This window comes from Stenotrophomonas sp. 22LJNL06-5-1 (assembly GCF_056861455.1).
This window is the reverse complement of sequence record NZ_JBSPUE010000006.1, coordinates 1-54522: the sequence shown is the minus strand read 5'-3', so window position 1 is coordinate 54522 and position 54522 is coordinate 1. Positions and strand designations below refer to the sequence as shown.

Genomic DNA, 54522 nt, shown 5'->3' with positions numbered 1-54522 from the left:
CCGCCTTCGAAATTGTGCTTGAGCACGAGGCCGGCGGCCTCGAACTGGGTCAGCACCCGGTAGACCGTCGCCAGGCCGATCTCGTCGCCATGCTCGAGCAGCTGGCGGTAGATGTCTTCGGCGGTCATGTGGTGCTGGGCATTGCGCTGTTCAAGCAGCGCCAGGATCCGCATCCGTGGATGGGTCACCTTCAGGCCGACTTTTCGCAGGTCGTGGGTTTCCATAGGTCTCCGTTCATTGGCGATTTAGCGCCAGCTGCCTCGGATTGGGTCGCGGTGGCACGCCGGGAGTGTATCATCGGTTTGATTTCCCCAACCGCCAGTCCCGATGCGCAATCTCCTGTTGGTCGCCGCCGTCGCCCTGTCCACCACCGGGTGCGGCATCATCTACAAGCAACCCATCTATCAGGGCAACCTGATCCGGGAAGATGCCGTGGCCAAGCTGCAGGTCGGGCAGAGCAAGCAGCAGGTCACTGCGCTGCTGGGCACCCCGTCCATTCCGGACCCGTTCCACGCCCAACGCTGGGACTACACCTCCAGCCAGCGCGTGAACCGCCTGGGCCGGACCGAGGTGAAGAACTTCACCGTGTTCTTCGACAATGACAACGTGACCCGCTGGGAAGGCGATTACTTCCCGGGTAACGACAAGGCCCTGGCCCAGCAGACCGTGCGCCAGTTCGGCCGCAATCTGCCGAAGGACAAGAAGAAGAAGGGTCGCTGACGCCCCCTGCCCGTCCTCGCGGACGGGCGGCAGGAATCAACCGCCGAGCGCGCGACGCCGGCGGTTGTCCTTGGGGTCGGCCTGCAACGGGCGTAGCAGCTCGATGCGGTCGCCATCCAGCAGTACCTGCTGTGGGCGCGCCAGTACCCCATGCACGGCCGCCGCCGGGCAGTCGGCACTGCCTTCCAGTGCAGCAGCGGCAATGGCCTCGGCCACGGTCGCGCCCTCGTCCAGCTGCAACCGGCGCGAGAGCACCTGCTGCGGCCAGGCCAGCACCACCTCGACCTCGATCATTGCTCAGGCCTCGTCGGCAACGCGGATGAAGTCGTTGACCATGCGGTCGGCCAGGCTCTGGAAGCCCAACGCCAGCGCCGGACCGAGCAGGCGCGAACTGGGTTCGAAGTCCAGGGTCAGGGTGACCTTGCAGGCATCTTCGGCCAGCGCATGGAACTCCCAGCGGCCGTGCAGCTGCTTGAACGGGCCATCGCGCAGCTGCATATCGATGCTGTGCGGGCGCTGCAGGGTGTTTTCAGTCTGGAACCAGGTGCTGAACGAGCCCAGGCCCAGGTCCAGGCGCGCCACCAGGCGGTCCTCGCCCTGCTCCAGGATCTGGGCAGCCGAACACCAGCGGAAACGGCGCGGATAGGCCTGGACATCATTGACCAGGTCGAACATGCGCGCGGCCGAATGTTCGACCAGGGCGCTGCGGCGGATAGTAGGCATGAATACAGGACGTTTCGGCAATCGACCGGGCGGGCCCGAATCGGAGACAATACGGAAATGAGCAAGAACAGCGGCAAGGATAAAGCAAAGAGCGCGACGGCCAACAAAACCATCGCGTTGAACAAGCGTGCCCGCCACGAGTACCACATCGAAGACCGCTTCGAAGCCGGCCTGGCCCTGCAGGGCTGGGAGGTGAAGTCGATCCGTGCTGGCCGCGGCAACATCGTCGACGCCTACGCCTACGTGAAGGATGGTGAGATCTTCCTGATCGGCGCGCAGATCACCCCGTTGATCCAGGCCTCGACCCATGTCGTGGCCAACGACCGGCGCGATCGCAAGCTGCTGCTGCACCGGAGCGAAATCGACAAGCTGGTGGGCAAGGTCGAGCGCGATGGCTACACGATCGTGCCCACCGCGATGTACTGGAGCAAGAACAAGATCAAGCTCGAAGTCGCGCTGGCCAAGGGCAAGCAGACCCACGACAAGCGCGATGCCGCCAAGGACCGCGACTGGGCGATCGAGAAGCAGCGCGTGATGCGTCGTGGTAACCGCGACGCATGATCACTCCCATCGGCGCCATGGTGACTGCCAGCGCCGATGAAACGCGCACGTTGTGCGCGCGCCTGCTGGCCTTCAACCAGGCCCACGGCGGCGATTCATTCGATGAGACTCCAGTCCGCCTGGCCTGGCATGACGAGCACGGCGCGCTGCGCGGCGGTGTGCTGGCCGACGTCTGTGCCGGCTGGCTGCAGGTGCATGTGCTGTGGGTAGACCCGGAACTGCGCGGGCAAGGCATCGGCCAGCGGCTGCTGGCGGAAGCAGAAGCCGTTGCGCACCGCCATGGCGCCCGCAGCGTGATGCTGGATACCTTCGACTGGCAGGCCGAAGCCTTTTACCTGCGGCAGGGCTACACCGTATATGGGCGACTGCCCGACTGCCCACCCGGTCATGAGCGGATCTACCTGCGCAAACCATTGCCTGGTTCCTGGCCGCAGCGGCTGTAGAAGCCGGCGGTCGGTCACCCCGCCAGCATGCCCTGCCTGCGCATCCGCGGCGCCAGCGCCGCGTGCATCACCGCCAGGTGCATCACCACCGCCAGCTCCGGCGCGTAACGGTCATCGCCCGAGCGCCACTGTTGGGCCAGGTTCGCGGCATCAGCCGGCAGCAACGCCAGCAGCTGGGCGTCGTCCAGTGCATCGGCCGCGCCCTGCAGCTGGCGCGCCATCTGTCGCGACTGCCACACGTGCACGCCAATACTGAGACTGGCCAGCGACATCAGCACCACGGCCAGCCCGTGCTCGAACCACTGCGACAGTACTTCTGGCCCCCACAGCAGGGCCGCCAGCACTGCCAGGCCCGGAAGGCGCCAACCCAGCCAATGGATGCGACCGCGCTGCGACCAGTGCACCACCACCGCACTGGCGACCAGTGCCGCCGCGGCCGTGGCCGGCAACTCAGTCACCCAGGTCGCTGCGAGCAGCACCGCCAGCACCGCCCAGACCCAGCCCGGCGGCAACGCGCGCCGCTGGTAATCGGCACCGACCGGCCCGATCAGCTGTCGCAGGCTGCGTTGTTGGCTTGCATCGGTCACCCACAGTCTCCGTGTCTGTCCTGGCCCGGATGGTCGTCGCCAGTGTGTCGCAAATTCGTGCCCACGAAGTTAGCAATCCGCTATGACAGGCGCTCTACAACAAGTTGCGGATTGACAAGACGCGTGGGCGGCGACTGCGCTCACCCCGCTGACAGATCCTTGCTGAGGAACACCCTGCAGGTACCGGTCGGGTCGCAAGGCACCCGACCGAATTCGGTCCATCCGTGCTTCACATAGAAGTCCGGTGCCTGGAAGCTGAGGGTGTACAGCACGCCGGAACGGCAACCGCGCCGGCGCGCTTCATCCTCTGCGGCCTTCAGCACTCGCGACCCCAGCCCGTTGCCGCGGTAGGCCGCTGGCAGATGGAACAGATCCACGAACCACAGGCCCAGCGAAGTCCGCCCGGTAAGGCCTCCCACCACCCTGCCACTGGCTGGATCGGTGACCAGTACCGCCAGCGTGCGCCGATCGGCGTAACCGGCAGCGTCAAGATTGAACTGATCCAAGCCAGCTCCAATCACCTCCAGCGCTTCGTCGCTGGGTGCATCCGTTACTGCAACGTCAAGCGTCATGGCGTCCTTCCACTGGTTCCACTTCAGGAATCTGGATGCTATCAAGCCTGCCCGCCCCTACGCCGGCCCGCTCCAACCTTCGGCGCTATTGCGGCCTGACTTGAGCACAGACCGATGCCGCTGCCTTCAACAACGGATCGGCCTACAGCCCTGGTGCAGGACCTGTTGCCGGGAACGCTGCCGCGAGGGCCTTCGCCGCACGGTCTGCATGTGGCTGGATGTACCAGGACGATTCAGCCGACAGCATGCCACCGCGCACCTCATGCTCGAACCGATACTGTCCCCAGTAGATCGCCAGGGGCTCTTCAAGGGCGTTCAACGGGTTGCGTAGCGTCAACGCGGCTGGACAGAGCGCGGCAAAGGCTTCGGCCAATACCTGGCGCTGCGCCGGCGGCTGCCAGGCAGAAAGAAAGTGGCTGTACTCGTGCATCACGATCGGCGCCCAGTCTTCTCCGGCATCGAACGTCGAGAACAGAAAGATGTATCCGCCCCGCAGCTTTGCCTGGGTCTGCGCCGCCTCCGGCCACCACAGGAAGCGCACCTGGAACGTGGGTGCAGCATCGACATTGAAAAAGGCCCTCATCTGGCCCGCGAGCTCTCCGACCCGCCAAGACCCCAGTTGCCGGACAAGCTCGTTCTGCTGCGCACTGAAAGGCATCTGCCCAGCCAACAGCTGCCGCGCACGCGGGACGAAGCGTGCGTAGTACTGCCGCAACAGCACTTGATCTCCCCGGCTCTGGTCAGCAATCGCTGCCTCCGCGGCGATATCGAATGAGCCTGCGACCAGGAAATGGCCGGCATAAGGATCCCCGTCACGGGTATCCGCGCCAGCGAACAGCCGGTCGGCAAGCGCGGCCGTCGCCTCATGGTCCTGTGCCAAGGCAGAAGTGCGCCGGCGGAAGGCCGCGTAGGCGGCGAGCAGCGCGCGGTCCCGCCCGTCCAGACCAAAGCGCTGCTGCCAGGCCTTCTGGTAGAGCGACGAGGTGTATCCCGGCAACCAATCCGGCAGGTTGTCGAGCAGATTGAACAGGTCCAGCGAAGGGCTGTAGCCCACCTCCACCGTCGGGCGCGGAGATTCAGTCGCTGCGATGGGCCACGCCTGCATCGCCAGAACGGCTGCGGCAAGCGCACCTGCCCATCCCAGCCGCATCTTGCCGGGGCTGACGGAAACGGCCATGAGACCCCCGTGGAGTAGCGTCCGGAAATTCGAGCACGGCTTCCCGAGGGATGGCAACGTGCCAAACAGCAGGGGGCCAGACGGTCACCCGCGTGACTGTTCAGGAAGATTGCCGTAACATCCGTGTCGTTGGGCAGGGTCAGTGTCAGCTTTTTTGCCGGCATTGGCCCCAAAGCCTTGCAATGCTTGAAGAAACCGGGGGTGCATTGTCCCCGTGGCGCCATCGGCGCCGGTTTCTAAGATGCAGAAATAATGAAGCCCATCAATGCCTTAGCTTGATGGGCTTTTTCGTTCATAGCTGCCACATGGGCAGAAATGGGCATGCGTTGGCAGCAACTTGCCAGCTTTCTTGCCAGCTTTTGAAGCTGGCAACCCGCACCACTCACTGCGCGGGCGGCGCACCGAGCTGCTGGTTCTCGTCCTCGAGCTGCTTGATGGTCTCTCCCATCAACCGTTGGAGATTGCCGTGAAGCCGCTCAGCTTCGCGCCAAAGATCCCATGCTTCGGTAGCCGAATCTGCACGCAGCGCCTCCCAAAAAGCACCCATAAACATGTTGAGTTGGCCCGCAACATCTGCAGTATGAAGTCGCACCGATAGAGGCGATAGTTCAGCCGCCAAGCGGTTTAACTCAACATCCAAATATGAATCAACAGTCGCCCGATACCAGCCCTCTCCTTCCGGTCGAGCATGGGTTTTCGCAACTCGCATGTTTCTGCCCGCTTGCAGCAGATTGACTACGATCTTCTGTAATGCGATCAGATTCGCCCGCTCTGCATCTACTCGCCGTGACCGGAGTTCATCCCAGCGAAGCTCCCTGCGGAGAGCAGCTTCTGCCTTGCGCCGGCTCTTCTCGGTGACGTAATCCTGGAACCACTTCAACACGAAGCCTAGGATCAGCGTGATCACGGGCACCAGCCACTTCCAATCGAAGGCGCCACCTGCGGCTGCAGTAGTCGCCGGCGTAGCATTCGCGGCCGCCACGAAAAGAGCTTCCAGCATATTCAGATCCCCTGTGTCCTCAGGCTATCTTGCCTGAACGATTTGCTGAATTGATCAAATCGCCGATTTGAGCAAACCGGCGCTGCAGCGCCCATGCAGACTACTCGCCTTCCATTCGAGGAAATGGCGGCTTCAAGGCGTCCCTGGCCAGACGATTGCCCCGGATCGCATTTCGCCACTCCACGATCTTTGCCACGTCGTCCCGCAGCCTCGCCTCGTGCCTCGTCACCCAGAGCTCGGCGCCGGCGCGGCCCTGCTCGTAGCTGGTGCATTTCCGACATGGTCCGCTACCAGGACCATGCCGATGTCGATCAAGGTGCGCGACCCAGATGCCATCATCGACACGCTCGGTCATGGACAAGACCCAGACGCCCTGGCAGGCAATCACAGTCAGGGGATCGTCCGGCCTGCTGGCAGAGCGTGTGGTCCAGTAGAAGGAGTCGGCAAGCGGCATGGGCGGCAGGATACGAATGGCGGTCGCAGCGGCTGCGATTGTGAGCAATCTAGTGCTCTATCGCTCGCGGGAGGCGTCTATGCCGTTTCTGCGAATGGCTCCGCCACCGCGACCAGCATCTCCATCGCGGTTGCCGGTGGTACCTGGTCTTGGCCTCGCTGCAGAAACCCCGTCCAGTCTGCACCTACCAACTGCACGAGCTCCGGCGGGGACACGGGGATGCAACGCATCGGCCAGTACGGCAACCTGCGCTGACCCACACGACCGCGGGCGATCTCGATCAGGTTGCAGTGGCTCGTCGCGCCGGCCGCCCTGGAGAATGCAACATCCAGCCCGTCCGACGGACCCTCCATATAGCTCAGGAACCTGCGCCCGTCGAAGAGAGTCACCCCGGTGACGCCGGCCTGACGGTTGAATTCAGACGCATTCCCCATGATTTCAGACAGGCGACGGCCGCCAACCCCATCGCACGCTTCACTCACCAAGACCACGGCCCGATTTGGCACGGCACGCACTCCTGAACATGGACCCAGAATGCAAGCCGTGGAAGTGTTGAAGATGCGTCTAGATCGCGGGCATCCGGTGACAGCTTCCTGAACTGCTCAGGCTGCCAGCCGGTGCTCGTAGAAGGGGTGCCGCTTGTCGTCGAAAATCCGGTAAAACGCGTCCAGGTCTGCCGGATCCGGATTGAGCCAAGCGTCGACATGCTCGGGCTTGATGTTGATGATCGTCCGATCGTGACCTGCCGCGGCGACCTCGGGCTCGGGATCGTCTGTGATCGCGGCGAAGGACAACAGGTCCGGCTCTTTCCCTGCGGGGTGGGTCCAATGCGACCACAGGCAGGCCACCAGCATCGGTTCGCCGGTTCGCCGGTGCGCGGGGTGAACTGCACCACCTGGTTATTGCCGTCCGGACCTTCCACGTTCTCGTAGAACGTCTCCACCACCATCAGCCCGTGGGTGTGGCCGAATGCCGGCACCCAGAATTTCTCCAGGCTATCCCGGCGCGCGTTGTAGGTGCCCGGGAAGCGCTGGTCATAGTTCGCAGGCTTCCCGGCCAGGCGGCACTGATAACGCATGGGTTTGATGACCAGCTTGCCGCCCTCGGAAATGATCACCGGGGCGTAGACCCCAGGGAAGATCCGGCTGTCGCGGTCCTTTGGTTCGGACCGCTTGAGGTCGGCCAGCTTGGCCAGGGCACGTTCGATCTTGTTGCCGGCGATCCGAACGTCCTCCCGGGCCTTCTTGGTCTCCTTCACCTGCAGCGCGCGCTCCGCGTCCACCAGGCGTTTCCGGTTGGCGAACAGCTCCTGTTCCAGGATGGCAGCCTCGGCCTGGTTCCACCGCTCCACCTCAGCCCATACCGCCAGCTCGGCCGGGCTCGCTCCGGCGCGGAACGCGTCATCCATCGCCTTCGGCGTCTTCGGCCGCTTCTTCCCCGGGTCGTGAGCGTACAGCGTTGCGAACTCCTGCAGGGACAGCGTGGCGCCGGTCATGCGGACCAGCTTCTGGTAGGCAGCGGTGATCTGGGCGGAATAGCACATGGCCGAATTTCAGCACACTGCCTCCAAGGCGCGGTGAGGACATTCTCACGACAGAGCCATCCAGAAATCATAGCGGCTCATGCCCTCTCTCAAAGCTGCTGACGCCAGACTTCGCATTCACCGCATTCATTCACGACAACTTGCCGCCACCAACGATTAGCGCCTCTGCCAATGCAGCCGCCTTCTCCTTCCTTTTACCGAAGGACGCGTCGAGTACGTATTCAAAAATCTCAAAGCAATCTAACAGCGCGTTGCGCTCAACGTCGCCACCATGAGATCCCAAATTTCCAACCACCCGCAACGCATTGAAGATTGTCTTATGGACAGCATCACCCTCTTCAAACAACCTAATCCTGGAGTTCAAATCAAGGTATCTTTTAGAATTATTCCGCTTCCGCGGAACTTGGAAATGATCCAGAAGACATTCCAATGCCGCTCGAAGGTGATTTGCTGAGGATCGGCGATCTGCCCAATAATTCCAGCTGGCTTGCCGGAGGCTCTTAACCACAGACTCTGGAACGCCGTCGGGCACTCTCACAATAGACAGCGGCGGATTGAAACACTTTGGATCCAGAAACCATTCCCATTCAGAAGGACCAATAGGCGTTCCGTCGTCTTCAATATCGCCCGGGTTATTCGACCAAGAAACATCTCCCAACACAGCCACAACTTCACCACAAGCCTGACGATCACAGATCAACATCACGTTGAACTTTGAAACTTCATGATCAGGATCCCACCAATCCTCACCAGCCTGCAGTTTCGAGTATTCGGCCTCAAACTTCTGGAGCGTCTCCCGCCTCGCCATGAGAACTCCGGCCCCACATGTCGGGCACGGAAAAGCTGGAAAATTTCCTTCGAAATATGATCCCCACAAGATACTACGATAAGCGTCCATACCCTACATATTCCCATTACTCTTCGATCAATAGATTCTGATGAAAGAATGAAAAATATTCAATCAGCGTTTGCTTGAAGTAGATCCCCCATCAGTCTAAGGGCAAGCCTCTCGCGATCTGGGTCACGCTGATCAAAGGGACCGCCGAAGCGGCCCTTCTAGATCATAGATCCGCAAGTCCCAGCCTTCTCCGTAAAGCTGCGACGAGCACGATTGAGGTCCGCACCAATGCATGTTGGTCGCGGGTCAGCTGGTCATACATCTCCAGCAGCTCCGGGGGAATCTGCCCCACGCGGCCTGCCTTGAAGGCCTCCATCGACACCACCTGAGCCTTATGGCGCTCCCCTTTTGTGGTTGAGGCTGATCACGCGTCGGCAATCTCGCCCTGGAAGCTGAAGTTCTGAGAACAGGAACTGGATTTACTGCGGCCACTGGAGACGGTTGCGCCGTAGTTGACGGCGCTCATCGTGCTGGCAGCCAACTGGCTCGAGATCTGCGCCTTCGCGCGCTGGATCTCGCCCGACTGGGACAGCAAGCCGAGCATCTGCTGGATCCGCATCTGCGCGTGCTGCAGCTGGGCCTCGACCGATGCTCGCTCGCGCGCGAGGCCGAGCTCGAAACTGCGGTCGGCGGCCGCTGAAGCCACTTGCTCCACGCCTGCATCGGCGCTGTAAATACGAGCCTTCGCGTCGAAGGCTTGGCCCACGGCCGCCAGGCGAGCACGTTCACCGCTCAGGGTGGCGTCCCAGCGGGCGATGCCGGCGCGCCAGACGTCCAGGTTCACACCGTGCTGCGCCATGCGCAGGCGCTCCGCCTCGAACTGCATGTTGTTGCTCGCCGCCCAGGCATCCACGCGCTTGGCGTTGGCATCGACCAAACTGCGATACAGGTCCGCCCGCTTGCCCTCTCCCTCTACGCTTGCCGTGTAGCCCTGCCATTCGGCGACGTGGGCACGCCAGCGCGCCTCGTAGGCGTCGACCTGGGCGCGGTACTTGTCGATGCCGAACCGATTGATGTCGGCTTGGACCTTCACCGCCTCCACTCGGGTGCGGTAGAAGTCGGCCAGGGTAGTCACGCCACGAAGCTGGGACTCGTACAGGCGCACCCGCTGCTCGTTGATTTCACCCCGAGCGCGTTCGCCTTCGATCTGGGCGCGGAAGACCTCGACCTTGGCCAGCTCTGCCTGGATGCGATCCCGCAGGACCTGGGCATCAGTCTGGTAGGCCTGCAGGCGCGCGTTGAAGACCGAGATCCTGGCATTCAGCACTGCGATGACGGTCTCGCGCTGGAACGTCGCCGCCTGCAGCAGCACCTTCTGCTCTTCGGTGGCCATGACTACCGGCCGTTTGGTAGCGGGAGGTGGATTCGAACCACCGACCTCGTGGTTATGAGCCACGCGAGCTGCCGGACTGCTCTACCCCGCAAACAAGAAGGCCGCTGATCGACCAGTGGACTCCCACGTCCTGGTCAATCAACGGCCTTTGAACTGAGGCGCCCATAAGAACGCCCACTGTAGGAATTCAAACCTACTTTCGGTTCCCGAGGCAACTGCGGTTCCTCATGAGGAAGAAATCTTCCTCATGAGGAACAACTGAGGTCAGCTAGATTAACGTTGCGCCTTCATCATGGCGAAGTCCTTCAATGCGGCCTCCGCCCTTTCGACGGCAGACTTCAAGGCAGCTGCCGCTGGATCAGTGCCCTCCCCGCTTGCCTGAATCCAAGATTCGGATTCGCTCAACTTCTGGAAGGCATTGTCGTAAGCAGCCACGTTCTGGTCGGATGGAAATCTATCGAGCAAGGCTGCTTGGCGGATAACCCATGCTTGGCGCTGTGCTGCATTCGTTGCCTCATGACGAACGCGACGGAGTACGGCCAGGACATCTTCAACACCAGCTGCGGCCTCCTGCCCGAGCACGGCTCTCACACGGTAACGAATCGCTTCCAGCTGAGTAGCAGTCTCGGCGTGCATCTGGTACCGAACCTCAACGACACCGAAATGCTTCCTTCTCTCGAACGCTTCCTCGGACTCGTTCTCTCCGCGTTCGACCTTCCTCATTTCAGAGGTAAAAATCCAGGCCTGTCGCATGTGGTCGATCACGTCTCGTAACCGATAGACCAAGCTCAGTGCTTCCTCCGCAAGGACTTGGTGCCTGGTTGCCTGTAGCTGCCTCCGCCATGCATTGACCCCAATCAAGGCCGCGCCGGCCGCAGCGATTGCGGAGACGCCTTGGAACATTGAACCCACTGCGGCCCAGTCGACGTCGAGCGCCCAGCACCCCATGCTCTCCCCCTTGCGGCAGACGCCGCGCCTTCCATGAAGGCACGGTATGCGCCCCCCCCTAACAAACCTTAACAAATGTGATAATCCCGGCCAATACAGGGAGGATGTCGCAATGGTTGAGACCGTACTCGGGATGACGGATCTTCAGATCAAGCTGGTTACTGCCGCTGGCCAGCTCGCACTGGCGGGCATGGTCGCCTACGTCGCCTGGAAGCAATGGCGGACAGCACGCAACAAGCTGATTGCGGACTTGTTTGACCGCCGATACGAGCTCTACAGCCGCTTTCGCGAGCTCATTCAGACAGCAATAGTCGGTAGCCTTGAAGAGATGAATGACGCAATTATCGAGATCATCATGCTGAAGCATGAAATGCGTTGGGTCTTCGGAAATGAAGTCGTTCAAAAGCTTGATCAGCAAGTCATTTCGAAGCTTACGCCTATGGCTCTTGCCAGGGCCAACGCGAAATCATCAGAAGGCGAACTGTACCGACAGCACGTCGCTGACTACCGGGAAGCAAGAGATCGCGCGGACGCAAGCACACGATTCATCCCCGCGATCTTTGAAGACTCCTTGACCCTCCGTCACTAGCGCCACAACGCCTTACGGAAGCCGAGCCTGCCACCGTGAAGCGCTTCCTGCAGGACAGCGCTGGCGCACTTATGGGCCTTAATGTAGTTGCTCTTGCGCATCTTGGCTGACTTGGCCAAGCCGGCGAACGGCTGGCGCCGCTCAGGCCACACCAGTTCGTGGGCTGCGTCGTAGATAACCAGGCGCAGGCGCCAGCGATCGGCGGGCTTGCCGAGGTCCAACGGTCGCGGTCGCATTGCACGCACGTCCTTGGCCACCTGACGGTAGGCAGCCAGCGACAGCTTCGCGACCGCAGCGGGGCCCATCCTCGTCGCTACGGGAAGCGCGGTGTGCTTCTCCAATGGGTTGCGCATGTAGCCGACCGCGCCGGCGATGTCGCTGCTGCCCAGCGGCGGCAAGGTGCTGCGCCCCTCAACCGGAATGCGGTAGCTCCCGCCGACCAGCAGGCGCGACAACAGCTCCAGGACGTCGCCCTTGCCCTCGTCATCGAATCCATCCGGGGCTGCTCCCCGGCGCCGCAGGCCTGCGCTATCGTCCACCGCCGTAGGAAGAACCGGTGCACGGCGGCACCAGGCATCCAGCGCCGCATCCAGCGCGCCGGCGGGATCCGGACCAACGAACACGGCTGAGGATGCCCCGCAGCTGCAGCACTGGATCTGTGCGCCGCGTGGGAAAAGGCCAGCCGGGGAGGTGCCGCACTGGCCACACTGGAGAGGCGCGGTGCTGTCGAACACGGCGCTTCGCGGCCCGCAGCGCTGGCACTGGAACTGTACGGGCTGCGACTCGCGGCCAGGCCAGCACACCTTGGCCTTTCCGTTGCAGTTGGCGCAGGAGGGTATTTTCACCCCCTTGAGGAACACCATTTCCAGCTGGCGCGCGGCTTCGAGCGCATTGGTGCCGACCGCAGCTTCATTCATGACGTCTGTTCCTGGATCTTCTTTGCAGCAGCTGCAGACCGAGTCCGGCGTGCGTGAGGTGCAGCTGCTGCAGCCGGCGATCGATGCCCTGAAGGCCCAGCGTGCCCACACCGCAACCGTTGGCGAGTTCGTCTTCCACGATCCCAGGACCAATGCCCGGTGGGGCTCAGACCAAAGCATCCGCGCCGGCGAATGGCAGCGCGCGCTGCGGAAGGCCGGGGTCCGGTACCGGTATCCCTATCAGATGCGCCACACCTTCGCCTCCCAAGCGCTCAGCGCCGGCGAGAACGTCATGTGGGTGGCGCGGCAGATGGGGCACCGAGACTGGACGATCACCGCCAAGAAGTACGGCCGGTGGATCCCTTCGATGGTCCCCGATGCCGGCGCGAAGGCAACGGCCGCTTGGATCCCGTCATCTCTCGTCTAGCGGGCTATTCTTAGCAATCTGAATGACCGGAGCATTGGAATGGACGGCGACTCAATTGATCCAGGAAATGGTGCGGCCCCACAGAAGAACTCCCCCGATGACGAGGACATGCTCTTCATTCGCTCTCCAGAAGAGTTCACATCACTTCTATTGGCGGGCTGGATTGTCGACGCTCGCAGCGGCGGCTTGGTTCGTGGCCGCCTTCACGAGGAGGGACACATCCCTATGGTCCAGCACGTGGGGCCCTTGGGTACGTTCCAGTTCATGGGTCTCATGGAGGGAGGCGAGTACATCCTGAGTACGGACGCAACTGCTGCTCACCGTGATCGTTTGATCGAGATCAACAGCGACAAGGCCCCCTGCGACACCCCGTTGCCTGAGCCACCCCCAGGCCGGGTAATAGAAGCATCGGCAGAGCCCCACGACAGGTTCTTGCTGATCGAACATCAGTTCATCATCAACCGTGTCTCCACCCGACGACATCTGGCGGAGCTAGTCGCGCTCAACGCCCCACATCGGTACTACCGGGGTCAATATCTGAGCGACGAGGTGGTTCACTACCTGAACAGCCATCCTGAGCTCGGCGACGGGCCGCCGAGTAAGTGAGGCTTACGCGTGACTGTTCAGGAAGATTGCCGTACTATTCGGCTCGTTGGGCAGGGTCGGTGCCAGCTTTTTGCCAGCATTGCCCCCAAAAGCCTTGCAATACTTGAAGAAACCGGGGGTGCATTGGTTTCGACGGGGGTTGTGAAGTCGCCTGGCGCATGCCGAGGGGGTAGCTTTCCTCGTAAATCCAGCTGCAAAACTCTAGTTGCCAACGACGACAACTACGCTCCGGTCGCTCTCGCAGCCTAAAAACTGCGGTGCGTGACCTTCTGCCGACTTAGGCGGAGCCTCGAAACTGCTTGTGTCCATGCTCGCAGCGTAGAGTCATTATCATGGAATCGCGCTGGGCGGCTGCCTGTCAGTCCGGCACTAGAACACAACAGGCTGGTTCCCGGGTGCGCTTTGCACACCGTGCTGCTCGGGGATGAGATTCAACGGTGAGCTAAGCATGTAGTGCTGGGGATGGAGTGCCTTCGGACGGCGGTTCAATTCCGCCCACCTCCACCAACGAACGGTCCGTCAAGGACCGGAGAAGCCCGGAAATTCCACCAACGTGGGTTTCCGGGCTTTTTTATTGGCTGCTCTACGTCGCTACGAAGTTCGACGCCGCGGCGCAATCGCGGTCCGATGCCGTCAAGCAATGTCGGCACCGCGCATCTTCTCTCGCTTTCGACATCACTAAATCACTTCAGAATTTTCCCACCCTCTCCTTGGGGGGGATGTGTCCGCGAAGCCGTTCGTCCTTGGTCGCCATCAAGAGGAGACCACGGGACACCTGCACCCTTCACATCAAGCCGCGCCCGAGAGGCTCGGCCTGTTCGACATATCTTTCACAAAGGAACTGTATCCATGCGTACGTCGCTTCGGGTTTCCCTTGCCAGCGCCATCGCCCTGGTCCTGGCCAGCGCCCCCGCCTTCGCCCAACCCACCGAACGGGTATGGACGCGAGGCATGGCCAGCAACGAGCAGTACAGCAGTTTCATCGTCAAGTACCGGGACGGCAGCAGCAAGCGCGTCTCCGCCACCACCGCGCAGGATGCGCTGAAGAAGCGCCTCGGCGTCCAGCAGCGCAGCAAGCGTTCGATCGGCAGTGCACCGCCAGCGGCCGCGTCCGTGACCCATCAACGCCGCATGGGCGGCGGGGCCGACGTGGTCACCACGGACAAGCCACTGGACCTTCCGGAAGCGCAGATCCTGATGCAGCGCATCGCCGACGATCCGGACGTCGAGTATGTGCAGCCGAACTACATGATGAGCGCGTTCGCCACACCGAACGATCCGCGCTACGGCGAGCAGTGGCACTACAGCAATCCGACCAGTGGTGCGCGCCTGCCGGCTGCGTGGGACCGCTCCACCGGCCAGGGCGTGGTGGTGGCTGTGGTCGATTCGGGTTATCTCAACAACAACGACCTGCAGGCGAACCTGTTGCCGGGCTACGACATGATCTCGTCCACCCGCCCGTTCAGTGATTGGCAGTGCATCATCGGGGGGATGAATCCCGGCTGTGGTGGCTCCGACGATGGCGATGGACGCGACGCCGATGCCTTCGATGCTTCGGGCATTGCACACGGCACCCACGTCGCTGGAACGGTCGCTGCGGTCACCAACAACCAGATCGGCGTCGCCGGCGTGGCCTACAACGCGAAGGTCGTGCCGGTGCGCGTACTCGGCAACCAGGGCAATGGCGGTTCCGCCGACATCATCGACGGCATGCTCTGGAGTGCCGGCATCAACGTGCCCAACGTCGCGGCCAATGCCAACCCGGCAGAAGTCATCAATCTCAGTCTGGGCGGCCGCCGGGCCTGCTCGCCGGCCGAGCAGGATGCAATCGACGACATCACGGCGCAGGGTACGATCGTGGTGGTCGCCGCCGGCAACAGCAATCTGGATGTGTCCGAGTTTGCTCCGGCGAACTGCAAGGGCGTGATTGCGGTTGCCGCCAACGACCAGGGCGGTCGTCGTGCGTTCTACTCCAACTACGGCGCAGGCATCCACATCACCGCACCCGGTGGTGAAACCTGGTCCTGCCGCGCGTCCGTCGGCGAGTTCCTGCCGCTGGCCACGCCGCCGAACCAGACCAACTGCGCACCGACCCGCCAGCATCCGGCACAGGGCATCCTGTCCACGGTGGGCAACAACGCCTTCGACTTCATGTCAGGCACCTCGATGGCGGCGCCCCACGTCGCGGGCATCGTCGCGCTGATGCAGGCCGTGGCGCCGGTGCCCAAGACCACCGACCAGGTCAAGGAGATCCTGCGTCGAACCGCGCACCCAATCGCGGCAGCAAACTGCCCGGGGGGTTGCGGGCCAGGCATCGTGGACGCGGCGGAAGCCGTGAAGGCGGCCAGCAACTGATGGCATGGCGCAGCGGCCCGGCAAGGTCGCTGCGCCCTCCTCCGCTGCTCAGTTCACATCCACCTGCAGGCGGCACCGCTTCACCAGCAGCATCCCCAGCATCGGCGCCAGCGCGAATGTGGCAAACAGCCACCGGGCCGCATGGGCGGTTCCCTCGGCTCCACCCGGATCGATCAATCCCGCGGCATTGGCGACCATGCCGGCAAGCGCTGCCCCGGCCGCGGTGGCGAACAGCTGGATGGTGGTGATCGACGCACCGGCACGCTCCTGTTCCTCCGGCGGTGCAGAGGTCAGAACGCGTGTCAGCAGGTGCGGCCAGGCCAGGCCCACGCCGATCCCGATGACGGCCAGCGCCACGCAGATCGGCACCATCTGCAACCACGTACCGCTGCCCGCAGCCGGCACCCGCAGCGCCAGCCCGATCATGCCCACCCACCCCAGCGCCGGGCCGATCATCAACGCCCGGTCAACGCCACGTCCGCTGAAACCGGAGCCGACCAACGACCCGAGCGTCCAACCGGCCGCCATCAACGCCGCGAGGTAGCCCGCGGCAAGCGGTGATTGCTGATGCAGCACCTGCAGGAACAGTGGCACGAAGACCTCGCCGCTGGTGATCATCAACACCAGCAGCGACATCAACCCATACAGCGCGGCCAGCGGCGAGCGGAACCGCAGAGCGCCGGCGGGAAGCAGCGTCTGCTTCGCGCGGGACTCGATCCTCACCAGCACCACTGCGAGGAACACGGCCACCACGATGCCGATGAAGTTGTGGACTGCGCTCGAGGATGTACTGCCAAGGGAGACGCTGATGACGGCCAGGGTCAGCAGCAGGATCTGCAGCCACGGGACGGAAGACCTGGCGGTCGCTGAAGACGATGCCTCCCTCTGCGGAAGAACCTTCGACGCCAGCAGCGCGAACAACACGGCAACCGCGGTGACCGACCAGAACGCGGCCCGCCATACACCCCATTCGGCGAACACGCCGCCCACCGCGGGCCCGATCAACGTCGCCACGCCCCACATCCCCGAAACCAGGGCCATCGCGCGCGGCCAGAGCGGCTCTTCGAACGCGAGCCGGATCATGGCGTAGGCCAGCGCGAACAGGAAGCCGCCGCCGACACCCTGCACCAGCCGTCCCACCAGCATCATCGGCATCGAGGTCGCGAGCGCGCAGATCACCGCACCAGCTGCGAAGATGAGCGCCGCCAGTGCGTAGCTTCCCCGAGGCCCGGCACGCTCAAGCAGCTTGATCGACAGTGCCGACCCCAGGATGGACGCGACCACGAAGAGCGTGGTGTTCCATGCGTAGAGATCCAGGCCGCCGATGTCCTCCACCACGGTTGGCAACATGGTGGTGGCGATGTAGACGTTGACCGCATGCAGTGCGACACCTCCCGCCAGGGCAAGTGAGCGCACTGCATTGCGGCCGGACAGGAGATCGCCCCAGCGGGTGCCGGGAACGACGATGCCTTGCTGTTCCATTTTCGTTCAAACCTATGATTCATGACCTGCAGCCCAGGATTCACATGCAGGAAAAAGGGAACTGCCTTATAAAACCTCATGTAATGATGAGGTCAAGGAACCCGGCCATGAAGATCGATGTCAGCGTTCCGCTTTCCGTGGGCGAAGTCGCGCGTCGCAGCGGGGTCAGCATTGCCACCGTGCACTTCTACGAAGCCAAGGGACTGATCCATGGCTGGCGCAACAACGGCAACCAGCGCCGCTACCGCCGCGACGTGCTGCGACGTATTGCCGTGATCAAGGTCGCACAGCGGGCAGGCGTTCCTTTGGCCACGATCAAGGTCGCGCTGGATGAACTTCCGGCCGAACGGGCGCCCAGTTCGAAGGACTGGGCAAGGCTGTCCAGCAACTGGCGTGACATGCTGAACGAGCGCATCCGCAGCCTGGTCCAGCTGCGCGACCAGCTCGACGGCTGCATCGGCTGTGGTTGCCTGTCACTGAAGGACTGTCCATTGCGAAACCCTGGCGACCAGTTGTCACAACGCGGCGACGGTGCCGTATTGCTTGAATCGGACGACGGCAGCCGGGACGGGCCATGATCCATGGCTGCACGCGGCACTGACCGAAACATCGCACAATGAGGCGGCACCCTCCCGCATTGCTGCCCACTACCTACAGAAGGATCTGCGATGAGAACCGTGATCATAACCTCTGCCCTGCTCCTGGCTGCTTTCGCCGCGGCCCCGGCTGCGCACGCGGCTGCACCCGCCATCGCGCCGCCCGGCACCGCAACACTCGAAGCCCTGCTGGCCTGCAAGGCAGGTTCGAACTTCAGCGAGGCCGAGGCCATCGATGCCCTGCAGGCAGCCGGCCTGGCCAGGAAGCCTGGTGGCACGTTCGAGCCGGAAACCACGCCAGTCGCCCTGTTCGGCGGTACCGTCACCGATGCCGATGTGAATGTCGCCGAGGGCGAGAAAAGCATCTTCGTCTACTTGAACGGTGTCGACCCCAAGCGCCTGGCCAAGACCTGGTCGGTGACCGCGGTCAACGAATACGCCAACACCGAAGCACCGTCCTACGTGAAGCGCATCGACAAGCGCCACACCCTGCACGTCATCGCGGGTGACGACTATGAGGGCTATTCCGCTGCGGTGAAGTGCCAGATCACGCCGTAGTGGCCTGATCCGTGCTGGAGCCAGCGCCGTATTCGCTGGCCGAAGGCTGCGTACGCCTCGGGAAAGCGGGCCGACAGTGCCCGCTCTTCCGGCACGATCTGCCACAGGTTGATGTACAGCGCGAACAGCGGCGCAACCAGCAATGCGGCGAGGTTCTTCAGGTACAGCCCGTTGAAGTGATAAAGGCCTACGGCGATGGGCCCGGAATCCGTGACAGCCGCGACCGTTGCAACTACCAGGCAATACCCACAACGGTCCGGAACACGCAGGGGCAGCCACCTGACAGCCCTTCGCTCCGGGCCTGTTGTGGGTATGCCAGACGCTCAGCGCTTCGAGCTCACCCTCCAGAGTTCGTAAGGCCCTTCGGTCATGATGCATGTTGCCCGGCTGTCCGCAGCAAGAGTGTCAACCGCAGTGCGCAGAATCCGATCCCGCTCCTGGCCACCTGCCGAACCGGGTGAGCGGACGATGAGGTATTGAGCAGCAATGTCCTCCAGAAATTCCAGCGTGTGCTCCGGGGTATCAACCAGGCCGGGGCGTGTCAGCGCAATGATGTCGATGGGCTCGTACCGGACTGGCAACCAGAAGCCCTCCCCGCCCACATCCCCCACAGCACGCGTGCGCGGCGCCTCCAGGGAAAGCCGCTGGGCCATTCTTTCCAGGCCGATGTCGCGCCAGGCTGCCGCACGTCGCGCAGCCGTATCCAGCATGGGGCGATCAAGACGTGTATCGAAGGCCCGGGTGCCAGGCCCCCACGCGCCCGTCACAAGACACATCAACGCAGATGCCACCGCGATCGAGAAAATCAGGGCACGCACGACTTGGCTCACGCCGGAGCAGGACTGCCACTTCCACAGTGTTTGCTGGAGAAGGAAGCCAGCAAACATCAACAGGCCCAGCAAGGGAGTGATGAAGTAGTTTCCATCCGCACCCGATGCTTCGATATAGCGATTTCCCAGGAGCATCGGGAAGAACAGCAATCCAAGCAGAAGCACGGGAACAGCGCGCTGCCACGCGACTGGTCGCCGCCAACCCAGGATCACCGCCACCAATGGCAGGCCAAGCCATGCATTGCCCGTCCACAGGATCTGCAGCAGCGGATACTGCCGTGGATCGAACAGGTACGCCAACAGGGCTTTTCCTGGAGGCAGGTAGACAAGCAGATCACTGGTCGGCAGGCGACCTACGGGTGATTGCAGCGGCATGCCCCAGGCGGCAAAGAGATCAAGCGCGGCATTCGGCGCAACAATAGGCACCCCTGCCAACCACCATGTTCGCGCGGTGATCAGCCCCACCAGCACTATCACGCCAAGCAACACCCCTCCTGCAATTGCGGCAGCCGGCTGCCCCCGGTGAAACCGCTGGCGCCGCCACCGGACGAAGGCGGGAATCGCCAACAGGCCGATGGCCAGCGTGTAGGGAATATTGGACAGCCTTGCCTGACTCGCCAACAGGGACGCAGCCATCGCAATCCAGAGCCAACCGACACCGCCTCTGTTGCCGAGTCGAAGCACGGCCAACAGCGAGACAGCAAGCAGCAAGGCCGCCAAGGCGTCTCCCTTGGCCGTGATTGAAATGTTGGCGAACGCAGGTAGCGTTGCAAGCAGCGCGACAACGTGAGGTCGCAAGGCGCGGCCCACGCGCAGCTCACGCAGGACCTGTGACGCTACCCCAAGGGTGGCCAGCCAGCAGCCAATGCTCAAGCCGATGATGGCGGGAATGCTGCCGATGGCCGCCAAGGGGACCTGGAGCAGCTCAATCAGTTTCGGATAGTAGTGGACGGGCGCTACAAGACCTTCGCTACGGAATATGTTGCCACTTGCGATCAATGCGCGGTCTGCCGACAGGCCATACCAGTTGGAATCAAAATCCGAGGAAACAGACGCCTTCGCAAAAAGCACCAGCGTCAGAGTTGCGATCAAGGCCGTGACCGCCGGTGTACGCTCAGCGCCACGTCGAACGCCAGACAGCAGCATTCCTCCCAGCCACGGTCCACGCCGCAGGATCAACGCCCCGCCCAGTACCAGCGCGGTGAGCGCGGCGAGTGCCTGCATGGTCCCCACGCCAAGCAATGAAGCCATCCACAGCAGAAGCGAGCAGGCCACAAGGCCTGTCATGCCGACAATGACCTGTTGGGCCGGATCGCGTTGGCTAACACCCCCAGCCAGGGCAACAAGGCATCCGCCCAAGGCGAAGATGCCCTCCAGGTAGATGTAACTGGCCAGCATTGCCACATCCACACCATGGTGCCTGGCATACAGGGCCGACACAGCTGCGATACCTGCCCAGAGAGCGGGCCCCCGGATCAATTTCAGCGCCCCATACAAGGCGAAAAAGAGCGCTGATGCCTCCAGGGCACCCTGCCAGGCCGCTGGCTGCCTTACATGCCAGCCCCACACGCCGGGACCGACCAAGGACCAGATGGGAACCAGGATGAAAACCAGTACCAATGCGCTTGCAAGTACAAGCCTCCCGACGGGTGGTTTCACGCTTGCACTCGAAGGTTGGATGGGAGGGCGCAGATTACTGTCTGAAGCTGCGGGCGTCATCCACGGAACGCGAGGCCACCCGTGATACAGCCCAAGGAGTGCCAGATCACGCGGTGACGGCCTGACCCGCACTAGAGCCAGCGCGGTACTCGCTGGCGGAAGGCTGCGTATGCCTCGGGAAAGCGGGCCGACAGTGCCCGCTCTTCCGGCACGATCTGCCATCGGTTGATGTACAGCACGAACAGCGGCACGGCCAGCAGTGCGGCGAGGTTCTGCAGGTACAACATGGCACCTGCCAGGACAGTGGCCTGGCCCAGGTACATCGGGTTGCGCGTGTAGCAGTACACGCCGTGCGTGACCAGCACGCTCGACGCCGCCGGCCGCAGGGGGTTGACCGTGGTGCCCACGCGCCGGAAGACCAGCTTCGGCAGCAGGTTCAATACCACGCCAAAGGCCATCACCAGACCCGCAAGCAACTCCGGCATGGGTAGCTGCAATGCCCCGCCCGGCTGCCATCGGCTGCCCATACAGCCGATGGCGCCGCACAACAGCATCACAAGAGGCGGAGGAACACGGGTATCAAGCCATCCCATCGCAGCCCTGCATTCATCCTGTTCACCCCAGTGTCACACGGAAATGCCTGAATCGCCCGGTTGGCGGCACTTCCGCGCTCCAAACCGACCGCCCGGTATCTTCCGCTTTGACATGCCGACCGCTAGAGTGGCGCCACCGCGCAGGAGGATCGTATGGCAACCACGGGCTTGGGCTTCATCGGCCGCACGACCCTCATCATCACCGTGCTGCTCACCCTGGGCGGCTGCGCCACGTTGCGCCAGTTCGGGCCGTCGGTGCAGGTGGCCTCGGTCACGCCCGGCCAGTACATCGCCCTGAAACGCGGCGACATCCTGACCACCGGCAAGCTCAGTTCGGCCACCATGGAGACGCTGCGCGTGGCCGGCCTCGACGAAGGCGTCTGCGCCAAGCCCGGCCTGCCCTGCATCGAGGCCATGGAAGGCAGCATCGTAGTGCGCGAGGAGGACAAGCGCTCAAGCCTGGCCGAGCTGTGGCTGCAGTATGCGATGACCCTGCCCGCGCCCAAGCGCGAGTACTCCACGTCAGGCCGCGCCAAGAGCGCGATCACCGAACTGGATGCCGACTTCCAGCCGCGCCTGGACGCGTGGATGCAGGTCGCGCGGCAGGCCTACGCCTACCTGTTCTTCACCGAGCGCACGGCCAACCAGCGCGGTTTCGAAGACCGCCAGACCCAGGTGCGCGACTACTACAACCTGGCCGTGCAGGAAGCCTCGGTGCAGTTGTACAACGCCTTTGCCACCGGGCGCGTGCATGCTGAAGCCAGCCATTTCCAGCTGGGCCGCTGGACCTTCGTACTGGCGCCTTCAGGTGAGGCATCACCGCTGGATACGCGTACCCCCACCGAGCTGGTACCGGCGGCCTCGCTGTCGTTCACCGGCACGCTGCGCAGCGTGCATCGCCGCGATGGCTTCGGTGCCGAACTGGTGGCCGTGATGGAAGACCCGGCCGCCACCACGGCCGCCACGCCGCCGGCCACAACACCCACAACGCAGGCCACTACACCGGTCACGCAGAGCTGGAGCGAGATGCCGTCGCCATCGATGACGGTGCTGCTGCGCTTCTCCGGAAAGAACCTGTGGGAAGTACTGCACGACGACGAGCCGGAACTGGAGATCCACGATCCCTACCAGGTCACGGAAGTCACCCTGCATGGGCAGCAGGTGCCATTGGCCGCGAACTTCACCGCAGGCTACGCATTGTGGCTGGCGCGCTCCAATTTCAGCCACCAATCGCTGCGTTCGCTGTTTGGTGGCAAGGGCGGCATCGACACACCGCATCTGTACATGATGCAGCCCTACGACCCGAACCGCCGCGTGCTGCTGATGATCCACGGCCTGGCCAGCAGTCCGGAAGCCTGGGTCAACGTCGCCAACGAGCTGATGCGCGACGACGAGATCCGCCAGGACTTCCAGGTCTGGCAGTTCTACTACCCAACCAACATGCCCATCGCGATGAGCCACGATTCGATGCGCCACACGCTGGATGAGGTGTTCAAGCATTTCGACCCCAGCGGCAAGGCGCAGGCTTCGCATGACATGGTACTGGTCGGGCACAGCATGGGTGGCGTGATCGCGCGGCTGATGATCTCCTCTTCCGGCGATCATCTGGTCGACACCCTGCTGGAGACTGCGCAGATGACGCCGGCACAGCGTGAACTGCTGCGTACCAAGGGCGCACCGGTGCTGACCTTCCTGCCGGAGCCGGAAGTATCGCGCGTGGTATTCATCGCCACGCCACACCGCGGCACCGATGTGGCGGGCACCCGCCTGGGCCGCTGGATCGGTCGCCTGGTGCGGTTGCCGCTGACCGTGCTTGAAGACGTCGCCACCATCGCCAACGATGGCAAGATCGATCGCAACGACGGCAAGCACGGCTACCAGATGAACAGCATCCAGAATCTGGACAAGGACGATCCCTTCGTCCGCGCCGTGGCCGACCTGCCGATGTCGCCGAAGGTGCACTACCACTCGATCATCGCGCGCGCCAAGGCCGATGGTCCGCTGGAAAAGACCGACGACGGGCTGGTGCCCTACTGGAGCTCGCACCTGCCGCACGCGGATTCGGAGAAGGTGATCGTGTCCGGGCACAGCGTGCAGGAAGCCACGCCGGCCATCGTCGAACTACGGCGGATCCTGCATGAAGACATGCAGGAGCACGACCGGCAGAACAAGTAACGCGCAGCGTGGCGGCATCACGGCAGCGGCGCTCTGGCCGGCCGGGACACCGCCACTGCGGCAGGACCAGGATACTCAGCCTTGTCCGTCGGACGCAGCGTCGGTGATCAGCTGGGCCACCGCTACCGGCTGCGACGCCAGCGATGCATGACTGGCATCCAGCGTGATGCTGGCCCGTGGCTGCATGCGCGCCGCCATGCGCCGCTGGTTGTCAGGGTGGATCATGTGGTCCGCGCTGGAGACCTGGTACCAGCTCGGCTTGTGCCGCCACGCCGGGTCACTGACGGCATCACCGAATGTGCTCGCCAGCGGCGCCTTCTGGGTGACCGCCATCACCGTCGCCTCGTCGGCCTGCAGGTCCTGGCAGAAACTCTCGTGGAATTTGCCGGGCTGCAGCCACAGGTAGCCGTCGCTGTCCGGCGCCAGATTGGCCGCCGCCTGCGGCAGCTGTTGCTGGGTAATGCCGCCGGGACTCTCGCCCGCATCCGGCGCGAACGCGGCGATGAAGACCAGGCCGGTCACGTTGGGTTCGTTTCCGGCTTCGGAGATCACCGCGCCACCATAGGAATGACCGACCAGCAGCACCGGTCCCGGGATCTGGCGGATCATGCGCCGGGTCCGCTCTGCGTCGTCGGCCAGCGACGTCAACGGCAGTTCCACGGCATGCAGGTCGTGGAAGCCCCGGCGATCGAGCTCCAGGATCACCTTGGCCCAATGCGCGGCGCCGCCCCAGAAACCATGAACCAGAATGATGCTTGGCTTGCTCATCTTGCAGAACTCCTCACTTGGATGGGATGGTTGCCCGACAGCCACCAGCGCTGCCTGAAGCCACCCGACCAGACTACGGATCGCCCCTGCCAGCGGCGATGCACGGACTCCTGAAAACCATGCCAAGGCTCCACACCACCGAATCGCTTCAGGCCGGCTCCGACGCCTTGTTTGCGATCTTCCAGTCCTCGCGCATGCACGGCGGCGACATCATCCGCCACGTCGTGCAGCCCGGTGGATCCCGCATCGTGGCCGAGGGCCGCGGCTGCTTCCACTTCATCGAACAGGGCACGGCACGCCTGCATGCGGATGCCGCGGTGGTGCCACTGCAGACCGGCGAGCTGCTGTTGATGCCGCATGGCCGGACACATCGCATCGACTGTGCCGGCGACGCGCCGCAGCCTGCCCATCTGACCACGGCATCCTTTGGCTTTGATGGCCCAGGCAGCCAACTGCTGCTTGATGCCCTGCCCGGCTGGCTGCATGTGCCCGGGGTGGACCGGATGCCGAACGGATTTCCCGCCAGCTCAGCCGATTGGGTGGCGGTAACGCTGGGCGCGATCCAGGTTGAAGCGGCCCGGCCCACGCTGGGCAGTGGACTGATGCTGTCACGCCTGCTCGACCTGTTGTTTGTCTGGACGCTGCGCTACTGGCTGGGAACCTCCAGTCCACACAACTGCCAGCGCCTGCATGCACTGGCCGACCCATTGATCGGGCGGGCACTGGCGTTGATGCAGGCACACCCCGCACAGGCGTGGACGGTCGAGTCTCTGGCCGCAAGCCTGAATCAATCGCGCTCGAATTTCGCGCAGCGGTTCAGCCTGGCCACCGGCATGTCACCGATGCGCTATCTCGCTGGATCGCGGCTGCAGCTGGCAGCGGAGCTGCTGCGCAGCGGAAACCGGCGGGTTTCGCAGATCGCCGGAGACGTCGGGTATCTCTCCGAACCGGCATTCAGCCGTGCGTTCCGCCGCGCCTTCGGCATGAGCCCGAATGCTTGGCGTCAACAGATGGCAGCGTCGCGCGAATGAGGGGAAAACCCTCATCGCACGTACGCATCAGCCCTTCTATGCTGGCTCCACTACCCCACTGGAGGTCCGCATGAACACGCAAGAGCCCAGCCGCCACCCCAGCCCCGACCCGGCCGAGCGTGACGCCTTCTTCCCGTCGCCGTACTCGCTGTCACAGTTCACGTCGGCCAAGAGCAACCTGTCCGGTGCCGACTATCCCGACGCGCGCCGCGATGGCCGCTGGAAGGTGTTGATGATCGCTGCGGACGAACGCTATCTGCCTACTGCCAACGGCCACCTGTTCTCCACCGGCAACCATCCGGTGGAAACCCTGCTGCCGATGTACCACCTGGACAAGGCCGGCTTCGACATCGATGTGGCCACGCTGTCCGGCAACGCCGCCAAGTTCGAGTGGTGGGCGTTCCCGCGTGAGGACACGGAGATCGGCGGGCTGTACGACCGCTACGAAGCCCGCTTCCGCCAGCCACTGCCGTTGGATGAGGTGGTGGCAGGCCTCGATGCCACATCGGACTATGCAGCCGTGTTCATTCCCGGTGGCCATGGCGCACTTATCGGACTGCCGCAGAGTCGCGCGGTAAAGGCGGCCCTGCACTGGGCGATGGCCGAGCAACGCCACATCATCACCCTTTGCCACGGCCCGGCCGCATTGCTGGCCGCAGGCGTTGACGAGGCCGATGGTGGTTCGCTGTTCCGCGGCTACCGCATCTGTGCCTTCCCCGATGCGATGGACCGGCAGACGCCGGAGATCGGCTACATGCCCGGGCAGCTGCCGTGGTTCTTCGGTGAGCGCCTGGCGCAGCAGGGCGTGCAGATCGTCAATGACGGCATCGATGGCAGCGTGCTGCAGGACCGTCTGCTGCTGACCGGCGACAGTCCGTTGGCCGGTAATGCGCTGGGCAAGCTGGCCGCGCGCACGCTGCTCGACGCCCTGGCCGGGCGCTGACCCGGATGAGCGAACTGGTGCAGGCGTTGCTGGAACTGGAACGCGCCCGCTCACTGAGTGCGGTGGGCGCCGTACTACGCAGCATCTCTGCACCGCTCGGCTACGACCGCGTGCTGGTGTTCGCCACCGGCACGGGGTTGGAGCGCGGTACCCAGCGCGTGTACTGGATCGAGGGCGACTGGTTCGGCGACGGCAGCAATACCGACCTCGCGCGCTACCTGCACGCCTGCCCGGTCAATCGCCACGTACTGGACAGTGACGCGCCGTTCTTCTGGAGCAAGCGCCAGGGTATTCGCGGCGAACGCTATCAGGTGGTGAAGCAGCCACGTGGTGAAGGCCTGCACGGTCTGCAGGTGCCGGTGTTCGGCACCACCGGCCTGGAAGGCGCGATCAGTTTTGCCGGGACAGCGATCGATGCATCGGCCAGCGCGCGACTGCTGCTGGATGCTGCTGCAGCTGCAGCATTCCGTGCCGCACGCCGGCTTGCAGAGACACCCAGCGAGCTTTCCGGAAGTGCGTTGAGCACGCGCGAACGCGAGGTGCTGCGCTGGGTCGCCGCCGGCCGTCGCCAGGCGGAGATCGCGGCCACGCTGGGGCTTTCCGCCCGTACCGTGGAAAATCACCTGCGTCGCGCGCGCCAGCGCCTGGGGGTGGCAACCACCGCGCAGGCGGTACGCGCTGCCAGTCGGCGCGGCGAGATCGAGGACTGATCCGGGCAAGACACTTCCGGCAGTCTGGTTCGCATGTTACACACGCCTTGCGCATGTGCGCGATTGCAGAAAGCAAGGATGATGCTTATGAAACTGCAACTGGCCGCGATGGCCGCGTTGGTGGTGGCAACTGCAACCCTGGCTCCGGTGGCGGACGCCAACACAGGGGTCCCGAGAGAGAATGTTTCCTGTGTGCCAGTGAATGTGGACCGCAACCGTGTCCACCACCACTGCACGGAAACCTACACCGATGAATTCGGCAACGTCTACACCGCCGAGTACTGGATCGACGAGTACGGCAACCCTTACCTGCGCGACTGAGCCGAGGGGGGACTGCGCCGGACCGCCCGCCGGGCCGGCGCGCATGCAGCAGCTGCCGCTCGATCGCATGCGCTATCGGGGGTAGTTGCACGACACCGCGCAGATGCGCGATTGCAGACACAAGGATGATGCCCATGAAACTGCACCTGGCCTCGATGGCTGCACTGGCCGTGGCCTTCGCCGGAATGATGTCGAGCGGCAACGCCAACGCCGGGGTAACCAGCCCACCCGGCAGCGTAACCCGCTGCGAACCCTTTGAAGTGGAGCGCTACCGGATCCACCAGCATTGCATCGTGACCATGCCCGATGCGGACGGCGACACTTTCCTCACCGAGTACTGGATCGACGAATACGGCAATCCATATCTGATGTAATCCTCATCGACAAGGAGCGTGGAAATGAGACTGCATAAAGGCATACCGGCATGTTCGCTTGCCACCGTGCTGGCCGTGTTGATGCTGGCCCCCGTCGCCACCACAACGGCTGCCGAAGTCATCGAGATCCAGGAAGAGTGCGTGCCCTTCCGCATTGCTGGCAACGTGTTCCACCAGCGCTGCACGTCGTACGTGGTCTACGACGACGGCACCCGTGAAGCCACCGGTCATTACAATCGTGACGAGAACGGGATGATCTACGACCCCTGATCGCGCCCGCGCGATCCGCCGGGCGGCGCCTTCACCGCCCGCCCGGCATCTCCCAGCCGCCCATCCCGGCATACCGCTGCCCTCGCCTTCCATGGCATGCTCCGTGAAACCGTTTTCATGGAATGGAGGGATTCCACGATGTTGTCGCGCTTCCATCGCCCTGCGCTGTGCGCGCTGCTGGCGCTTGCTCTGCCTGCCGTCGCCTGGGCTGCTGCACCGGCGCCACTGAAAGTGATGTCGTTCAATGTTCGCACCCCGGCCGATACCGAACCGGGCAAGCGCTGGCCGGACCGTCGCGATGCCATGGTCAAGGTCATCCTCGATGCACACCCGGCCGTGATCGGCACCCAGGAACTGGTGAAGGAACAGGCCGACTTCCTGTCCGGGCACCTGCCCGGCTACCGCTGGTTCGGCGAAGGCCGCCGCGGTGGAAGCGGTGACGAACACATGGGCGTGTTCTACGACAGCAAGGTGCTGGCCATCGAGGAATCCGGCAACTTCTGGTTGTCCGATACGCCCGATGTACCCGGCAGCATCACCTGGGGCAACCTGTACCCACGCATGGTCACCTGGGCCCTGTTCCGGCGCCTGGACGATGGCCGTCGTTTCTACTTCATGAATACCCACCTGCCCTACCGCGACGAGGACGAACCGCGCCGGGTGAAGGGTGCCGAGCTGATCGGCAGGCGCCTGGAAGCCCTTCCGGCCGACCTGCCGGTGGTGTTGACCGGTGACTTCAACAGCGAGCCCGGTGGAGACACCTACAAGGCGTTCACCCGCCTGCTGCAGGACACCCGTACCCAGGTGAAGGCACCGCAGGGACCACGCCTGACCTTCCACGACTTCACCGGCAAGGCCACCGTGCAGCTGGACTGGGTGCTGGTGCGTGGTTTCCATGCGCGCAGCTTCGTCACCGATGATCGTCGCATCGACAGCGTGCTGCCGTCGGATCATTTCCCGCTGGTGGTCGAGCTGGACTGGCCGAAGCACTGAATCTCTGCGGCAGCCGTGGCTACGGCGGCGGCTGCCGCGACAACAGCCGGTACAACGCCTGGTGCTGGTTGCGCGCCTGGCAGATGCGGGCGCCGACGGCAAGGAACACGGCAACGCCGATCAGCCCGAGCCCCAGCATCGGATCGGGCAGTCGCAGGAAACCGATCGCAGCGGCCATCATCGCCAGCACCAGCAGCACAACGACCGCCACCGAAAGGCCCGCACCGGGTGGCCCCGGGTCGCCAAACAGCATGCGCTGGGTATCCCGCCTGTCATCGCTCATCGTCTGTACTCCCTGGAATCTGCCCCACTAGTTACACGGCGGACACGGCTTCCGGCAGAGTCAGAAACGTCACGACTGTGACAACGTCCACAGCACATGCCGCGCTACTCTGCCCCCGTTCCCGAACTGTGGAGAAAGGCATGGCACACCAGAGTCGCCTGGCCGGTTTCATCATCGATTGCGAGGGCATTTCCGCTGGCGAAGGCGCCCGCTTCTGGGCCGCCGCGCTTGGCCTGCAGGCGCAGCCCGCCCGTGCCGAAGACGGCGCCGAGTACGCCGACCTGCAGGGCGCACCCGCGGGCCTGAACGTGGAAGTGCAACGTGTCGCACACCCTTCACGGGTGCACCTGGACATCGAGAGCGACGACATCGACGCCGAGGCCGTCCGCCTGGAGAAGCTCGGCGCGCGGAGGATAGGCTTCGTCAAACGCTGGTGGGTGATGGAAGCACCCACCGGCCATCGCTTCTGCATCGTGCGCATGCGCGAGCGCGAGGTCCCGGCCAATCACTGGCCCTGAAAGAAGAAAGGGACGGAAGCCACTGCTTCCGTCCCCTGCGGTTACTGCACCTGCGCCACACTCGGCGGCTGCGGTGATTGACCCCAACCACCCAGCGCCTTGTACACACCCACCACGCTGACGTTGACCTCGGACTCGGCGGCCGCCAACGCATCATCGGCGGCCAGCTGCGTGCGCTGCGCATCCAGCAGGGTCAGGAAGTCCTCCGAGCCCTCGCGGTAGCGGATCTGCGCCAGCGACTCAGCGCGGCGTGCCGCCTGCGCCTGCTCGACCACGATCGCCAGCCGCGCCTGCTGCTTGGAATAGCGGGTCAGCGCGTTCTCGGTGTCTTCCAGTGCCAGCAGCACCGTCTGCTCATACTGTGCAGCCACACCCTCGGCTTCGGCCTTGCTGGCACGCAGGCGTGCACGCACGGTGCCGAAATCGAAGGCCGCCCAGCTCAGCGACGGCGTCAGCGACCAGGCCTTGTTGTTGCCGTTGACCAGGCCGCTGGCATCGCCGCCGAGGAAGCCGACGAAACCGGACAGCGACAGCCGCGGGAACAGATCCGCGGTGGCCACGCCCACCCGTGCAGTGGCAGCGGCCAGGCGACGCTCGGCCACGCGCACGTCGGCGCGTTGGCGCAGCAGCTCGCGGGTATCGCCCAGCGGCAGCGCCTTGGCGAATGCCGGCACTTCATGCGGCGCAAGCATGGCGGTCAGCGTTTCCGGACGCTGGCCCAGCAGAACCGCCAGACGATTGCGCGACTGCGTTTCGGCCACTTCCAGCAGCGGGATATCGGCCTCGATCGCCTTCAGTCGCGCACGGCTGCTCTGCACGTCCAGCTCACTGCCAGCGCCCAGCTCCCAGCGCGCCTCGGTCAGCTTCTGCGTCTCGCGCAGATTGACCAGGGTGTGCTGGGCCACGGCGATGCGCTTCTGCGTGCCGCGCAGCTCGAAGTAGTTACGCGCCACTTCGGCGGCAATCAGTACCTGCGCGTCGGCCAGGTTGGCCTGCTCGGCGTCGAGGTCGGCGCGCGCGGCTTCTGCAGCACGGCGCTTGCGGCCGAACAGATCCAGCTCCCAGCCCGCATCGAAGCCGAGCTGGTAGCTTTCACTGAACACCCGCTGCCCACCCAGCTGCGGATCGGGTTGCTTGCGGCGATCGTAGCGGCCGCCCGCGGTAACGTGCGGTGCCTGGTCGAAGCGGCTCTCGACGAACACCGCACGGGCCTGGCTGACACGGGCCACGGCCACGCGCAGGTCCAGGTTGTCCGACAGTGCGCCGTGTACCAGTTCTTCCAGCACCGGATCATCGAACTGCGCCCACCAGCTGGCCACCGGCGAAGTGGTGCTGAACACAGGCTGCTGCGCACCCTGCAGCACCACCGGTTCCTGTACCGGGGCCTTGTAGTTGGGACCGACGCTGACACAGCCTGCCAGCACCAGGCTGGAGACGGCCATCGCCAACGTGCGGATCACCATGGCAGCACCTCGCCCAGGTAGGTGAAGCTGCCGTTCGGACCTTCATGGCCGATCAGCGCCATCTGCACGCTGGAGCGCGCGCCTTCGCTGATTTCAATCTCGCCGTGGCCGCCGTTCATGTCGGTTTTCACGTAGCCCGGATGCACGGTGTTGACCTTGATCTGGGTGCTGCGCAGTTCATGCGCCAGCGCCAGCGTCCAGCTGTTCACCGCTGCCTTGGAGGCGTTGTACGCGGGGATCTTGAAATCATAGATGCCCGAGGTCGGATCAGCGTGCAGGGTCTGCGAGCCGAGCATGCTCGACACGTTGACGATGCGCCCGGACTTGGCCTGCCTGACCAGTGGCAGGAAGGCCTGGGTCACTGCAACCAGCGCGTACACGTTGGTGTCGAAGGTGCGCTTCCAGGTATCCAGCGACTGTTCCGACGGCGCCTGCGCCGGGTTCTCGATCATGATGCCGGCGTTGTTGACCAGGATATCCAGTCGTCCGTGGCGCTGGCGCACCTGCTCGACCGCTTCGGCGATGCTGGCCGCGTCGGTCACGTCCAGCTGGATGGCTTCCACCGGCAGGCCCTCGGCCTGCAGCTTCAGCGCCTGCTCTACGGCGGTCTCGCGCTTGCGGCCGGCCAGCAGCGTGTGCACACCGGCCTGGGCCAGCTGGCGCACGGTCTCCGCGCCGATGCCGCGGGTGGCGCCGGTGACCAGCGCGATCTTGTTCTGATGGGTGTTCATGGATTCTTGCCTTGTGAGGGGGAAGCCGCCGCCGGTCAGTGACCGGCGGCGACGGGGTTCCATGTCAGTGGTGGATGGTCGGCTCGCCGTGCTGCACCAGCTGGCCACCACCGTTGCGGGTGACGAACTTGCGCAGGGCCACGTAGAACACCGGAGTGAGGAACAGGCCGAACAGGGTCACGCCCAGCATGCCGGCGAACACGGTGATACCGGTCACCGAGCGCACCTCGGCGCCTGCACCGTGCGACAGCACCAGCGGCACGGTGCCGGCGATGAAGGCGATGGAGGTCATCACGATCGGGCGCAGACGCAGGCGGCAGGCTTCCAGCGCGGCTTCAACGATGCCCTTGCCGCCCATCTCCAGCTCTCTGGCGAATTCGACGATCAGGATCGCGTTCTTGCACGCCAGGCCCATCAGCACCACCAGGCCGACCTGCACGAACACGTTGTTGTCACCACCGGTCAACCACACGCCGAACAATGCGGACAGCAGGGTCATCGGCACGATCAGGATCACCGCCAGCGGCAGCGACCAGCTCTCGTACAGCGCGGCCAGCACCAGGAAGGCCAGCATGATCGCCACCGGGAACACGATGAAGGCGGCCTTGCCCTGGGTCGCCTGCTGGTAGCTCAGGTCGGTCCATTCGGTGGTCATGCCCACCGGCAACACCTTGCCGGCGATCTCGGTCAGCTTGTTCATCGCCTCGGCCGAAGACAGCAGGCGCGGGTCGGCTTCACCGGCCAGGTCCGCTGCCGGATAGCCATTGAAGCGCAGCACCGGGTCCGGGCCGAAGGTCTGCTTGATGGTGACCATCGAACCGATCGGCACCATCTCGCCGCGGTCGTTGCGGGTACGCAGCTTGCCGATGTCCTCGACCGTCTCGCGGTACGGACCGTCTGCCTGGGCGATCACCTGCCAGGTACGGCCGAACTGGTTGAAGTCGTTGACGTAGGCCGAACCGAGGTACGTCTGCAGCGTGTCGAACAGTTCGGTGAGCTGCACGCCCTGTGCCTTGGCCTTGACGCGGTCCACCTCGGCATCCAGCTGCGGCACATTGGCCTGGTAGCTGGAAATCGGGAAGGCCATGCCCGGCGTCTGCGCAACGGTACCCTGCATCGCCTGCACGGCATTCTGCAGCGCGCCGTAACCCAGGTTGCCACGATCCTCGATGAACATCTGGTAGCCGTTACCGTTGCCCAGGCCGAGGATCGGCGGCGGCATCATCGCGAAGGCAAAGCCTTCCTGCAGGCCAGCGATCTTCTGGTTGATCTCGGCGTTGATCTGCGCGGCGGTACGGCCATGGCGCTCGGCGAACGGCTTGAGCGGAATGAACGCCACACCGGTGTTCGGCGTGTTGGTGAACTGCAGTGCATTCAGGCCCGGGAACGAGATGGTGTGGGCGACGCCATCGGTTTCCTGGGCGATCTTGGCGACCTTGCGCAGCATTTCATCGGTACGTGCGATCGACGAGCCTTCCGGCAGTTTCACACCGGCGATCAGGTACAGCTTGTCCTGGGTCGGAATGAAGCCCGGCGGCACCAGCTTGAAGATCACACCGGTACCGACCAGCAGGATCGCGTAGACCACGAACACTGCACCACGACGACCGAGGATGCGGGCGACGCCACGCTCGTACTTCTCCGAGCTGGACTTGAAGAAGCGGTTGAACGGACGGAACACCCAGCCGAACAGGCGGTCGATCAGACGGCTCGGGCCATCCTTCGGAGCGCCATGGGCCTTCAGCAGGCGCGCGGCCAGGGCCGGCGACAGGGTCAGCGAGTTGATCGCCGAGATCACCGTGGAGATGGCGATGGTGACTGCGAACTGCTTGTAGAACTGGCCGGTGACACCGGACAGGAACGCCATCGGCACGAACACGGCACACAGCACCAGCGCGATCGCAATGATCGGGCCGGACACCTCACGCATGGCCTGGTGAGCCGCAGCGGTGGGCGACAGGCCTTCTTCGATGTTGCGCTCGACGTTCTCCACCACCACGATCGCGTCATCGACCACGATGCCGATCGCCAGCACCAGGCCGAACAGGCTCAGCGTGTTGATCGAGAAGCCCAGCAGGTACAGCGCGGCGAAGGTACCGACCACCGACACCGGCACCGCGATCAGCGGAATGATCGACGCACGCCAGGTCTGCAGGAACAGGATCACCACCAGTACCACCAGCGCGATGGCTTCCAGCAGCGTGGAGACCACGGCCTTGATCGAGTCGCGCACGAAGATGGTGGTGTCATACACGGCTTCGTACTTCACGTCGGCCGGCATGGTTTTCTGCATCTCGTCCATCGTCGAGATGACCTGGTCACGGATCTCCAGTGCATTGGCACCCGGCGACTGGAAGATACCGATACCCACCGCGTTCTTGCCGTCCAGCTGCGAACGCAGGGTGTAGTCACCGGCACCCAGTTCCAGGCGGGCCACATCGGTCAGGCGCACGATCTCGCCATCAACACCGCTCTTGAGCACGATGTCGCCGAATTCCTTTTCAGTCTTCAGGCGGCCCTGGGCATTGATCAGGGTCAGGAACTGGCTGTTCGGCAGCGGTTCGGCACCGAGCTGACCGGCCGAGACCTGCACGTTCTGCTCACGCATGGCGCGCACCACGTCACTGGCGGTCAGGCCGCGCGAGGCGACCTTGTCCGGGTCCAGCCAGGCGCGCATGGCGTAGTCACCGCCACCGAAGATCTGCGCGTCACCCACGCCCGGAATACGCGCCAGCGCATCCTTGACGTGCAGGCGGGCGTAGTTGCGCAGGTACAGGGTGTCGTACTTGCCGTTCGGCGAGGTCAGGTGCACCACCATCAGGAAGGTCGGCGACTGCTTCTGCGTGGTCACGCCCTGCCGGCGCACGTCCTCGGGCAGGCGCGCCTGCGCCTGCGCCACGCGGTTCTGCACCTTCACCGCCGCCGCGTCAGGGTCGGTGCCCGGGCGGAAGGTGACGGTCATCTGCAGCACGCCGTCCGAGCCGGCAACCGACTTCAGGTACATCATGCCTTCGACGCCGTTGATGGCCTCTTCAAGCGGCGTGGCGACGGTCTCGGCAATGACCTTGGGGTTGGCGCCTGGATACACCGTACGCACGACCACCGACGGCGGCACCACTTCCGGGTACTCACTGATCGGCAGGATTGGAATCGTGATCAGGCCTGCGGCGAAGATCACGATCGACAGCACCGCCGCGAAGATCGGCCTGTCGATGAAGAAACGGGAAAAGTCCATGGAGGAATTCCTGGGAAAGGCGTTCGGCGGGCAACAGCCGCCCTGCCCCTCGTCATTTTGACGAAGGCAGGAACGGCTGCCGCTGGCGCCGGCAGCTAAGCGGGGACGCGGATCAGTGGTTCAGTGCGGCAGTCGCATCACGGCCCGGTGCCGGCGGCGCAGCCTGCGGCTGCATCGCCACGGCCTTGGCCTGCACCGGCATGCCCGGCATGAAGACCTTCTGCACGCCGTCGATGATCACCTTGTCGCCGGCGGCCAGGCCGTGCTCGACAATGCGCAGGCCATCGGCGGTGCGACCGAGCTGGATGTCACGGCGCTGGGCTTTGCCATCCTTGTCGACCACGTACACGTACTTGCGATCCTGGTCGGTCAGAACGGCCTTCTCGTCGATCAGCAGGGCCTGGAACTGACCGCTGCCAAGCAGTTGCACGCGGGCGAACAGACCCGGCGTGAACTGGCGATCGGCGTTGTCCAGCAGCGCGCGGACGCGGATGGTGCCGGTGCTGCGGGCGACCTGGTTGTCGAGGAAGTCGACCTTGCCCGAATGCGGGTAGCCCTCTTCGCCGGACAGGCCTACCTTCACCGGCAGATCGCTGTCACGCTCGCTCGGGCGTTCACCCTTGCGTGCCATCTGTGCGTAGCGCAGGAAGGTGCTTTCGTCGGCATCGAAATAGACGAACACGGTATCCAGCGAGACCAGCGTGGTCAGCACGCTGGCGCTGTCGCCGGCGGTGACCAGGTTGCCGGCGGTGACCATCGCGCGGCCGGCACGGCCGTCGATCGGCGCACGCACCTTGGTGAACTCCAGGTTGAGGCGGGCCGCATCCAGCGCAGCCTGCGCCGCCTGCACGGCGGCACCGGACTGATCGGCCGCAGCACGACGCTGCTCGGCCGTCTCGGTGGAAATGGCCTGCTGCTCGGACAGGCGCTTGGCACGCTCGGATTCACTGCGGGCCAGCGTGGCCTGGGTGCGGGCGCGGGCCAGTTCGGCAGCGGCGCGATCGTACTCGGCCTGGTAACTGCGCGCGTCGATGGTGAAGAGCACTTCGCCCTTCTTCACTTCCTGGCCTTCGACGTAGTTGACCTTGTCGATGTAGCCGGACACGCGCGGGCGCAGTTCAACGCTCTGTACCGCTTCGACGCGGCCGCTGAACTCGTCCCACTGGCTGACCTGCTTGACCAGCACCGGTGCAGCGCTGACCTGCGGCGGCGGCGGGGCACCGGCTTCTTCGGCGTGGCCGCCGCTGCAGGCCGCCAGCACGGCTGCGGCGAGGATCGACACGCCGGCCATCGCAATGCGATGGCCGAAACGATGTGGGGTGGAATTGGGGGAAGTCATGGCATGCATCCGTACGGAGGGGTGGTACAGCTAGATGAGAACGTGTTGCAAAAACAGGCGGCGTATCCTGCGACCTCAACCATGGTCGAGGTCAAGCGACGCCTGCGGTATCGCGCCAGAGGGGAGGAACGTCCAGGTGCAGCAGGCCGCGCGGCAATTCGGCATCACTGCTGTCGCAGCGGACGATGGCGCGGTTGTCGCGGCAGCCATCAAGCAGGGAGACCACACGTCGGCCGACCAGCAGCGAGCTGGGCCACTCGATGCAGGCATTGGCCGCGTTGGCCGGGGTGCACACCGGGCTGCAGACTTCCAGCATCTGCGCGCGCACGCCCAGCGCCTGCGCTTCCTGGTGTACTACCTGCGCATACATGCGCAGCGCGGCAGTGGTGATCGAGGTCTCGCCGTAGCCTGCCCATGGCTTGGCGTTGGCCGGGCTGCCGATCATCACGTAGCGGCGCGCATGCACGTTGTCCTGCAGCAGCGGCAGCAGATGACGCACTGCGTGCACGTGCGGCATCAGGTCGGCCTGCATCGCACCCAGCAGTTCATCGCCGTTGCGGTCGGTCACCCGGCCGCGACGGTAAGGGCCGCCCATTGCGGCGATCACCGCGGCCAGCGGACGCGGGCGATGCGCGATGCGTTCGGCCAGTGCGCGCGCCGAGCCGTCATCGCTGAGCGAACCCAGCAGCGTCTCCAGACCCGGCTCGTCGGCGAACTGCTCATGCAGCGCCGCCAGCCGGCCCGGGTCGCGACCGACCACCAGCACCGGGCTGCCGGCTTCCAGCAATGCGCCAACCACGCCCTGGCCGACGGCACCGGTGCCGCCGAGGACCAGGACTTCGGGCGTCAGCATCCCATTCACGGGACATTTCCTCCCAAATCCGGGATAGTCCCGATTCGACGCAGGCGGTCGCCCTTGTGCGGGACCAGGCGGATGGCACCGCCACGCTGCTGACGCATGGGCGCGGTAAACTCACGGAAGTCCTTGTGTACCAAGGAACTAGGGCGGACTTCAACGGTCATTGCCAGGTCCAGGGTGCTCTGGCCGGCGTTCCGGAGACGGGCAAGAATGTTGCGCAGGCTCATGGCGGACGGGCTCCAAATAACGAATGGCGCCACGATAGACCTCAAACCTTTACTTGATTAGTCCTGATTAAGGGGAATAATCATCCCGCTCCCGGTCCAATCGTTCTGTCACGATTGTCCCATCCCCGACGTCCAGGATCCCAGACCATGTCCCATGATCTCAACGAGACGCTGATCTTCGTCAAAGTGGTCGAGCAAGGCAGTTTCATTGCCGCTGCAAAATCGCTCGGCCTGCCCAAGACCACGGTCAGCCGCAAAGTGCAGGAGCTGGAAACGCGCCTGGGTGCGCGCCTGCTGCACCGGACCACCCGCCGCCTCGGCCTGACCGAAGCTGGTTCGATCTATCACGAACATTGCCAGCGCATCGCACGCGAGCTTGAAGAAGCCGAGAGCGCAGTGAGCCAGCTGCAGTCCGGCCCACGCGGCTGGCTGCGCTTCACTGTGCCTTACTCGATCGGCATCACCTGGATTGCGCCGCTGCTGGGCCAGTTCCATGCGCAGTATCCAGAGATCCGCCTGGACATGCATATGGGCAATGAGAAGCTGGACCTGATTGCCGGCGAAGCCGATCTGGCGCTGCGCGTGGGTGCCCTGCCCGATTCCAATCTGGTCGCGCGCAAGCTCGGCAGCCTGCGCACGCAGGTGTTCGCCAGCCCGGCCTACATCGAGCGCTATGGCGAGCCGCTGCATCCGGAAGAGCTGCAGTTCCATCGCATCCTGGCGATGCGCAAGCCGTACCACACCGGCAACTCGCCGCGCTTCACCTGGCAGCTGGGCGAGAACGGCGGCGAGCTGCGTGACTTCCCGGTCACCCCGCTGATGACCGCCAACGACATGTCCGCGCTCAATGGTGCGCTGGTGTGTGGCGAAGGCCTGCTGCTGACCGGCGACGTGATGGCCAAGCCATTCGTTGAATCGGGCATGGTGCGCCGCGTACTGGCCGGCTGGACCGGCCCGGAAGTGGACTTCAACGCCGTGTTCGCCGGCGGCCGCCTGGTCTCGCCGAAGGTGCGTGCGTTCGTCGACTTCCTGGTCGAGAAGCTCAACTTCGACGCCAACTACATGCTGGCGCAGTGCCCGGGTGCGAAGCTGGCGCAGCAGCAGAAGGAAAAGGAAGACGCGGCGCTGGAAAGCAGCGGCAAGCGGATCCTGGAGAAGGTCGCGGCTTCGGCTGCATGACCGGCTCTACATACGCAATCGGTGTGCCGAGCAAGCTCGGCACCTACAAGAATGCCGCCTGCAAGGGCGGCATTTTCGCTCCGGCTGCGTGGCTTTCGGTAGATGCCGACCTTGGTCGGCGCCGTTCGGAGAAGCCGCGACCGGGAGCGTTATCGGTGTGCCGAGCAACGCTCGGCACCCACAAAAATGCCGCCTGCAAGGGCGGCATTTTCGCTCCGGCCGATGGCCGGACCGGCTCAAGCAGTAACGCTACGCGTTATTGCTTGAGCGGAATCACCCGAATCTCGACGCGGCGGTTCTTGGCGCGGCCGGCATCGGTGCTGTTGTCGGCAATCGGGTACGACTTGCCGGCGCCCAGCGTTTCGATACGCACGCTCTGCACGCCCTGGCCGATCAGGTACTGTGCGACCGAGTCGGCACGTTCCTTCGACAGGCGGTTGTTGACCGCGTCGCTGCCGATGCTGTCGGTGTGGCCGACCACTTCGATCATGGTCTGGTTGTAGTCACGCAGGGTGCCTGCCACGCCGTTGAGCGAACCGTAGAACTGCGGCTTCAGGGTCGCCTTGCCGAAGTCGAAGGTGATGCCGTCCGGCAGGTTCAGCATGATGTTGTCGCCCTGGCGCTGCACATCGATGCCGGTGTTGGCGGTGCGCTCGCGCAGTGCGCGTTCCTGGCGATCCTGGTACTGACCGACCGCAGCGCCGCTGAGCGCGCCGATACCGGCACCGATCAGGGCATGCTGACGGCGCTCGGTGGCGCTGTCGCCAGTCAGCAGGCCGGCGGCCACGCCGATGGCGGTGCCGATCAGGGCGTTGCGGCCGGTGCGGTTCTGCTGCTCGGTCGGGTTGCCGTACTGGTCACTCTGTACGTAGGAGCCGCCGGTGGCGCAGGCCGACAGGACGGCCGCACTCATCAGGGCCAGTGCGACGTTGCGGGTGGTGTAGCGGATCATGAGGTTCTCCTTGGTTTCCGGTCGGCCGGCGGCCTGCGGGCGCAAAGAGAATAAACAGCCCGGTGCGATGCCGGAATGATGATCGGGCACGCCGACAGGGCCGCGTTCAGCTAACTGACCGGATCGCCCAGCCCGCACTTTACCCCGCTCCCGACTGCCGGTAGGCAGCCAGCGCGGCATCGCGGCCAACCGCCAGATCCACCAGCGGCGTACGCGGATAGCCCGGGGCATGCGCCGCCAGCAGCAGCGGATGCTGCCACGGCGCGAAGCGCGCCTTCACCGGCAGCGCCGCCAGTTCGGGCACCCAGCGGCTGATGTAGCGGGCCTGCGGGTCGAACTTCTCGGCCTGGGTGACCGGGTTGAACACGCGGAAGTACGGCGCGGCATCGGCACCGGTCCCGGCCACCCATTGCCAGCCCATCGTGTTGTTGGCCAGGTCGGCATCGACCAGGGTGTCCCAGAACCAGCGTGCGCCATGCAGCCAGTGTGCGCGCAGGTGCTTGCACAGATAGCTGGCCACGATCATCCGCACCCGGTTGTGCATGTAGCCGGTGTGCCACAGCTCGCGCAGGCCGGCATCAACGATCGGTACGCCGGTGTTGCCGCGCTGCCAGTCATGCAGCTGCGCGGCGCTCGGTGTGGCCCACGGGAAACGGTCAAAGCGCGGGTTGAGGTTGTCGGTCGGCGTCTTCGGGAAGTGATGCAGCAGGTGGTAGGCGAAATCACGCCAGCCGAGCTGGCGCAGATAGCCGTCGATGTCGGCATCGTTGCCCGCGCTGCGCAGTCCTTCCAGCGCATGCGCGATGCGCCACGGCGCGATCTCGCCGAAATGCAGGTGCGGCGACAGCCGCGAGGTGCCCACGCGATCCGGCAGGTCACGCTGCTCGCGGTAACCGCGCAGCGCACCGTCCTCGAACACGGAGAGCGCTTCCAGCGCACCGGCTTCGCCTGGCTGCCAGTGCTCCCAGAAGCCGGTGTCCCAGTCCAGCGTCGGTGCCAGCTGGATATCATCCAGTGCGAGGCCGTCGACCGCGTGCGCCACCAGTGTCTTCGGTGCGGCCTGCAGCGCAGGCAGGCGCCAATGACTGAGTATGTTGCGCCAGTACGGGGTGAATACCTTGTACGGCTGGCCCTGCTGGGTCGCGATGTCCCAAGGCTCGAACAACAGGCTGCCATTGCAGCTCTGCGCGTCGATGCCCTGCTCGCGCAGCGTGCGCTTGATGGTGGCATCCCGCGGCTGGGTGGCCGGCTCGTACTTGCGGTTCCAGTACACCGCCTCGGCTCCGGTCTGCTCGATCAGCAACTGCAGGGCCGACAGGCTGTCACCACTGCACAGCACCAGCGACGAACCGCGTGCACGCAGATCGGCATCCAGCGCAGCCAGTGAACGGTGGCGCCACGCATCGGAGGCCGCGCCGGGCACCCACTCGCCCTCCTCGTGCGGCGCGTGGACGTAGACCGGCACCACGTCGTGACCCGCGTCCAGCGCGGCCTGCAGGGCCGGATTGTCCTGCAGCCGCAGATCACGGCGGAACCATACCAACGCTACCGACACATGCACCGCCTTCGTTGTGGAAGGCGGACATGATAGCCAGCGGCGGTGAAGGAGATGCGCGCAGGCGGCCATCCACGCATGGCGTGGATCTACTTTTCGAAGCGCTCCATCGCTTCGCTGATCAGCGCGCGCGCCTCGGCGGCATTGCCCCATCCGTTGAGCTGCACCGGGTTGCGCCCGGCCGGCAGGTCCTTGTAGACCCGGAAGAAGGCCTCGATGCGCTGGCGCTCGACCTCCGGCAGATCCTTCAGGTCGCGGATATCGGCGTAGGTCGGGTCGACCTTGTCGGTCGGCACGCCGATGATCTTCTCGTCGTGCTCGCCGCCATCGATCATCTTCAGGTAGCCGATCGGCCGGAAGCGCACGATCACGCCCGGATGCAGCGGTTCGCGGGTCAGCACCAGTGCATCCAGCGGATCGTTGTCACCGGCCAGGGTGCGCGGCATCGAGCCATAGTTGGCCGGATAAGCGACCGGCATCGACTGGAAGCGGTCCACATGCACGAGACCGTCTTCCTTGATCTCGTACTTGGTGAAGCTGCCGGCCGGAATCTCCACCGCCAGATTCACCTCCTGCGGGGCCTGCTTCGGCTGAGTCACAAGGAACGGATGCAGCACGGAATCGGCGGCGGTTACTGCACTGGCCAGCAACAGCAGGGCGGCGCCGAGGGCAGCGAGAGGAAGGATGCGATGGGGCGTGGTCATCGGTGCGTCCTCATTCCCAGCAGCGGTCGGCACGACCCTTGGCGGTCTGCGCACGTGGGCAGTCGCGTGGCGTGATGCGGCCTTCGGTCAACTCCGTGCGCTGCTTTCCACCGTTGGCATCACGACGCAGCTCGAAGGCATCGTAAAGACGGCCGGTCACGGTGCGTGCTTCATAACGCAGGTGCTGCGGGTCGATGTTCAGCACCTGGAACAGCTGGGTGTCTTCGGCCACCGGGTCCATCGTCCTGCGCGCTTCGTCGGAAAGGCGGTACTGCTTCGGCCCCGCCACGGTCACCACATACTGCGGCGTCGCGGCCTGCCCTTCACCACGGCGACCATAGGTGTGGTCGTGACCCTGCAGCACCAGGTCGACGTTGTGGCGGCGTACCACCGGCAGCAGCACGTCACGCAACGCGGCGTTCTCGCGCCCTTCGCGCGGCGAGTAGAACGGCTGGTGCAGCAGCACGATGGTCCACGGCTGCGGATTGCCGGTCAGCACCTTGTCCAGCCACTGTGCCTGTGCCTTGGCGGTGCCCAGGTCGAGTGCCGAAGTGCCATCGACCACGGCCACGCGCACGCCCTGCGCATCGAACCAGTAGCTGGTCTGCTGGGCGGCGGTGGCACCATTGCCCGGCAGCGCGAACGTCACCGGCCAATGCTTGCCCAGCACGCGGCGTTCCTGCGGGGTGTCCTCGAATTCCTCGAAATACTCGTGGTTGCCGATGGCCGGCGCCACCAGCGTTTCCTGCGCCAGCCAACTGGTCGCAGCGAACCACTCGCCCCACTCGCTGTCGTCCATGTTGTCGCCGCCGCTGACCAGGTCGCCGGCGAACAGGCTCATGCGCGCCTGCGGCGCAGCCTTCTGCGCGGCACGCACCACGCGGCTGACATGGCTGACGTTCTTGTTCTGGGTATCGCCGAAGTACAGCAGGGTCAGCGGCTGATCGGCGCCGGCCAGCGTACGCAGCTGGTTCCAGGCGCTCCAGCTGCCATTGCCCTGCACGCGGTAGACGTACTGGGTATCCGGCTGCAGGCCGCTGATGTCGGCGCGATGGTGGTGCGACAGCCCATTCTCGGTCTGCAGCGCGCGGGTCGTCGCACGCACCTGGCGGATGCCCTCGATGGCCGGCGAATCTGCGGCCAGCGCGATCTCCAGCAGCGGCGCCTGCACGCTGCCATCGGTGCGCCAGGCCACGGCGAACCCATGGCTGGGATCTACCGCCGGCGAGGCGACGATGCGGTCCGGTACCGTCGTCGCTGCGTAGTGGCGGCTGCCCGCCGGCACCTGGGTGTTCGGTTCGGCCGCTGCGAACGACAGCGACGGCAACGCCAGCAGCAGGCCCAGCGCCAGCGCACGCATCACGCAGTGCCCGCTCATGCGCCACACTCCAGCGGCAGCGCCAACTGCTTGGCGATGCTCTCCCAGTCGAACGCCACCACGCCCTGGTCGTCATGCACGGCATACAGCGCACCGTGCGGGAAGCGCGCGCTGGGTTGCTGCATCATCCAGATGCCATCGGTGTTGGCCACGGTATTGCCCTGGAACGCGCCGACCGGCTTCAGCGTGTGCCGGTCGAACAGGTGGAACACGCTGCGCTGCTTGCCCTGTTCGGTGGTGATCCACCAGCCGTCCTTGCCGCAGGTACGCAGGGTCACGCCTTCAGCCTGCGCCTTGAACACGTCGCGACCAAAGGTGGTGCCGGTGAATCGGCCCGCCAGGGTGTAGACCTTGAACTCGCTGGCGTAGCTCTCGTCCTCTTCGGCAATCAGCAGACGGTCGTTGTCCGGGTCGCCCCAGATCGACTCGACCACGCGCAGCGCTCCCGCCTCGGTGGTATCACCGAGGCTGGCCACCAGCTTCGCCTCGACCTTCGCACCATTGCGGGTCACGTGGTACTGGCGCACGCGCTTGTCCAGCTCGGCCAGCGGCGGCAGGATGTCACGCCCCTGCGCATCCTCGCCGTTGTCCCAGGAGTCGGTGACGTAGACGCTGTAGCCATCGGCACGGCGGTCGACCCACAGCCCATACGGCTTGCGCAGGTCGTCCGCAGCGAAGGTCGCCAGCGGCGCGAAGTCCGGCAGGCTCAACACCTGCACGCGATGATTGTCGCGCTCCACGATCCACAGCAGATCGTCGATCACCGCGATGCCGTTTGGGCGGTCGAACTGTCCCGGTGCGGTGCCGCTGCTGCCGACGTCACGCAGGTGCTGGCCGGTGCTGCCGTCGTAGACCACCAGCTTGTCGGTTGCCTTTGCGGTGGCGATCAGCCACAGCATGCCATCCGGAGCGCGCCAGGCAGCCGGCGAGTCGATGTTGTCAGCCGGGGTCATCGGCGAAAGGAAGGCTTCGGCGATGGTGGTCACCACGCGCTCGCCACTGGCGGCCGGCGCGACCGCTCCCGCTACCGGATCGTTGCCGGTGGCCGGCGTGCAGCCGGCAGCCAGTGCTAGCGCCAGCGCGGCGGCCAGGACAGTGACGCCACGCCCCATCACAGCGCCACCTTCAGGCCCAGCGCATAGGTGCGGCCGTACTCTTCCATCTGCAGGGTGCGCGAACGCGTGCCCTGGTACAGCTCCAGCGGCTTGTCCAGCAGGTTCTGCGCTTCGAAGTACATGCTCACGCGCGGGGTGAACTTGTAGTCCAGCGAGAAATCGAGCTGGGTGTTGGGTGCAACATAGATGTCGAACGCGCGGCCCTTGCCGATGCTGTCCAGGTACTCGCTGCGGTATACCGCAGCCAGGCGTGTGCTCACACCGTATTTTTCATAGCCGATGTGTGCACTGTAGACATGCTTGGAGGCGCGCGGCAGCGTGAAATCCTCGCCTGCACGGTCCTTGATGCCGGCATCGAATTTGGTATCCAGCCAGGTACCACTGGCACCCACCAGCAGCCCATCCAGACCGGAGGGCAGGAAGGCCAGCTGCTGCTGCCAGTTGAATTCCGCGCCACGCACGGTGGCCTTGCGCCCGTTGATCGGCTGGGTCACGTCCAGGCCGCCGTAGGCCGGATCATTGGTGCGCACGGTCTCCACGATGTAGCCATCGATCGACTTGTGGAACAGGCCCAGCGAGACGATGCCGGTGCTGCCGATGTACTTCTCCACCGACAGGTCGATGTTCTTCGACTCGTACGGGTCCAGTTCCGGGTTGCCCAGGCGTACGTCCCCATCACCCCGGCTGTAACCCACGCGCGGCGAGATGTCACCGAACGACGGCCGTGACACGGTCTTGTTGGCCGAGGCGCGCAGCACCCAGTCATCGGCCGCGTCATAGCGCAGGTGCAGGCCCGGCAGCACGTTGGTGTAGCTGCTGTTGGCCACCCGCGGGGTGACGGTGAAGCTGCGACCGTTGGCGGCCACGTCCACCTGGTTGCCGACCGCCTTGAACTGGGTGTTTTCCACGCGCACACCGCCGATGATGCGCAGCGCGCCCACGTCCCAGGTGCCCATCGCATAGCTGGCGAAGATGTCTTCGCTGGCCACGTAGTCCTCCTCCAGCGATGTCATCGCATTGCCACCGGCGTCCTGCGGACGGGCGCTGTACTGGCCGCCATTGGCCGCCCAGAAGGCGCGCATCGCGGCCGAATCCATGCCGTCACCCATATTGCCGTGGCGGTGTTCGGGCGAGGAGGTGCTCCAGCTCGACAGCGCCACCTTCGGGCCGACACGCAGTTCGCGCTCGTCCACATTCACGTCGCGGTCGCGCCAGCGGCCCAGCAGGCCGAACTTGATGCTGCTGCTGTCGCCGTCGAAGCGCACGTTGACCTGCGCGCTGTGTTCCTTGTCGTTCACCTGCTTGGGCGAGAGCACGAAACGATCGAACGCGTAGTTGCTGTTGTCCAGCCACTGCGGGTTGTCGAAGCTGTAGCTGGGCAGGCGGCTGCGCTGGTCCAGGGTGCCGTTGAAGGCTTTTCCGTTGAGCTTGAAGCGCGCCTCCATCTCGTCGTTCACCCGCTCTTCGGTACGGGTGTAGCCGATCCGGTAATCGAGCACGGCGTTGGTCAGCTTGTTCTCGCCACCGAGACTGGCCGCGAAGGTGTTTTCCTTCTTGGTGCGATAGCGCATGCGCTTGTCGATGGAATCCTCCGACATGCCATCCAGGCGGTACTGGTCGGTGCCGGTCCTGACCATCTTCGCTTCGTCGAAATTGAAGATCACGCGCTGGCGGGTCTCCGCATCGTCGAACTGGCTGTACAGCGTGCGCAGGTAGTACTTGCTGTCTTCATTCGGGCGCCAGTCGAGGTTGAGGTTGGCACCGATGCGCTTGCGCTCGATCTCGTACTTGCGGTGCTGCAGGTTGATCGCGGTGACATCACCCGGACGGGTAGTGGTCAGGTCCTTGTTGCCGCTTACATCGTCGTACTCCACTTCGGTGTTGTCCGACTCGAACCTGCGCTTCTGGTAATTCACGCCCAGTGCCACGCCGAAGGTGTCGTTGAACACTTCGCTGTAGTTGAAGGCGGCCTTGGGGCTGGTTTCACCGGACAGCTGCTGGTGGCTGCCTTCGATCTTGCCACGCAGGCTGCGACCGTCACGGTCGAAGGCCGAGGCCGATTCCACCAGCACGGCGCCGCCGATGGCATCGCCGGGCATGTCCGGGGTCGGCGACTTGACCACGCGCAGGCGCTCGGTGGAGTCGGACGGAATCACGTCCAGCGGCGCGGCACGGCTGGAATCCTCCGGCGTGCCGATGGCGATGCCGTCCACGCTGACGCTGTTGAGGTTGGCGTCCAGGCCGCGGATGACCACGAAACGGCCCTCGCCCTGGTCGCGGGTCACGCTGATGCCCGGCAGGCGCTGCAGCGACTCGGCCACGTTCTTGTCCGGGTACTGGCCCAGGGCATCGGAGGACACCGCGTCCTCGATGGCATCGCTGCTGCGCTTGAGGTCGACCGCGCGGATCTGCGATTCGAGCTGGGCGCGCACTTCGATGCGGTCCAGGTCGACCGCGTCGGACGCCACGGCGCCGGTGGCGGCTACCGCCTGCTGCCCGGCGGCCTGCAGCGGTGCTGCCACCCCCATTGCCAGGGTCAGCGTGATGGCAACGGCCAACGGAGTCTTGATATGCACTGGGAATCCCCATTCCTGTTAAGAATGGGTCTGCACGGTATGTCCGCAAGGTTGCATGGCCGTGACATGCGCCTGCACATTTCGAGTAACACCGCCCCGGGCCAGGTTTGGGTTCGGCCCGCCAATCCGGCAAAATGGCGCCCTCTCTCCTTCTCCCCCCTTCCGACCATGAAGATCGTCGAAGTGCGCCACCCGCTGGTGCAGCACAAGATCGGCCTGATGCGCAACGCTGCGCTCAGCACCAAGGATTTCCGCGAACTGGCCAACGAGCTGGGTACGCTGCTGGCCTACGAGGCCACCGCCGACCTGGACACCGAGCCGCACACCCTGCCCGGCTGGTCTGGCCCGGTTACCGTGCAGCGCATTGCGGGCGCCAAGATCACCGTGGTGCCGATCCTGCGCGCCGGCCTGGGCATGCTCAGCGGCGTGCTGTCGCTGATCCCGGCCGCCCGCGTCAGCGTAGTGGGCCTGCAGCGCGATGAGGAAACCCTGCAGCCGGTGCCTTACTTCGAGCGCCTGACCGGCCGCCTGGAAGAGCGCGACGCGCTGATCCTGGACCCGATGCTGGCCACCGGCGGCACCCTGATCGCCACCATCGACATGCTCAAGCGTGCCGGTGCCCGCCGCATCAAGGGCATCTTCCTGGTCGCCGCGCCGGAAGGCATCGAAGCGGTCAAGGCCGTGCACCCGGACGTGGAGATCTACACCGCGGCCATCGATGCCCAGCTCAACGACAAGGGCTACATCCTGCCGGGCCTGGGCGATGCCGGTGACCGTATCTTCGGTACCCGCGTCGGCTGATCCGGCGAACCGGGGTCAGATCCCTTTCACAGCGAAAGGTATCTGACCCCAGGCGCGGCCTACAGGCCGGCGGCGAAGGCTTCCAGCTGGCCGATGACCGTGTTCCAGCCGTCGAAGAAGCCCAGCTGCTCATGCTGGTCACGCACGGCCTTGTCCGGGTGCATCACCCGCGCGGTGTAGCGGCAGCCCTGCCCCTCATCCTCCATCGTGATGATGGCGGTGAAGCCCAGCCAGGGTGACTGCGGTCGCCAGCCTGCGCCCAGCATCGAGGTGAACACCAGGCGCTGCTGCGGCACGATCTCCAGGAAGCTGCCCGGATTGTCACTGCTGCCGCCATCCGGGCCCTGCATGAAGGTGTGGAAGGCCCCGCCGGGACGCAGGTCGAATGCACGTACCTCGGTGGTCCACGGCTTCGGGCACCACCACTGGCGCAGCAGTTCCGGGTCGGTCCACGCCCGCCACAAGGCGGCGCGCGGTGCGTTCAGCACACGGCTGATGACCAGATCGGTGTCGGGGTTGTTACCTGCGTCTACGGCCATGGGCCTGCTCCTGTCGGTGAAGGGTTTCGACGAAATCGACCATGCGGTCGGAACGCGCTTCCCATGCAGCACGCTGTTCGGCCAGCCACTGCTCGGCCTGGCCCAGCCGCGCCGGCACCAGTTCGCAGGTGCGTACGCGCCCCTGCTTGCGGCTGCGCACCACGCCGCTGCGTTCCAGCACGGCCAGGTGTTTCATCAGCGAGGGCAAGGCCATCTCGAAGGGCTCGGCCAGCATCGATACCGTGCGCGGCCCCTGCCCCAACGCGGCCACGATCGCGCAACGGGTCGGGTCGGCCAGTGCCTGGAAGACCTCTTGAATGGCGGGATTATACTTACCCATATGGCTAAGTAATACGCCGATCTGAACGTCGCCGCAAGCAGGCGCGGCAATGGCGTGATTCTTCACGTGCCCTTGCCGGCCCGAAGCGAATGCTCCGCGCACCCGCCACCCTTGGAGCACCCGATGAAAGCCTCTTTCCTGCTGGCCGCCGTCCTGCTGGTCGGCCTGCCCCTGGCTGCCAACGCCACCACCCCGCAGCAGCAGCGCATGGCCGACTGCTCGGCCAAGAACAAGGGCTTGAAGGGTGATGCCTACAAGACCGCGCAGAGCTCCTGCCTCAGCGGCCACGCCGCCGAGACCAAGGCGGCCAATCCGCAGCAGGAGCGCATGCGCAAGTGCAACGCCGATGCCGGCGCGAAGAAACTGGCGGGTGATGCACGCAAGACCTTCATGAGCAGCTGCCTGAAGGCGTCGTAATGGTCGCATCCGGATAAAACGCCATCCACGCATGGCGTGGAGCTACCGCCGTCTGTGAAAGGCCGGGCATTGCCCGGCCTTTTCATTACCCCAGGGCGCGTGCCTTCAGCTCGCCCTGTTCGTGCAGGGTCACGAAACGTCCCTTGTCATCCCTGCCCAGCTGCGCCAATGCCACCTGCGGGTCGTGGGTGAAGAACAGCCGCACGTTGCGCGCCAGCTTGTCTTCAAGGAACTGCCGCTTCTCGTCGATCAGCAGCTCGGCATTGCGGTCGTAGCCCATGGTGATCGGCACGTGTACCCATGAGCGCCCCGGGATCAGGTCGGCACAGAACACCACGCCACCGTGCGCACTTTCGCCGGCATGCGCGTGACCAACGATCTCGGCCAGCATCAGCCCCGGCGTATGCCCGTCGCTGTAGCTGAAGCGTACGCTGCGGCCGAGCGCCTTCGAGTACTCCCCGTCCACCACTTCCAGCCGGCCACTGGCCTGCAGCAGGCCCGGCAGCTCAGGAATGAAGCTGGCGCGATCGCGCGGGTGTGGCTGCACGGCACGCTGCCAATGCTGCGCGCCGACCACATAGGTGGCGTTGGGGAACAGCAGCTCGGGCTCACGCCCTTCGCTCCATGCCGCCAGCAGGCCACCGGCATGATCGAAGTGCAGGTGGCTGAGCACCACTACGTCGATATCCTCGTGCTCGAACCCCGCTTCGCGCAGCGAATCGATCAGCACATGCTGGCTTTCCTGCACGCCGTAGCGCTCGCGCATGCGCGGATCGAAGAACGCGCCGATACCGGTTTCAAACAGCACCGTCTTGCCTTCAAGCGGGCTGGCAAGCAACGCACGGCAGGCCAGCTCGATGCGATTGAGCTCGTCCGGTGCCGCCCATTTTTCCCACAACGCGCGCGGCGCGTTGCCAAACATCGCGCCGCCATCAAGGCGCTGCGAGTTTCCACGAATAGACCAGAGTTTCATGCGCCGATTATCGGCGCCGGCTCGTTAAATAATCGCTAGGAGGAAAACAGAAAACCCCGCCGGCAAAGGCGGGGTTTCGGTAATCAGCCAGATTGCCGGCCAGCGGCCGGCGCTACTGGATCAGCGTGCCGGTACGACCTGGGCACTGCCCACCGGATTGCGCGGGTCGCTGCCGCCGAACAGCTTGTTCGCCTTGCGGTCCCATTCCACGGTCTGCAGGTTGCCCCACACGTGGCTGGAACCGCGGCCACCGGCCGCGACATTGCCCGGCAGGTCGATCTTGTGACCCATCGCCTGCAGCTGCTTCACCGTGTCGGCGTCGAACGCATCGTCCTCGGCTTCGATCAGGTCCGGCAGCCACTGGTGGTGGTAGCGCGGCAGCGCGGCAACCTGCTGCGCGTCCAGGCCGGCGTCGTAGCCGAGGATGCCCAGCAGCACCATGGTGATGATGCGGCTGCCACCCGGGGTGCCCAGCACCACCACCTTGTCGGCGTTCTCCATGAAGGTCGGCGTCATCGAGCTGAGCATGCGCTTGCCCGCCTTCGGCGCATTGGCTTCATAGCCCATCACGCCGAACGCATTGGGCGTGCCCGGCTTCAGCGCGAAGTCGTCCATCTCATTGTTCAGCAGCACGCCGGTGCCCTTGGGAATCAGCCCCGAGCCGTACAGCAGGTTGACGGTCTGGGTGGCGCCGACGCGGTTGCCGTCACGGTCGATGATCGAGAAGTGCGTGGTCTCGTCATCTTCCAGCGGCGTCGGGTTGCCCGACAGCAGGTCGCTGGGCGTGGCCTTCTCCGGATGGATGGTCGCCCGCAGGCCCTGTGCGTAGTCCTTGCTGGTCAGCACCTTCTGCGGGATCTGCACGAAGTCCGGGTCGCCGAGGAAGAAGGTGCGGTCACGGTAGGCGCGACGCATCGATTCCACCACCAGGTGGGTGCGGTGCGCCGGGTCCATCTTCTTGATGTCCCAACCTTCCAGGATCTGCAGCATGCTGGCCAGCGCGATGCCACCGGACGACGGCGGCGGCGCGGTGGTGATCTTCCAGCCGTTGTAGTTGAACACGATCGGTTCGCGCTGCTTCACGCGATAGCCAGCCAGCTCTTCAGCGGTCCACTTGCCGCCGGCCTGCTTCACGCCGGCCAGCAGCAGCTTTCCGGTCTGGCCCTTGTAGAAGCCATCGAAGCCACCCGCAGCCAGGCGCTCCAGCGTCTGCGCCAGTTCCGGCTGCTTGAACAGGTCACCGCTGGCGATCGGCTTGCCGTTGCGCAGGTAGACCTCGCGCGTGCCGGGATAGCGCTCCATCACTTCACGGCGCGAGGCATAGCCCTTGGCCATGCGGTCGTACACCGGGAAGCCTTCGCGCGCGATGCGGATCGCCGGCTGCAGCGAGGCCGACAACGGCAGCTTGCCGTGCTTGGCCGACAGTTCAACCAGCGCTGCAGGCAGGCCGGGAATACCCGCCGACCAGGCGCCATTGACCGAACGATCACGATCCAGGTTGCCCTGCTTGTCGAGGAAGGCCTGCGGGGTTGCCGCGGCCGGTGCGGTCTCGCGGGCATCCAGCATCACATCCTTGCCGGTGGCCGCGTCGTGCAGCAGGAAGAAGCCGCCACCGCCCAGCCCGGAACTGATCGGCTCGACCACCGCCAGCGTGGACGACACCGCCACCGCGGCGTCGAAGGCGTTGCCGCCCTGGGCCAGGATATCGATGCCGGCCTGGGTGGCCAGTGCGTGGCCGCTGGCAATGGCCGCGCCATCGGGGCGCTCGGCTCGGGTCGGGCTGTCGGCCCAGGCGATCGGGCTCAGCAGCAGGCCGAGCAGCAACAAGGGGCGGACGATCAGCGTCTTCATTCGGATGGGGGCTCCGCGTAGAGTTCGGGGTGATCGTGCTGCAGCTGGCGCAGCTTGGCCAGCAGCTGGTCTTCCGTTTCCACGATCTCCGGATCCGGGTCGATGCACTCGACCGGGCAGACGACCACGCACTGTGGCTCGTCGAAATGACCCACGCATTCGGTACAGCGCGCAGGGTCGATCACGTAGATGGTTTCACCCATCGCAATGGCCTGGTTCGGGCAGGCCGGCTCGCATACGTCGCAGTTGACGCAGAGCTCGTTGATTTTCAGCGACACGGCGATACTCCTCGCCCGCGCCCTGGGACAAAGGACCGGCCAGCGCGGGCGCGCGGGCCGGTCAGGTCATCAGCGGCGCCCTTGCAGGACGCCGCCCGGGCCATGCCGGAGCATGGCCGCCATGGCTCGGTATTACTTGGCTTCGACGAAAATGTACTCGGCACCGGTCGGCTGGATCGCAGCCTGCACGCGGGCGTTGTCGGCCGACTGGCCGATGAAGACGACGCGCACGCCCTTCATCGAATCCGGCGACACGTCCTTGAAGACGGCCTGGATCATGTCAGCCATCTTGCCCGAGGCCGACGAACCGAAGGCCAGCATGTTGCCCGGCTGCACGCCACGGGCCACGGCCTGGGTCGCGCTCTCGGTCTGGCGCTCGTACTTGGCCTGGAAGTCCGGGTCCGATTCCGGCGAGAGGTAGTACAGGAACGGGCTGTTGGTGATGTTGCCCATGTTCTGGATCGCCACTTCCTGCAGGTACTTCTTCCAGCCTGCATCGTCGTCCTTGGACGGAGCGACCAGTGCCTGCTTGGCCTCGTCGACCGGAGCGGCCTCTTCCTTCTTGCAGGCGGTGAAGGCCAGGGCCAACGAAGCGATCAGCATCGCGCGCATGGTGGTGTTCATGGGTTTCCTCCCGGAATGGTGCGTGGTGTTGTACGTAATGGGGTGCGGGTACAGCGGGGGCTTACGACTGTGCCGACTTCGCTTCGCGGACCTTGCGCAGGGCTTCGAGCACCGCGGCCGGCACGAAACCCGACACGTCGCCGCCCAGGCGCGCGATCTCGCGGACCAGCGAGGACGAAATGAAGCTGTGCTGCTCGGCCGGGGTCAGGAACAGGGTCTCGACCTCCGGAATCAAATGGCGGTTCATGCTGGCCATCTGGAACTCGTACTCGAAGTCGGACACCGCGCGCAGGCCGCGCAGCAGCACCCCGCCCTGGACCGAACGTACGAAATGGGCCAGCAGGGTATCGAAGCCGATGACCTCGACGTTGCTGTGGTGGCCCAGTGCGCCACGTGCCAGCTGCACGCGCTGCTCCAGCGGCAGCGCCGGGCCCTTGGACGGGCTCTGCGCCACGCCGACCACGACCTTTTCAAACAGCGGCGCGGCCCGGCTCACCAGGTCGATATGACCGTTGGTGATGGGGTCGAACGTGCCGGGGTAAACGGCGATGCGGCGATTGGCCACGGTCATGGGCGGTTGCAGATGTTCAGATGAGGTCAAAGTGTAGCAGTGGCGCGGCGGTACAGGGCAAAGCGCACCTCGCGGGTGCCGCCCTCGCGGTGCAGCAGCCAGTCCGGCGGCAGCACCGGTGCGTGCCCGGCCGGCGATTCCAGGTACAGCCAGGCATCGGTGGCCAGATGCCGCGGCAGCTGGGCCAGCACGTCCTGCCACAGGCCATCGGCAAACGGCGGGTCGATGAAGACCAGATCGGCCTGCTGCGCCTGCGCCCCCTGCAGCCAGCGCAGGGCATCGGCCTGCACGACGGTGATCTGGTCGGCGGCCTGCAGCTTGGCCACGGCCGCGGTCAGATTGCGTCCCAGCTGCGCGTCGCGCTCGACCAGGGTGGCGTGGGCGGCACCACGCGAGACCGCCTCCAGGCCCAGCGCGCCACTGCCGGCGAACAGGTCCAGCACCCGCGCGCCGCCCAGTCTGGGCATCAACCAGTTGAAAAGGGTCTCGCGCACGCGGTCACTGCTGGGCCGCAGCCCCGGGAGGGTCGGCACCGACAGGCGGGTATTGCGCCAGCGACCGCCGATGATGCGGACCTGACCGTCATTGCCGCCACGGCCGCTCATCGGCGTCCCCGGCGGGGGTTGTTCGAGAAATTCAGCATGAGCGGGATTGTAGTTCGGCCGGCCCGCGGCCGGCACCCGCAGAAGCCACAGCAACGGCCGAAGCAACTTCAAAAGCTGGTTTCCTGTGGGTTGGCGGGGCGGGTCAGGTTGTGGGGGACGCCGTAAACCTGTGGTGGTCAAGTATTTTTGAACACTCCCAAAGGGAGTTCAGGCCACCTGCACTTCACGGAGCGCAGGTGGCACAAGGCCGTTG

The 54522-nt window shown here is 64.7% G+C and carries 59 protein-coding genes, 1 tRNA gene, 1 other RNA gene and 1 pseudogene (1 of these 62 only partly in view); 22 read left to right on the top strand and 40 right to left on the bottom strand.

Annotated elements, in window-relative coordinates; genetic code table 11:
* A protein-coding gene (gene fur / locus AC13GF_RS13820) for a ferric iron uptake transcriptional regulator (RefSeq protein WP_005409235.1) crosses the window boundary here: on the bottom strand, positions 1-224 show its 5' portion. It extends 184 nt beyond the left edge of the window; the window shows 224 of its 408 coding nt (coding positions 1-224); the start codon lies at positions 222-224; its stop codon lies beyond the left edge, outside the window.
* 103 nt (positions 225-327) lie between these two features.
* Between fur and AC13GF_RS13815 the strand changes: the two genes are divergently transcribed.
* Positions 328-720, top strand: coding sequence for an outer membrane protein assembly factor BamE (locus AC13GF_RS13815; RefSeq protein ID WP_010484453.1), 393 nt, complete (start codon positions 328-330; stop codon positions 718-720).
* A gap of 36 nt (positions 721-756) precedes the next feature.
* On the opposite strand, the gene AC13GF_RS13810 is transcribed toward AC13GF_RS13815, so the two are convergent.
* Positions 757-1014, bottom strand: a complete 258-nt coding sequence (locus AC13GF_RS13810; RefSeq protein WP_126930176.1) for an RnfH family protein — start codon at positions 1012-1014, stop codon at positions 757-759.
* A 3-nt stretch (positions 1015-1017) separates the two neighbouring features.
* Positions 1018-1443, bottom strand: coding sequence for a type II toxin-antitoxin system RatA family toxin (locus AC13GF_RS13805; RefSeq protein WP_010484449.1), 426 nt, complete (start codon positions 1441-1443; stop codon positions 1018-1020).
* A 57-nt stretch (positions 1444-1500) separates the two neighbouring features.
* Here AC13GF_RS13805 and smpB point away from each other — a divergent pair, with 57 nt between their 5' ends.
* Both smpB and AC13GF_RS13795 read left to right on the top strand, forming a co-directional pair.
* Positions 1501-2004, top strand: coding sequence for an SsrA-binding protein SmpB (gene smpB, locus AC13GF_RS13800; RefSeq protein ID WP_010484447.1), 504 nt, complete (start codon positions 1501-1503; stop codon positions 2002-2004).
* Positions 2001-2447: a GNAT family N-acetyltransferase gene (locus tag AC13GF_RS13795; protein ID WP_483004979.1), complete on the top strand. Its 447-nt coding sequence runs from the start codon at positions 2001-2003 to the stop codon at positions 2445-2447. The genes smpB and AC13GF_RS13795 overlap by 4 nt, the downstream gene beginning before the upstream one ends.
* Positions 2448-2461: 14 nt before the next feature.
* Here AC13GF_RS13795 and AC13GF_RS13790 read toward each other — a convergent pair whose 3' ends face one another.
* The 10 genes and pseudogenes from AC13GF_RS13790 to AC13GF_RS13745 all read right to left on the bottom strand — a co-directional run bounded on the left by AC13GF_RS13790 (position 2462) and on the right by AC13GF_RS13745 (position 10776).
* Positions 2462-3034, bottom strand: coding sequence for a hypothetical protein (locus tag AC13GF_RS13790; protein WP_126930175.1), 573 nt, complete (start codon positions 3032-3034; stop codon positions 2462-2464).
* 140 nt (positions 3035-3174) lie between these two features.
* The gene (locus AC13GF_RS13785; RefSeq protein ID WP_483004978.1) at positions 3175-3606 is read right to left on the bottom strand and encodes a GNAT family N-acetyltransferase; all 432 of its coding nucleotides are present in this window, start codon (positions 3604-3606) and stop codon (positions 3175-3177) included.
* A gap of 142 nt (positions 3607-3748) precedes the next feature.
* Positions 3749-4783, bottom strand: coding sequence for a hypothetical protein (locus AC13GF_RS13780; protein WP_483004977.1), 1035 nt, complete (start codon positions 4781-4783; stop codon positions 3749-3751).
* A 382-nt stretch (positions 4784-5165) separates the two neighbouring features.
* A complete protein-coding gene (locus tag AC13GF_RS13775) occupies positions 5166-5783 on the bottom strand; it encodes a hypothetical protein (protein ID WP_483004976.1) in 618 nt (205 codons plus the stop codon).
* Positions 5784-6314: 531 nt separating this feature from the next.
* Positions 6315-6671 carry a BLUF domain-containing protein gene (locus tag AC13GF_RS13770; protein ID WP_483005148.1) on the bottom strand — a complete coding sequence of 119 codons (357 nt, stop codon included), beginning with the start codon at positions 6669-6671 and terminating at the stop codon, positions 6315-6317.
* 168 nt (positions 6672-6839) lie between these two features.
* A pseudogene (locus AC13GF_RS13765) lies at positions 6840-7780 on the bottom strand (SOS response-associated peptidase family protein).
* Between the two features lie 130 nt (positions 7781-7910).
* Positions 7911-8588, bottom strand: coding sequence for a DUF4145 domain-containing protein (locus AC13GF_RS13760; RefSeq protein WP_483004975.1), 678 nt, complete (start codon positions 8586-8588; stop codon positions 7911-7913).
* 454 nt (positions 8589-9042) lie between these two features.
* Positions 9043-10011, bottom strand: a complete 969-nt coding sequence (locus AC13GF_RS13755; RefSeq protein ID WP_483004974.1) for a hypothetical protein — start codon at positions 10009-10011, stop codon at positions 9043-9045.
* A gap of 14 nt (positions 10012-10025) precedes the next feature.
* Positions 10026-10102, bottom strand: a tRNA-Met gene (locus tag AC13GF_RS13750).
* 182 nt (positions 10103-10284) lie between these two features.
* Positions 10285-10776: a hypothetical protein gene (locus AC13GF_RS13745; protein WP_483004973.1), complete on the bottom strand. Its 492-nt coding sequence runs from the start codon at positions 10774-10776 to the stop codon at positions 10285-10287.
* Between the two features lie 295 nt (positions 10777-11071).
* Between AC13GF_RS13745 and AC13GF_RS13740 the strand changes: the two genes are divergently transcribed.
* Positions 11072-11548 carry a hypothetical protein gene (locus AC13GF_RS13740; protein ID WP_483004972.1) on the top strand — a complete coding sequence of 159 codons (477 nt, stop codon included), beginning with the start codon at positions 11072-11074 and terminating at the stop codon, positions 11546-11548.
* Here the strand turns inward: AC13GF_RS13740 and AC13GF_RS13735 are convergent.
* The gene (locus AC13GF_RS13735; RefSeq protein WP_483004971.1) at positions 11545-12465 is read right to left on the bottom strand and encodes a hypothetical protein; all 921 of its coding nucleotides are present in this window, start codon (positions 12463-12465) and stop codon (positions 11545-11547) included. The genes AC13GF_RS13740 and AC13GF_RS13735 overlap by 4 nt on opposite strands.
* A gap of 22 nt (positions 12466-12487) precedes the next feature.
* Between AC13GF_RS13735 and AC13GF_RS13730 the strand changes: the two genes are divergently transcribed.
* From AC13GF_RS13730 to AC13GF_RS13715, 4 genes are all read left to right on the top strand, one after another.
* Positions 12488-12892 (top strand): tyrosine-type recombinase/integrase, encoded by a 405-nt coding sequence (locus AC13GF_RS13730; RefSeq protein ID WP_483004970.1) that lies wholly within the window; start codon positions 12488-12490, stop codon positions 12890-12892.
* 39 nt (positions 12893-12931) lie between these two features.
* Positions 12932-13498: a hypothetical protein gene (locus tag AC13GF_RS13725; RefSeq protein ID WP_483004969.1), complete on the top strand. Its 567-nt coding sequence runs from the start codon at positions 12932-12934 to the stop codon at positions 13496-13498.
* A 114-nt stretch (positions 13499-13612) separates the two neighbouring features.
* Positions 13613-14005: a transfer-messenger RNA gene (ssrA, locus tag AC13GF_RS13720) on the top strand.
* 342 nt (positions 14006-14347) lie between these two features.
* Positions 14348-15853, top strand: coding sequence for a S8 family serine peptidase (locus tag AC13GF_RS13715; RefSeq protein WP_483004968.1), 1506 nt, complete (start codon positions 14348-14350; stop codon positions 15851-15853).
* A gap of 48 nt (positions 15854-15901) precedes the next feature.
* On the opposite strand, the gene AC13GF_RS13710 is transcribed toward AC13GF_RS13715, so the two are convergent.
* Positions 15902-17335: an MFS transporter gene (locus AC13GF_RS13710; RefSeq protein WP_483004967.1), complete on the bottom strand. Its 1434-nt coding sequence runs from the start codon at positions 17333-17335 to the stop codon at positions 15902-15904.
* Between the two features lie 107 nt (positions 17336-17442).
* Between AC13GF_RS13710 and soxR the strand changes: the two genes are divergently transcribed.
* Together soxR and AC13GF_RS13700 are read left to right on the top strand one after the other, a co-directional pair.
* Positions 17443-17913, top strand: coding sequence for a redox-sensitive transcriptional activator SoxR (soxR, locus tag AC13GF_RS13705; protein ID WP_483004966.1), 471 nt, complete (start codon positions 17443-17445; stop codon positions 17911-17913).
* A 90-nt stretch (positions 17914-18003) separates the two neighbouring features.
* Entirely contained in the window at positions 18004-18489 is a 486-nt protein-coding gene (locus tag AC13GF_RS13700) for a hypothetical protein (RefSeq protein WP_483004965.1), read from the top strand.
* On the opposite strand, the gene AC13GF_RS13695 is transcribed toward AC13GF_RS13700, so the two are convergent.
* From AC13GF_RS13695 to AC13GF_RS13685, 3 genes are all read right to left on the bottom strand, one after another.
* Positions 18453-18632, bottom strand: coding sequence for a hypothetical protein (locus AC13GF_RS13695; RefSeq protein ID WP_483004964.1), 180 nt, complete (start codon positions 18630-18632; stop codon positions 18453-18455). The two genes, AC13GF_RS13700 and AC13GF_RS13695, sit on opposite strands and share 37 nt — an antisense overlap.
* A gap of 180 nt (positions 18633-18812) precedes the next feature.
* Positions 18813-20717 carry a hypothetical protein gene (locus AC13GF_RS13690; RefSeq protein WP_483004963.1) on the bottom strand — a complete coding sequence of 635 codons (1905 nt, stop codon included), beginning with the start codon at positions 20715-20717 and terminating at the stop codon, positions 18813-18815.
* Positions 20718-21109: 392 nt separating this feature from the next.
* Complete coding sequence (locus AC13GF_RS13685) at positions 21110-21571, bottom strand: methyltransferase family protein (RefSeq protein WP_483004962.1); 462 nt, start codon at positions 21569-21571, stop codon at positions 21110-21112.
* 153 nt (positions 21572-21724) lie between these two features.
* On the opposite strand from AC13GF_RS13685, the gene AC13GF_RS13680 reads away from it, so the two are divergent.
* Positions 21725-23746 (top strand): esterase/lipase family protein, encoded by a 2022-nt coding sequence (locus AC13GF_RS13680; RefSeq protein WP_483004961.1) that lies wholly within the window; start codon positions 21725-21727, stop codon positions 23744-23746.
* A gap of 75 nt (positions 23747-23821) precedes the next feature.
* Here AC13GF_RS13680 and AC13GF_RS13675 read toward each other — a convergent pair whose 3' ends face one another.
* Entirely contained in the window at positions 23822-24514 is a 693-nt protein-coding gene (locus AC13GF_RS13675) for an alpha/beta hydrolase (protein ID WP_483004960.1), read from the bottom strand.
* Here AC13GF_RS13675 and AC13GF_RS13670 point away from each other — a divergent pair.
* The 7 genes from AC13GF_RS13670 to AC13GF_RS13640 all read left to right on the top strand — a co-directional run bounded on the left by AC13GF_RS13670 (position 24502) and on the right by AC13GF_RS13640 (position 29156).
* Positions 24502-25545: a cupin domain-containing protein gene (locus tag AC13GF_RS13670; RefSeq protein ID WP_483004959.1), complete on the top strand. Its 1044-nt coding sequence runs from the start codon at positions 24502-24504 to the stop codon at positions 25543-25545. The genes AC13GF_RS13675 and AC13GF_RS13670 overlap by 13 nt on opposite strands.
* Before the next feature lie 70 nt (positions 25546-25615).
* Positions 25616-26488 carry a glyoxalase III HchA gene (gene hchA / locus AC13GF_RS13665; protein WP_483004958.1) on the top strand — a complete coding sequence of 291 codons (873 nt, stop codon included), beginning with the start codon at positions 25616-25618 and terminating at the stop codon, positions 26486-26488.
* Positions 26489-26493: 5 nt separating this feature from the next.
* Positions 26494-27198: a PA1136 family autoinducer-binding transcriptional regulator gene (locus tag AC13GF_RS13660; RefSeq protein ID WP_483004957.1), complete on the top strand. Its 705-nt coding sequence runs from the start codon at positions 26494-26496 to the stop codon at positions 27196-27198.
* An 87-nt stretch (positions 27199-27285) separates the two neighbouring features.
* Positions 27286-27519, top strand: a complete 234-nt coding sequence (locus AC13GF_RS13655) for a hypothetical protein (protein WP_006433851.1) — start codon at positions 27286-27288, stop codon at positions 27517-27519.
* 134 nt (positions 27520-27653) lie between these two features.
* The gene (locus AC13GF_RS13650; RefSeq protein WP_483004956.1) at positions 27654-27893 is read left to right on the top strand and encodes a hypothetical protein; all 240 of its coding nucleotides are present in this window, start codon (positions 27654-27656) and stop codon (positions 27891-27893) included.
* Between the two features lie 24 nt (positions 27894-27917).
* Positions 27918-28163 (top strand): hypothetical protein, encoded by a 246-nt coding sequence (locus AC13GF_RS13645; RefSeq protein WP_483004955.1) that lies wholly within the window; start codon positions 27918-27920, stop codon positions 28161-28163.
* 138 nt (positions 28164-28301) lie between these two features.
* Positions 28302-29156 carry an endonuclease/exonuclease/phosphatase family protein gene (locus AC13GF_RS13640; RefSeq protein WP_483004954.1) on the top strand — a complete coding sequence of 285 codons (855 nt, stop codon included), beginning with the start codon at positions 28302-28304 and terminating at the stop codon, positions 29154-29156.
* A gap of 19 nt (positions 29157-29175) precedes the next feature.
* Here AC13GF_RS13640 and AC13GF_RS13635 read toward each other — a convergent pair whose 3' ends face one another.
* Positions 29176-29439 (bottom strand): hypothetical protein, encoded by a 264-nt coding sequence (locus AC13GF_RS13635; RefSeq protein ID WP_483004953.1) that lies wholly within the window; start codon positions 29437-29439, stop codon positions 29176-29178.
* Between the two features lie 140 nt (positions 29440-29579).
* On the opposite strand from AC13GF_RS13635, the gene AC13GF_RS13630 reads away from it, so the two are divergent.
* Positions 29580-29957, top strand: a complete 378-nt coding sequence (locus tag AC13GF_RS13630) for a VOC family protein (RefSeq protein ID WP_483004952.1) — start codon at positions 29580-29582, stop codon at positions 29955-29957.
* A gap of 41 nt (positions 29958-29998) precedes the next feature.
* On the opposite strand, the gene AC13GF_RS13625 is transcribed toward AC13GF_RS13630, so the two are convergent.
* From AC13GF_RS13625 to AC13GF_RS13600, 6 genes are all read right to left on the bottom strand, one after another.
* Positions 29999-31420 (bottom strand): efflux transporter outer membrane subunit, encoded by a 1422-nt coding sequence (locus AC13GF_RS13625; protein ID WP_483004951.1) that lies wholly within the window; start codon positions 31418-31420, stop codon positions 29999-30001.
* Positions 31414-32151 (bottom strand): SDR family oxidoreductase, encoded by a 738-nt coding sequence (locus AC13GF_RS13620; RefSeq protein ID WP_126929095.1) that lies wholly within the window; start codon positions 32149-32151, stop codon positions 31414-31416. Before AC13GF_RS13620 ends, AC13GF_RS13625 begins: the two co-directional genes overlap by 7 nt.
* A gap of 64 nt (positions 32152-32215) precedes the next feature.
* Entirely contained in the window at positions 32216-35386 is a 3171-nt protein-coding gene (locus tag AC13GF_RS13615; protein WP_483004950.1) for an efflux RND transporter permease subunit, read from the bottom strand.
* A 112-nt stretch (positions 35387-35498) separates the two neighbouring features.
* Positions 35499-36725 (bottom strand): efflux RND transporter periplasmic adaptor subunit, encoded by a 1227-nt coding sequence (locus AC13GF_RS13610; RefSeq protein ID WP_126929097.1) that lies wholly within the window; start codon positions 36723-36725, stop codon positions 35499-35501.
* A 91-nt stretch (positions 36726-36816) separates the two neighbouring features.
* Positions 36817-37587, bottom strand: a complete 771-nt coding sequence (locus tag AC13GF_RS13605; RefSeq protein ID WP_049400332.1) for an SDR family NAD(P)-dependent oxidoreductase — start codon at positions 37585-37587, stop codon at positions 36817-36819.
* The gene (locus tag AC13GF_RS13600) at positions 37584-37811 is read right to left on the bottom strand and encodes a hypothetical protein (protein ID WP_012510726.1); all 228 of its coding nucleotides are present in this window, start codon (positions 37809-37811) and stop codon (positions 37584-37586) included. Before AC13GF_RS13600 ends, AC13GF_RS13605 begins: the two co-directional genes overlap by 4 nt.
* Before the next feature lie 147 nt (positions 37812-37958).
* Here AC13GF_RS13600 and AC13GF_RS13595 point away from each other — a divergent pair, with 147 nt between their 5' ends.
* A complete protein-coding gene (locus AC13GF_RS13595) occupies positions 37959-38990 on the top strand; it encodes a LysR family transcriptional regulator (RefSeq protein WP_005409107.1) in 1032 nt (343 codons plus the stop codon).
* 256 nt (positions 38991-39246) lie between these two features.
* Here AC13GF_RS13595 and AC13GF_RS13590 read toward each other — a convergent pair whose 3' ends face one another.
* The 6 genes from AC13GF_RS13590 to AC13GF_RS13565 form a co-directional block, all read right to left on the bottom strand.
* Entirely contained in the window at positions 39247-39942 is a 696-nt protein-coding gene (locus AC13GF_RS13590; protein WP_483004949.1) for a YiaD family glycine zipper/OmpA-like lipoprotein, read from the bottom strand.
* Between the two features lie 139 nt (positions 39943-40081).
* On the bottom strand, positions 40082-41497 hold the full coding sequence (locus AC13GF_RS13585) for a cryptochrome/photolyase family protein (RefSeq protein WP_483004948.1): 1416 nt from the start codon (positions 41495-41497) through the stop codon (positions 40082-40084).
* An 89-nt stretch (positions 41498-41586) separates the two neighbouring features.
* Positions 41587-42201 carry an inorganic diphosphatase gene (locus AC13GF_RS13580; protein ID WP_483004947.1) on the bottom strand — a complete coding sequence of 205 codons (615 nt, stop codon included), beginning with the start codon at positions 42199-42201 and terminating at the stop codon, positions 41587-41589.
* A 10-nt stretch (positions 42202-42211) separates the two neighbouring features.
* A complete protein-coding gene (locus tag AC13GF_RS13575; RefSeq protein WP_483004946.1) occupies positions 42212-43579 on the bottom strand; it encodes a purple acid phosphatase family protein in 1368 nt (455 codons plus the stop codon).
* Complete coding sequence (locus AC13GF_RS13570) at positions 43576-44691, bottom strand: phytase (RefSeq protein WP_483004945.1); 1116 nt, start codon at positions 44689-44691, stop codon at positions 43576-43578. Before AC13GF_RS13570 ends, AC13GF_RS13575 begins: the two co-directional genes overlap by 4 nt.
* Entirely contained in the window at positions 44691-47222 is a 2532-nt protein-coding gene (locus AC13GF_RS13565; RefSeq protein WP_483005147.1) for a TonB-dependent receptor, read from the bottom strand. The genes AC13GF_RS13570 and AC13GF_RS13565 overlap by 1 nt, the downstream gene beginning before the upstream one ends.
* Before the next feature lie 216 nt (positions 47223-47438).
* On the opposite strand from AC13GF_RS13565, the gene upp reads away from it, so the two are divergent.
* On the top strand, positions 47439-48071 hold the full coding sequence (gene upp / locus AC13GF_RS13560; RefSeq protein WP_126929103.1) for a uracil phosphoribosyltransferase: 633 nt from the start codon (positions 47439-47441) through the stop codon (positions 48069-48071).
* Between the two features lie 59 nt (positions 48072-48130).
* Here the strand turns inward: upp and AC13GF_RS13555 are convergent, their stop codons facing one another.
* Complete coding sequence (locus tag AC13GF_RS13555; RefSeq protein WP_483004944.1) at positions 48131-48610, bottom strand: SRPBCC family protein; 480 nt, start codon at positions 48608-48610, stop codon at positions 48131-48133.
* Positions 48591-49016 carry an ArsR/SmtB family transcription factor gene (locus AC13GF_RS13550; RefSeq protein ID WP_483004943.1) on the bottom strand — a complete coding sequence of 142 codons (426 nt, stop codon included), beginning with the start codon at positions 49014-49016 and terminating at the stop codon, positions 48591-48593. Before AC13GF_RS13550 ends, AC13GF_RS13555 begins: the two co-directional genes overlap by 20 nt.
* Before the next feature lie 57 nt (positions 49017-49073).
* Between AC13GF_RS13550 and AC13GF_RS13545 the strand changes: the two genes are divergently transcribed.
* Positions 49074-49367: a PsiF family protein gene (locus AC13GF_RS13545; RefSeq protein WP_126929105.1), complete on the top strand. Its 294-nt coding sequence runs from the start codon at positions 49074-49076 to the stop codon at positions 49365-49367.
* A gap of 85 nt (positions 49368-49452) precedes the next feature.
* On the opposite strand, the gene AC13GF_RS13540 is transcribed toward AC13GF_RS13545, so the two are convergent.
* The 6 genes from AC13GF_RS13540 to rsmD all read right to left on the bottom strand — a co-directional run bounded on the left by AC13GF_RS13540 (position 49453) and on the right by rsmD (position 54269).
* Complete coding sequence (locus AC13GF_RS13540) at positions 49453-50340, bottom strand: MBL fold metallo-hydrolase (RefSeq protein ID WP_019338337.1); 888 nt, start codon at positions 50338-50340, stop codon at positions 49453-49455.
* 120 nt (positions 50341-50460) lie between these two features.
* Positions 50461-52191, bottom strand: coding sequence for a gamma-glutamyltransferase (gene ggt, locus AC13GF_RS13535; protein WP_483004942.1), 1731 nt, complete (start codon positions 52189-52191; stop codon positions 50461-50463).
* Positions 52188-52469: a YfhL family 4Fe-4S dicluster ferredoxin gene (locus AC13GF_RS13530; protein WP_004153175.1), complete on the bottom strand. Its 282-nt coding sequence runs from the start codon at positions 52467-52469 to the stop codon at positions 52188-52190. The genes ggt and AC13GF_RS13530 overlap by 4 nt, the downstream gene beginning before the upstream one ends.
* A gap of 132 nt (positions 52470-52601) precedes the next feature.
* Positions 52602-53093, bottom strand: a complete 492-nt coding sequence (locus AC13GF_RS13525) for a hypothetical protein (RefSeq protein ID WP_004153167.1) — start codon at positions 53091-53093, stop codon at positions 52602-52604.
* A gap of 61 nt (positions 53094-53154) precedes the next feature.
* Positions 53155-53664, bottom strand: coding sequence for a pantetheine-phosphate adenylyltransferase (gene coaD, locus AC13GF_RS13520; RefSeq protein ID WP_008267036.1), 510 nt, complete (start codon positions 53662-53664; stop codon positions 53155-53157).
* 26 nt (positions 53665-53690) lie between these two features.
* Positions 53691-54269: a 16S rRNA (guanine(966)-N(2))-methyltransferase RsmD gene (gene rsmD, locus AC13GF_RS13515; protein ID WP_483004941.1), complete on the bottom strand. Its 579-nt coding sequence runs from the start codon at positions 54267-54269 to the stop codon at positions 53691-53693.
* Positions 54270-54522 lie beyond the last annotated feature (253 nt).

Bases quoted from the DNA above. Each gene is read 5' to 3' on its own strand.
- AC13GF_RS13595 (WP_005409107.1), top strand. From the start codon at position 37,959: ATGTCCCATGATCTCAACGAGACGCTGATCTTCGTCAAAGTGGTCGAG.
- hchA (WP_483004958.1), top strand. From the start codon at position 25,616: ATGAACACGCAAGAGCCCAGCCGCCACCCCAGCCCCGACCCGGCCGAG.
- AC13GF_RS13660 (WP_483004957.1), top strand. From the start codon at position 26,494: ATGAGCGAACTGGTGCAGGCGTTGCTGGAACTGGAACGCGCCCGCTCA.
- AC13GF_RS13625 (WP_483004951.1), bottom strand. From the start codon at position 31,420: ATGGTGATCCGCACGTTGGCGATGGCCGTCTCCAGCCTGGTGCTGGCA.
- AC13GF_RS13725 (WP_483004969.1), top strand. From the start codon at position 12,932: ATGGACGGCGACTCAATTGATCCAGGAAATGGTGCGGCCCCACAGAAG.
- smpB (WP_010484447.1), top strand. From the start codon at position 1,501: ATGAGCAAGAACAGCGGCAAGGATAAAGCAAAGAGCGCGACGGCCAAC.
- AC13GF_RS13570 (WP_483004945.1), bottom strand. From the start codon at position 44,691: ATGGGGCGTGGCGTCACTGTCCTGGCCGCCGCGCTGGCGCTAGCACTG.
- AC13GF_RS13810 (WP_126930176.1), bottom strand. From the start codon at position 1,014: ATGATCGAGGTCGAGGTGGTGCTGGCCTGGCCGCAGCAGGTGCTCTCG.
- AC13GF_RS13650 (WP_483004956.1), top strand. From the start codon at position 27,654: ATGAAACTGCACCTGGCCTCGATGGCTGCACTGGCCGTGGCCTTCGCC.
- AC13GF_RS13575 (WP_483004946.1), bottom strand. From the start codon at position 43,579: ATGAGCGGGCACTGCGTGATGCGTGCGCTGGCGCTGGGCCTGCTGCTG.
- AC13GF_RS13715 (WP_483004968.1), top strand. From the start codon at position 14,348: ATGCGTACGTCGCTTCGGGTTTCCCTTGCCAGCGCCATCGCCCTGGTC.
- AC13GF_RS13795 (WP_483004979.1), top strand. From the start codon at position 2,001: ATGATCACTCCCATCGGCGCCATGGTGACTGCCAGCGCCGATGAAACG.
- AC13GF_RS13680 (WP_483004961.1), top strand. From the start codon at position 21,725: ATGGCAACCACGGGCTTGGGCTTCATCGGCCGCACGACCCTCATCATC.
- AC13GF_RS13635 (WP_483004953.1), bottom strand. From the start codon at position 29,439: ATGAGCGATGACAGGCGGGATACCCAGCGCATGCTGTTTGGCGACCCG.
- AC13GF_RS13645 (WP_483004955.1), top strand. From the start codon at position 27,918: ATGAGACTGCATAAAGGCATACCGGCATGTTCGCTTGCCACCGTGCTG.
- AC13GF_RS13815 (WP_010484453.1), top strand. From the start codon at position 328: ATGCGCAATCTCCTGTTGGTCGCCGCCGTCGCCCTGTCCACCACCGGG.
- soxR (WP_483004966.1), top strand. From the start codon at position 17,443: ATGAAGATCGATGTCAGCGTTCCGCTTTCCGTGGGCGAAGTCGCGCGT.
- ggt (WP_483004942.1), bottom strand. From the start codon at position 52,191: ATGAAGACGCTGATCGTCCGCCCCTTGTTGCTGCTCGGCCTGCTGCTG.
- AC13GF_RS13690 (WP_483004963.1), bottom strand. From the start codon at position 20,717: ATGCTGGCCAGTTACATCTACCTGGAGGGCATCTTCGCCTTGGGCGGA.
- AC13GF_RS13525 (WP_004153167.1), bottom strand. From the start codon at position 53,093: ATGAACACCACCATGCGCGCGATGCTGATCGCTTCGTTGGCCCTGGCC.
- AC13GF_RS13580 (WP_483004947.1), bottom strand. From the start codon at position 42,201: ATGACCACGCCCCATCGCATCCTTCCTCTCGCTGCCCTCGGCGCCGCC.
- AC13GF_RS13805 (WP_010484449.1), bottom strand. From the start codon at position 1,443: ATGCCTACTATCCGCCGCAGCGCCCTGGTCGAACATTCGGCCGCGCGC.
- AC13GF_RS13770 (WP_483005148.1), bottom strand. From the start codon at position 6,671: ATGGGGAATGCGTCTGAATTCAACCGTCAGGCCGGCGTCACCGGGGTG.
- AC13GF_RS13740 (WP_483004972.1), top strand. From the start codon at position 11,072: ATGGTTGAGACCGTACTCGGGATGACGGATCTTCAGATCAAGCTGGTT.
- AC13GF_RS13700 (WP_483004965.1), top strand. From the start codon at position 18,004: ATGAGAACCGTGATCATAACCTCTGCCCTGCTCCTGGCTGCTTTCGCC.
- AC13GF_RS13590 (WP_483004949.1), bottom strand. From the start codon at position 39,942: ATGATCCGCTACACCACCCGCAACGTCGCACTGGCCCTGATGAGTGCG.
- AC13GF_RS13600 (WP_012510726.1), bottom strand. From the start codon at position 37,811: ATGAGCCTGCGCAACATTCTTGCCCGTCTCCGGAACGCCGGCCAGAGC.
- AC13GF_RS13675 (WP_483004960.1), bottom strand. From the start codon at position 24,514: ATGAGCAAGCCAAGCATCATTCTGGTTCATGGTTTCTGGGGCGGCGCC.
- AC13GF_RS13685 (WP_483004962.1), bottom strand. From the start codon at position 21,571: ATGGGATGGCTTGATACCCGTGTTCCTCCGCCTCTTGTGATGCTGTTG.
- AC13GF_RS13710 (WP_483004967.1), bottom strand. From the start codon at position 17,335: ATGGAACAGCAAGGCATCGTCGTTCCCGGCACCCGCTGGGGCGATCTC.
- AC13GF_RS13565 (WP_483005147.1), bottom strand. From the start codon at position 47,222: ATGGGGGTGGCAGCACCGCTGCAGGCCGCCGGGCAGCAGGCGGTAGCC.
- AC13GF_RS13760 (WP_483004975.1), bottom strand. From the start codon at position 8,588: ATGGCGAGGCGGGAGACGCTCCAGAAGTTTGAGGCCGAATACTCGAAA.
- AC13GF_RS13620 (WP_126929095.1), bottom strand. From the start codon at position 32,151: ATGAACACCCATCAGAACAAGATCGCGCTGGTCACCGGCGCCACCCGC.
- upp (WP_126929103.1), top strand. From the start codon at position 47,439: ATGAAGATCGTCGAAGTGCGCCACCCGCTGGTGCAGCACAAGATCGGC.
- AC13GF_RS13785 (WP_483004978.1), bottom strand. From the start codon at position 3,606: ATGACGCTTGACGTTGCAGTAACGGATGCACCCAGCGACGAAGCGCTG.
- AC13GF_RS13615 (WP_483004950.1), bottom strand. From the start codon at position 35,386: ATGGACTTTTCCCGTTTCTTCATCGACAGGCCGATCTTCGCGGCGGTG.
- rsmD (WP_483004941.1), bottom strand. From the start codon at position 54,269: ATGAGCGGCCGTGGCGGCAATGACGGTCAGGTCCGCATCATCGGCGGT.
- AC13GF_RS13755 (WP_483004974.1), bottom strand. From the start codon at position 10,011: ATGGCCACCGAAGAGCAGAAGGTGCTGCTGCAGGCGGCGACGTTCCAG.
- AC13GF_RS13655 (WP_006433851.1), top strand. From the start codon at position 27,286: ATGAAACTGCAACTGGCCGCGATGGCCGCGTTGGTGGTGGCAACTGCA.
- AC13GF_RS13545 (WP_126929105.1), top strand. From the start codon at position 49,074: ATGAAAGCCTCTTTCCTGCTGGCCGCCGTCCTGCTGGTCGGCCTGCCC.
- AC13GF_RS13555 (WP_483004944.1), bottom strand. From the start codon at position 48,610: ATGGCCGTAGACGCAGGTAACAACCCCGACACCGATCTGGTCATCAGC.
- AC13GF_RS13780 (WP_483004977.1), bottom strand. From the start codon at position 4,783: ATGGCCGTTTCCGTCAGCCCCGGCAAGATGCGGCTGGGATGGGCAGGT.
- AC13GF_RS13540 (WP_019338337.1), bottom strand. From the start codon at position 50,340: ATGAAACTCTGGTCTATTCGTGGAAACTCGCAGCGCCTTGATGGCGGC.
- AC13GF_RS13640 (WP_483004954.1), top strand. From the start codon at position 28,302: ATGTTGTCGCGCTTCCATCGCCCTGCGCTGTGCGCGCTGCTGGCGCTT.
- AC13GF_RS13735 (WP_483004971.1), bottom strand. From the start codon at position 12,465: ATGAATGAAGCTGCGGTCGGCACCAATGCGCTCGAAGCCGCGCGCCAG.
- AC13GF_RS13775 (WP_483004976.1), bottom strand. From the start codon at position 5,783: ATGCTGGAAGCTCTTTTCGTGGCGGCCGCGAATGCTACGCCGGCGACT.
- AC13GF_RS13630 (WP_483004952.1), top strand. From the start codon at position 29,580: ATGGCACACCAGAGTCGCCTGGCCGGTTTCATCATCGATTGCGAGGGC.
- AC13GF_RS13610 (WP_126929097.1), bottom strand. From the start codon at position 36,725: ATGACTTCCCCCAATTCCACCCCACATCGTTTCGGCCATCGCATTGCG.
- coaD (WP_008267036.1), bottom strand. From the start codon at position 53,664: ATGACCGTGGCCAATCGCCGCATCGCCGTTTACCCCGGCACGTTCGAC.